Consider the following 55,824-nt stretch of genomic DNA (forward strand, 5'->3'; position numbering starts at 1 on the left):
GCGCCTGATCAGCGCTGGTAAGCCCAAAATGGTCGCCCTGATCGCCGTCGCCCGAAAGCTCCTCACCACCCTCAACGCAATCCTGCGGGACAATCAGCCATGGCAAAACGCTTGACAACCAAGACAGTCGCTGAGGCGCCCAAGCGTCTTCGCGAGGGCCTCGAAGGATGCGGCCACCAACGGCGGCGGTCGCCAAGCGCGTGTCGGCGCCAAGCGCGTGTCGGCGCCCAAGCGCCCGCGGCCATCCTTCGAGACACCCGGCTTCGCCCTGCGGGCTATGCCGGGTTCCTCAGGATGACGCCTGTGGGTAGCGCGAGACGCCAAGCGGCAGAACAGCCGCGGGACCCGCAACCGCCTCGCTGCCGTCATCCTGACTCGCAACGCTTTCTGACTCGCAACGCTTTGCCGCCGTCATCCTGACTTCACAGCCGCTTTGCCGTCATCATCCTGACTCGCAGCCGCTTCGCCGTCATCCTGAGGCGCCCGAGCGCAGCGAGGGCCTCGAAGGATGCGGCCGCCAACCCTGCGGTCGCCAAGTGCTGCGGACGCCAAGCGCGTGTCGTCGTCAGGCGCCCGTAGCCATCCTTCGAGACACCCGGCTTCGCCCTGCGGGCTACGCCGGGTTCCTCAGGATGACGCCTGTGGGTGCCGCGAGACACCAAGCGGAAGAACAGCCACGGGACCCGCGACGGCCTCGCTGCCGTCATCCTGACTCGCAACCGCTCTGCCGCCGTCATCCTGACTCGCAGCCGCTTTGCCGTCATCATCCTGACTCGCAGCCGCTTCGCCGTCATCCTGAGGCGCCCGAGCGCAGCGAGGGCCTCGAAGGATGCGGCCGCGAAAGGCTGCGGCCGCCACCCCCCGCGGTCGCCAAGCGCGTGTCGTTACTAAGTGCGTGTCGTCGCCAGGCGCGTGCCGTCAAGCGCCCGTGGCCATCCTTCGAGACACCCGGCTTCGCCCTGCGGGCTACGCCGGGTTCCTCAGGATGACGGCGCGTTTGAAGCAGGCGGCGCGGCGTCGCCTCGCGGCGCCTGTCCCACTCCCGCGGCACGTTGGCGGCGCGCCCGCTCCGCCGAAGCGTCGCCTCGCAGCGCCTATCTCACTCCAGCGGCACGTTGGCGGTGCGCACCACGTCGTGCCATTTGGCGATCTCGCTGTCGACGAAGGCGCCGAACGCGGCGCCGGTCAGGGTGCCGGGCTCGACCGACAGCGTGGCGAATTTCTCCTTGGTCTCCGGCTTCGCCAGGATCCGGGCCATCGCCGCGACCAGCTGCTGATAGGCCGGATTGTCGTGCGCCTGCGGCATATACAGCCCGAACCAGCCGATCGACTCGAAGCCCTTCAGCCCGGATTCATCCAGCGTCGGCACGTCGGGCAAGGCCGGGGCGCGCGTCAGCGTGGTCACCGCCAGCACCCGGATCACGCCGCCCTGCGCCGCCGGGATCACCGTCGTCAACGCGTCGAACATGATCGGGATGTGACCGCCGATCAGATCGTTCATCGCCGGCGCCGCGCCCTTATAGGGAATGTGCACGATGTCGATGCCGGCCATCTGCTTGAACAATTCGCCGGACAGATGATTGGCGCCGCCGATCCCGGTCGAGCCGAACGAGTACTTGCCGGGCGACTGCTTGGCCATCGCGATCAACTCCTGCACGCTGTGCGCCGGAAAATCCTTGGTGACGATCAGCGCATTGGCGGCCGAGGCGACCTCCGCGACCGGCGAAAAGTCCTTCCGGGTGTCGTAGGGCAGCTTGCGGTACAGGCTGGGATTGATGACGTGGTGGGTGGCGGTCAACAGCAGCACGCTGCCGTCCGGCTCCGACTTCGCCACCGCGTCGGAGCCGATGGTGCCGGAGGCCCCGGCGCGGTTCTCCACCACCGTGGTGACGCCGAGTTCGTCGCCGAGATATTTGGCCACGAAGCGGGCCAGGATGTCGGTGGTGCCTCCGGCCGGAAACGGCACCACGATCCTGATCGATTTGACCGGGTAGGATTCAGCGGCGGCGGCTCCGCCGAGCCCCGCGAGACAAAGCAGCAGCAACAGGCACGCCAGCTTCTTCATTCCCACCCTCCACGCTCACCCCGCCTGGTGAGGCTGCGCCTCGCGGGGGAATTCCACCATCGCCTCGCCAGTGGCGACGTCGTCGCCATGCTGATTGCGTACCAGCACCTCGATAATAACCCAACGCGAGCGTTCCGTCGTCTGTTTTGACTTGATGATCCCCTGCGGACGGATGGTATCACCGGGCTTGACCGGCCTGACCCAGCGGGTTTCCAGGCGGCGATGAACCGCGCCGGCGGGATCGGCCCAATCCGTGATCATGCGCGTGATCAGCCCGAAATTGTTCATGCCGTGCATGATGATGCCGCCGAAATTGGTCTTGCCGAAATCGCCCTTCATGTAATTGTCATCGAGATGCAGCGGATTGTAGTCCAGCGAGCCGTCGCAAAACAGCCGGATCGAGTCGCGGCTGACGGCGAATTCCGGGCCGACGATGGCGTCGCCGGTGGCGAGAGCTTCGAATGTCGTGGTCATCGCGTCCTCCTATTTCGGCCGGATGGTGTGGCCGCGGCCGGAACAGATTACCTCGCCGTGCTGATTGAAGAACACGTTGTCATGGACCACGAACAGCCGGTCGCGGCGGATGAATTTGTCGAGCGCGCGGGCCTGCAGCGTGATGGTGTCGCCGGGCCGCGCCGGGACGTTGTAGCTCCAGGACTGCCCGGCATTGACGGTACCGGGCGTGCGCATCCAGTCGTCCGCCGGGGTGCAGGCGAACAACAACAGGGTGTGAATCGAGGGCGGCGCGATCAGCCCGCCGTAGCGCGAGGCCCGGGCGATCTCCTCGTCGAAATACAACGGGTTGGTCTCGCCGACCGAGCGGCAATACAGCTCGATGGCGTTTCGGGTCAGCAGGTAGGGCAGCGTCTTGCGCGGCACTCCGGGGATAATGTCGTCCCAAACTTTTCTTAAATTGGCGTCTTTCCAAAAATCCGTTTCGAAAGCCTGCTGCAACTCTGCGGTCCTCCTCATGGTCGCCCAGCGAACTTTGTAGTCGATTTACGCGAATAGTGCGACTATAACTCCCCGCTGACAAGGGTTCTTACCAAGGGGACTTGGGCTATGCCGAAGGAAAGCGATGGATTCGTCCGCGCGATCGCACGAGGGTTCTCGGTGGTCGAGGCGCTGGGACGTCCGCCCGGGCGCCACACATTGTCCGAAGCGGCGGTGGCCGCCGGGCTGAACCGCGCCACCGCGCGGCGCATGCTGGCGACGCTGGTGGCGTTGAACTATTGCGAGGTCGAGGGCCGTTACTTCAGCCTGCGGCCGCGCGCGCTGGGGCTCGGGCTGTCCTATCTCAACGCGCTGCCGTATTGGGGCTACGCGCAGAGCGCGCTGGAAGACCTGCGCAACGAGATCGGGGAATCCTGCGCGCTGGCGGTGCTCGACGACGACGAGATCGTCTATGCGCTGCGGCTGCCGGCGCGACGCATCCTGTCGGCCAATCTCGGCATCGGCAGCCGGCTGCCGGCGCATGTGGTGTCGCTCGGCCGGGTGCTGCTGGCGGCGCTGCCGCCCGACAAGCTGCAGGCCTATCTGGCGAAGTCGCCGCTGCGCAAACTGACGCCGCGCACCATCGTCGATCCGGCCGCCTTGATTGCGCAGCTGCAAAGGACCCGCGAGCAGGGCTACGCCTGGATCGACGGCGAACTCGACCCGGCGATCTGCGGCATCGCGGTGCCGGTACGCGATCACCGCGGCGCCGTGGTGGCGGCGGTCAGCATCAACACCATCGCCGGCTCGATCGACGAGGATGGTGCCAAGCAGCGCTTCCTCACCGCGCTGCGCCGCACCGCGCAGGACATCCAGAGCCAGACCGCCGCGGCGGCGTGAGCCGCGGGCCTTGTTACCGGGGCGAGGCCGACGACCGCTGCGGCCGCAACGCAACGCGCCGCAACGACCGCGGCTCGACCCCGACCGCGGCGCGACCGGGATGGCGTTTCCTCGACCCGCGATCCGCGCCGGCGGTGATCGGGCATGATCGTTTTGCGCAAAACCCAGCGAGCGCGTTTCGCGCTGCCGCGATGCCGCGCTCGCGTATTGGCGCCCAGCGACCCCGGCCCGAGAGCTCCGGTTCTGATCAAATCAGAACCGGAGCTCTCGATTGTTATTTTGACGCATTTTCCTCACGCGAACCGGGATCCACTTCGCTCGAAAACGCTATAGAGCTATTCCGGTTCTCATCAAATCAGAACCGGAGCTCTGGATTGTTATTTTGCCGCGTTTTCTTCACGCGAACCGGGATCCACTTCGCTCGAAAACGCTATAAGTAACCCCGCCGCATAAGTGATCCCGCCGCATGAGCCTTGCATCGGTCCGCGCCTACTTCGCCGCACAGGCCCCCGACATCGCCGTGCTGGAATCGCCGAGGAGTTCGGCGACGGTGGCGCTGGCGGCCGAGGCGCATGGCGTGGCGCCGGCCGAGATCGCCAAGACGCTGTCGCTGCGGGTCGGCGAGCGGGCCTTGCTGCTGGTGACCAGCGGCACCGCGCGGCTCGACAACAAGAAGGCCAAGGCGGCGTTCGGCGGCAAGGTGAAGATGCTGAATGCCGACGAGGTGGTGGCGATCACCGGCCACGACGTCGGCGGGGTCTGTCCGTTCGGACTGAAAACACCGCTGCCGGTGTATTGCGACGTCTCGCTCAAGGCCTTCGCCGTGGTGTTGCCGGCGGCCGGCTCGACCCACAGCGCGGTGCGGATCGCGCCGGAGCGGATGGCGCAACTGACCGCCGCCGAATGGGGCGACGTCTGCCAGCCGGCGGCCGAGATCGCCGCGGCGGTCTCTCCCGCTACAGCCCGCTGAGGTCGCTCGGCACCTCGCCGAACGCGCGCAGCAGCACCGCGTCGGAAAATTCTCCCAGCATCGGATCGCCGCTGCGGCTGAACGCCACCGCGCCGATATGGCCCTCGACGTGCGAAAGTGCCTCGGCGCGCATGATCGCGGCGTGCGCGCTGGTGCATTCGGTGCCCTCGCGCGCCGCCGGGCCGTCGTCATCCAGCCCGAACGGCAGCGCCACGTAATACGTCACATCCGCCATCATCGCCTCCTTTATTGACCGACTTTACTGACCGACGCCCGGCGCCGCGCGCGAAGCCGCGCGACACCGCCGCATGGCATTGCCCAAGCTCGTATTCCAGATATTCATTGGCCAGGATCAGCGCGCGAATCGTCGAGCGCAGATCGCCGCCGCAGGCGGCGATCGCCGCATCGGCGGCGCCGTCGAGGGGATCCGGCAACAATTCGGGCGCGGGGCGGTCGGGCATCGGTCGATTCCATCGTCGCCGCAATAATGTTCTTGTTTTGTTCGATTGTCAAGATCGGCCGGCCAGCGATGCGGGGCGCGCCCGTCCAACGCTCTCTTAACGCCTGCCTGCTACATTCTATTTGATGCGCCGCCCGGCCCGCGGCGCCTGGAGGCTGCCGCGCAGTGGCTCTGATGCACGCTCCCCCTGGCTCTGCCACGCTGCATGCCGGCTGGCGCGCGCGGCTGAAGGCGATGTTCGGCGGCGGCAGCGAGGCCGCGCTGACCAACCGGCTGGCCGGCACCATCTTCATCATCCGCGTGGTCAGCGCCGCGCTGGCCTATCTGTCGCAAGTGTTGCTCGCGCGCTGGATGGGCGGCGCCGATTACGGCACCTACGTCTACGTCTGGACCTGGGTGCTGCTGCTCGGCTCGATGCTGGATTTCGGCTTCGCGGTGTCGTGCCAGAAGATCATTCCGGAATATCGCTCAGCCGGCGCGCATGCGCTGCTGCGCGGCTTTCTGTCCGGCAGCCGCCTGGCCTGTTTCGCCGCCTCCGCCGCGGTGGCGCTCGGCCTCGCCGGGCTGGTGCGCGCGCTGTCGCCGTGGCTCGACGCCGCGGCGATCGTGCCGTTGTATCTCGGCTGCCTGACGCTGCCGGCCTTCGTGGTCGCCAACACCCAGGACGGCATCGCCCGCTCGCACGACTGGATGCGGCTCGGCTTGATGCCGCAATTCATCGTCCGGCAATCGCTGATCATGGGGTTCACCGCGGGCGCGGTGCTGCTCGGCTGTCAGCTCGGCGCCGTGACCGCGATGATCGCAAGCTGCGCCGCGGTGTGGATCGCGATGGCCGGCCAGATGATCCTGCTCAACCGCCGGCTGAAGGCGACGGTCGATCCCGGCCCGAAGGCCTATGATTTTCGCTCGTGGCTTGCGACCTCGCTGCCGATAATGATGGTTGAAGGCTTCTACCTGCTGCTGTCCTATATCGACGTCTTGGTGCTGCAACATTATCGCTCGGCGCAAGAGGTCGGGGTGTATTTCGCGGTGATCAAGACGCTGGCGCTGGTGTCGTTCATCCACTACGCGATGTCGGCGGTCACCGCGCATCGCTTCAGCGAGTATCACGCCGCCGGCGACAAGGCCCGGCTCGCCGCCTATCTCAGCCACGCCATCAAATGGACGTTCTGGCCGTCCCTGGCCGCGACGCTGGTGCTGTTGGCGCTCGGCAAACCGCTGTTGTGGCTGTTCGGGCCGCAATTCGTCGGCGGCACCGACATCATGGCGATCGCCGCGATCGGCCTCGTGGTGCGCGCCGCGATCGGCCCGGTGGAGCGGCTCCTGAACATGCTGGGGCAGCAGAATCTCTGCGCGCTGGCCTATGCGCTGGCGTTCGCGGTGAATTTCCTGCTGTGCGTCGCGCTGGTGCCGCGGTTCGGCGGCCTCGGCGCCGCCGCCGCCACCTCGCTGGCGCTGACGTTCGAAACCGCGCTCTTGTTCTGGATCACCCGCCGGCGGCTCGGCCTGCACGTGCTGGCGTTCGGCAACAGCGGCTGAGGACGCGGGGCGAAGACTGGTCCGAAATCCTTCCCGGTGATATAATGCGGGAATGAGCAAAGCCGACCTCGAACTTCTGATGCAGCGCGTCCAGACCTGGCCGGAGGCGGCTCAGCAGGAATTGGTCGCGGTCGTCGAGCAGATCGAAAGCGAACTGCAGCGTGATCACTATGTCGCGACGGCCGACGAGTTGCGGGTGATTGACGCCGCGGCGGCTTCGATCGACGCTGGCGAAGTCGCGACGACCGAGGAAATCGAGGCGCTGTTCGCAAAATTCAGACCATGAAGCTGGTCTATTCGCGGCGCGCCCTGGCTGATCTGGAAAAGATCGCCGCCTACTACCTCGAACACGCCAGCCCAACGATTGCCGAATCTATCGGTCTGCAATTGGCACGCGTCATTGAGAGGATCGTGCAAACGCCGGACGCAGCCCCTCGCCTCTCGCAACGCTCGCGGGTCCGGGTCGCCACGGTGGTTCGTTATCCGTACCGGATCTTCTATCGCACCCGTGATGATACGATCGACATTTTGCATATTCGACATACATCGAGGCGCCCCTTCGAGGCTAAGTAGTCCGCAAAGGAGATCGCGCATTATGAAAAAGAAGCTGCCAAAGCTGAGAAGTGACGCCGCCGCCGAGGCCTTTGTCGCCGAGGCCGACCTCACGCAATACGATCTCTCCGACATGGTGCCGATGCAATTCGAGATGAAGCCGAAGAATAAATCGGTCAATCTTCGCTTGCCGGCACAATTACTCGCCGCCGTGCAGCAACGCGCCAAGCAGGCCGGGATTCCCTATCAGCGCTACATCCGCATGGCGCTGGAGCGGGCGTTGCAGGCACCGAAGTCATAGGCGTTGCAGCATGGCGCCCCCGCCGCCCCTTCGCCGCACACCGCGCCGTCATCCTGAGAGCCTGACCGAAAAAGCAGCGAGCAAAATCAGGGTTTTTGTCATTGCGAGCCGGGGACGGCGCGTACGCCGGCCGAGAGGCGAAGCAATTCAGGGGCCGCAAGCGTGGCCCTGGATTGCTTCGTCGCAAGAGCTCCTCGCAATGACGCGTTTAATGCCTAATTTCATTGATCGCTTCTTGAGTCGGACTCTGAGGAGCCGGGCGAAGCGCAGCGAAGCCGGGCGTCGCGAAGGATGCGCCGCGCAGGCTTGTTGCATGATCCTTGTTGCGAACCTTGTCGCCCATCCTTGTTGCGTCATCCTTCGAGGCGCGCCGACGAGGTGCTTCCGTTGTCACTAAGCAAGCCGCACGGCGCGCACCTCAGGATGACGGCGCCCGGCTCGCGGCAACGCGGCGCGGCGCCCTTGCAGAACGGTCACGCTCAAGCAACAGCGCGGTGCCCCCTCGCCGCTACGCCGCGGTCCAGCCGCCGTCGATCGAGAGGTTGGCGCCGGTGATTTGGCTCGCGTCATCGCCGCACAGATACAATGCCAGCGCCGCGACCTGTTCGGCGGTGACGAACTGCTTGGTCGGCTGCGCCTGCAGCAGCACGTCGTTGATCACCTGGTCCTTGGTGAGATTGCGCGCCTTCATGGTGTCGGGGATCTGCTTCTCGACCAGCGGCGTCCAGACATAGCCCGGCGAGATGCAGTTCACGGTGATCTTGAATTCCGCGAGCTCCAGCGCCGCGGTCTTGGTCAGACCGGCGATGCCGTGCTTGGCGGCGACATAGGCCGACTTGAACGGCGAGGCCACCAACGAATGCGCCGAGGCGGTGTTGATGATGCGGCCCCAGCCGCGCTTCTTCATGCCGGGGATCGCGGCGCGGATGCCGTGAAACGCCGACGAGAGATTAATGGCGATGATGGCGTCCCATTTCTCGATCGGAAACGCCTCGATCGGCGACACGAACTGGATGCCGGCATTGTTGACCAGCACGTCGACCGAGCCGAAGGTCTTTTCGCCGAACGCGATCATCTCGGCGATCTCGGCCGGCTTCAGCATGTCGGCCGGCGAATACACCGCCTTGACCGAAAAATCGCTTTCGATCTTGGCGCGCTCGCGCTCGATGTCGGCGGCTTCCCCCATGCCGTTGATCACCACATTGGCGCCGGCGCCGGCGAAGGCGCGCGCATAAGCGAGGCCAATGCCGCTGGTCGAGCCGGTCACCACCGCGGTCTTGCCTGTCAACGTCCCCATTGGCTGCTCTCCTCGTGCTGTGATGGCGTGCGGCGGCACCGCGACGCGGGCCGCGATGGCTGGGTCGGCAAACCGCTATTTGAACGCCTCTTTGGTGAGATCGAAGGTCACCATGGTCTCGCCGTGCTGCGGCGGCTGCAGCCAGTCCGGATGCCGCATCGACAGATGCACGTCCTGCTCACCGGATTTCCAGTGTTCGACCATGTTGAGGCGGGAGAAATCATAGTCCTTCGAGGAGGCCTCGTAATTGCGCTTGCGATAGATCAGGTGCACCACGCTGACGGTGTTTTCCTCCGCGGCCTCGTGCAGGATAGCGTAGGCCGGATCGTTGCGCAATTCGTCGGGCAGTTTGTCGATCAGATCGCGCAGCGCCTTGCGGGTGTTGTGGATCTGCTTGTTCTTGTCGGTGTTCATCCTTGTGCGGCTGGAAAACCGGATATCTTTCTCGCGTTCGGCGGCTTCCAGCAGGGTTTCCGGCAGCCGGCCGCGGGCGCTGAACAGATCGACCTGGAAGATCAACAGATCGTCGACGGTCTCCTGCTCCAGCACGTAGTCCAGCGGCGTGTTGGAGGCGATGCCGCCGTCCCAGTAGAATTCGCCGTCGATCTCGATCGCCGGAAAGCCCGGCGGCAGCGCCGCCGACGCCATGACGTGCTCGGCGCCGATCTTCTGCCTTGTGTTGTCGAAATAGCAGAAATTGCCGGAGGCGATGTTGACCGCGCCGATGCTGAGCCGCGTAGTGTTGGCCCGGGCATTGATGCGGTCGAAATCCACCAGCCGCTCCAGCGTGCCGCGCAGCGGCGTGGTGTCGTAATAGCTCAGCGAGGTCAGATCCGGCGGCGGAAAGAACTGCGGCGGCGGGAATCTGGGCGTAAAGAAGCCGGGCACGCCAAACGCCGCGGTCAACGCCGCGCTGGTCTCGTTGAACAGCGAATGCACCCGGTCGTCGTGCAGCAAGGGCTGCCACGGCACCGGCGAAGACGCCAGCTCCCAGAATTCCTTCAGCTTCGCCACCCGCTGCTCGCGCGGATTGCCGGCGATGATCGCAGCGTTGATGGCGCCGATCGAGATGCCGGCGATCCATTGCGGTTCGAAATCGTGGTGACACAGCGCCTGATAAGCGCCGGCCTGATAGGAGCCGAGCGCGCCGCCGCCTTGCAGCACCAGCACGCGGCGGCCTTCGGCGGGATGCGAAGCCGGCTTGGCGACAGCTGTATCCATCGGGGCCCCATCGGATCGTGGGAAGCACGGCGCAAAGTGCCGCGCGACGGCGGCGGCGTCAATCGCGTCGCGCCGAATGTTTGCGCGGGCTCAGCTCGGCTCGGTGGAGGCCAGGATCAGCGTCCAGAATACCTTGTATTTGGTATTCGGCGCATAGCTCGCCGCGATGCCGAGTTTTGTGACACCGGATTTCAGCATGTTGGCCTTGTGCGGCGGGGAATCCCGCCAGCCGGAGAACGCTTCGGCGAGCGTGTGGTAACCGGCGGAGACGTTCTCCACCGCTAGCGTCGCCGGATAGCCGCCGGCATTGAGCCGCTGCGGCAGCGGCGCCTTGACGTTGTGGTCGAGCTTGTTGCGCCTGGCCATGGTCATCGACTGGTCTTCCGCCAGCGCCACCAGCGCCGGATCGACCACCACCGGGCCGAGCCCGTTGTTCTGCCGGTACAGCGAGATCATCGAGGCGGCGGCCTGCGGATCGAGCTTGGCGCCGCCATTGGCCATGCTGAGATACATCGCCGGCTCTTCGACGCTCGGCGCGACCTCGCCGGCGCAGCCCGCCAGCAGCAACAGGCCGAAACCGGCCACGACAACCCGCAACATTGAATCAAATCCCCCAGGCAAGGCGGTGGTTGTTGCACGCCAACCATGGCTGAAAGGTGAACGCTGCGGGATTTCGCCGCCCGGCCGTCATGGTCCGGCCGAAACGTCCGCCGCCGCGCCCGGCCGCGACGCCGGCGCCGGCAACCACCACGGCGTTCTCAACGCAGCGCGTTTTGAACCCCGGCGCTTTTTCCACGACAGACGTTCTGAACGACTGGCTTTCTGAACCGAACTGGCTTTCTGGACGAGATGGTGTCCCGGACGACATGGCTTCCCTGACCCAAGGAGCGAGATCGTGCCCAAGCTGTTTTTGCTGTTCGCCGCTTTGCAGATCGTCACATTCGCCGCCGCCGCCCGCGCGCAGCAGCCGCTGAATGCGCCGCGGCTGTTCGAAAATCCGCCGGAACTCAGCCCCGCCCCGACGCTTCGCGCGCCGGGGCTGCGGACGCTGTCGTTGCAGCCCGCCGGCACCCCGCAGACCGAGGTGACCTACAACCTCAACGTCGCCTTCAGCAACGACGCGACGATCGACAACCCGTCGACCGGAACCCCGGACAAGGTGCTGCTGCGGACCTATAACGGCAACCTGACCGCGCCGACCCTGGCGGTGACGCCGGGTCAGACGGTGCGGCTGCGGCTGCACAACAAATTGCCGGCGGAGAGCGAGGCCGATTGTCCGCCGCCGAACGGCCGCAGCCATATCCTGCCGACCTGCTTCAGCATCACCAACATGCATTTCCACGGCCTGCATGTCTCGCCGGCCGGCAACAGCGATAATGTGCTGCTGGAAATCGGTCCCGGCCAGAATTTCGAATACGAAGTCAACGTCCCCGCCGACCACCCGGCCGGCACCTTCTGGTACCACGCCCACCGCCACGGCTCGACCGCGCTGCAGGTCTCCTCGGGGATGGTCGGCGCCTTGATCATCCGCGGCCACCGCAGCGTCGCGCAGCGCGACCTGCGTGGCGGCTTCGCCGATATCGACACGGTGTTGCGCCGCGCCGACAACCAGGCGCCGCTTGCGGAAAACGTCATGCTGTTCCAGCAGATCGCCTATGCCTGCTTTGCGCCGAACAGCGCCACGCCGCTGACCACCACGCTGCCGGGCGGCGGCACGGTGTGGTCGTGCCCGCCCGGCCAGGAAGGCATCGTGCAATATTATCCGACCCAGTTCGGGCCGCCGAGCTGGCCGGCCTCCGGGCACTACACCATGATCACCGGGCAGATGCAGCCGCGATTCGGCAATTGGGGCGGCGCCGGCACGCCGATCCGCGCCGGCGAGATTCAGCGCTGGCGCATGATCCATGGCGGCGTCCGCGACACCATCAACGTGCAACTGGTCAAGGCGGTGGGGCTCGCCGACGACGGCAGCGCGCAAAGTGCGGCGCCCGATCCGCAGCTCGGTGCGCAGGGCCAGCTCGACTGGGTGGCGCAGCATTGCGGCGCGGACGCCGTCACGGTGCCGCAGTGGGAATTCGCCGTCGACGGGCTGACCCGGCGCAGCGCCACGGTGAAGCCGAACAACTTCCTGCAGCCGGGCTATCGCAGCGACGTGCTGGTGGCGTTCCCGCAGGCCGGGATCTACTGCATCCTCGATCAGGCGGCGCCGGCCACCGCGCTGGTCAATCCGCGGCCGGAAGGCAAGAGCCGGCGGCTGCTCGGCCTGGTGCGGGTGCAAGGCGGCACGCCGGTCGCCGGCGACCTCGCCGGCTACATCCAGCAACAGTTGCAGGCCGCCAATCCCGGGCTGCCCGCCGACGTCGCCCAGCAGCTCGGCGGCGGCGACCTGTCGGTGTTCACCCCGAGCAGCGAGCTGCCGACGGATCAGATCGCGCAGACCCGCCACGTCGCCTTCAACATCGTGCTGCCGCCGGGCAATCCGCCCAACATCCCGGCGCGTTTCGAGATCAACGATTCGATCTACAATCCGGCGCGGGTGGATTTCACCGCGCAGCTCGGCACCATCGAGGACTGGGACGTCACCTCGAAACTCGCGGGGCACGTGTTCCATATCCACGTCAACCCGTTCCAGATCGTCGATATCAAGAACGCGGCCAACGCCTCGATCTTCGGCGCCGACGGCAGTTGCAGCGAGCCGCAGAACGATCGGGAATATTGCGACCTGAAGAACGTCACCCGCGACACGCTGTTCATCAAGCAGGGCTATCACGCCATCCTGCGCACCGCCTATGTGCGCTATATCGGCGAATATGTGATGCATTGCCACATCCTCGATCACGAGGACCAGGGCATGATGCTGAACGTCGCGGTGGTGCCGGAAGGCGCCAATGCGCTGGACAGCGGCGCGCTCGCCGCGACCACCGGGCATGGTCAGCACTGAGCGGCGCCGGGCGCTGAACGGCGCCGAAGCGGTTGAGAGAGTCTAGCCGCCCTCGGCGAAAATCCGGTAGCGCCGCGGCTGCAGGCTGACGATGTCGCCGGGTTTCAGGTCGCGGTCGCGCGGCGCGTCGATCTCGATCAGCGTGCCGTCGCCGGCGGCGTTGAGCAGGATGTCGGCGCGCTGCGTCGGGCCGAAGGCGCGCACATGCTTCACCGCGCCTTCCAGCGCGCCGGAGCCGGACGGGCCGACCGCCAGATCGTGGCGGCGGATGAACAGTTTCGACGGTCCCGGCCGGGCGTCGCGGGAATCCAGGTTGAGCTCGTGGTCGCCGAGCCGCACCCGTCCGTCGCGGATGTCGACCGGCAGCACGATGGATTCGCCGATGAAGCCGTGCACGAAGGCGGTCGCCGGGTCCTCATAGACGTCGCCGGGGCTGCCTATCTGCTCGATCCGGCCCTTGTCCATCACCACCACGCGGTTGGCGACTTCCAGTGCCTCTTCCTGGTCGTGGGTAACGAAGATCGAGGTGACGTGGATCTCCTCGTGCAGCGTGCGCAGCCATTTGCGCAGCTCCTTGCGCACCTTGGCGTCGAGCGCGCCGAACGGCTCGTCGAGCAACAGGATGCGCGGCTCGATGGCGAGTGCGCGGGCCAGCGCGATGCGCTGGCGCTGGCCGCCGGAGAGCTGGCTCGGATAGCGGTCGGCGAGCCAGTCGAGCTGCACCAGGTCCAAGAGATCCTTGACCCGCGCCTTGATCTGCGCCTCGGATTTGCGGATCGCGCGCGGCTGCACCCTGAGGCCAAAGGCGACGTTTTCGAACACGCTCATGTGGCGGAACAGCGCGTAGTGCTGGAACACGAAGCCGACATGGCGCTCGCCGGCGCCGCGCGCCAAGGCGTCCTCGCCGTCGAACGATACCGAGCCGGCGTCCGGCCAGTCGAGCCCGGCAATGATCCGCAGCAGCGTGGTCTTGCCGGAGCCGGACGGGCCGAGCAGCGCCAGCAGTTCGCCGGTCTCGACGCGGAGGTCGACATTGTCCAGCGCGGCGAAGGCGCCGAAGCGCTTTACGATATTGCGAACCTCAATCGTCACGGTGCGGCCGTCCTTCCTCGATCTGGCTTTCCAGAATGGTCTTGGCGATCAGCGTCACCAGCGCCAGCAGCGCCAAGAGCGAGGCGATCGCGAACGACGCCACCAGCTGATACTCGTTGTACAGAATTTCCACCAACAGCGGCATGGTGTTGGTCTCGCCGCGGATATGCCCGGAGACCACCGAGACCGCGCCGAATTCGCCCATCGCCCGCGCATTGCACAGCAGCACGCCGTACAGCAGGCCCCATTTGATGTTGGGCAGCGTCACCTTGACGAAGGTCTGCCAGCCGCGGGCGCCGAGCGAGATCGCCGCCTCTTCTTCCTGCGAACCCTGCTCCTGCATCAGCGGGATCAGTTCGCGCGCCACGAAGGGGAAGGTGACGAAGGTGGTGGCGAGCACGATCGCCGGCACCGCGAACAGGATGTGGACGCCGTGCGCCATCAGCCACGGCCCGAAGAAGCCCTGCGCGCCGAACAGCAGCACGAACACCAGGCCGGAGATCACCGGCGACACCGAAAACGGCAGGTCGATCAGCGTCACCAGGAAGGTCTTGCCGCGGAATTCGAATTTGGCGATCGCCCAGGCCGCGGCGATGCCGAAGATCAGGTTGAGGCCGACCGAAATCACAGCGGTGACCAGCGTCAGCCAGATCGCCGCCAGCGCTTCGGGATCGGTCAGCGACGACAGATAGAAGCCGATGCCCTTGGCGAAGGCTTGCGAAAACACCAACAGCAGCGGCAGCACCACGAAGATGGTGAGGAAGGTCAGCGCAAAGCCGATGATCAGCCCGCGCACCAGCCGCGGCTCGCTGCGGGAATCCCGCTTGGCCAACGGCACCGCCTTGGCCGCAGCCGGGATCGAGGTGGTGGTTGCGATGGTCATGGCCTCACCCCACCGACAGCGCACGGATCTGCGCCCAGCGTTGCAGCCGGTTCAGCAGGAAGATGATCAGGAACGAGGTCACCAGCATCACCACCGCGATCGCGGTGGCGTCGGCGTAGCGGAATTCCGACAATCGGATCACGATCAGCAAAGGCGCGATCTCCGAGACGTTGGGCAGATTGCCGGCGATGAAGATCACCGAACCGTATTCGCCGACCGCGCGCGCGAACGCCAGCGCAAAGCCGGTGAGGATCGCCGGCGTCAGCGACGGGATGATCACCCTGGTGATGATCTGCCAGCGCGAGGCGCCGAGGCAGGCCGCGGCCTCCTCCAATTCGACGTCGAGATCGATCAGCACCGGCTGCACGGTGCGCACCACGAAGGGAATGCCGATGAAGATCATCGCCAGAAAGATGCCGAGCGGGGTGAACGCCACCTTGATGCCGAGCGCCGCCAGCGGCGCGCCGAGCCAGCCCTGCTGCGCGAACAGCGTGGTCAGCGCGATGCCTGCCACCGCGGTCGGCAGCGCGAAGGGAATGTCGACGATGGCGTCGAAGATCCGCCGTCCCGGAAAGCGGTAGCGCACCAGCGCCCAGACGATCAACAGCCCGGCGCCCAGATTGACCAAGGCGGCGGCGAACGCCAGCCCGAACGAGATCTGCAAGGCATGCAGCGTGCGATTGCTGGTCACCGTGTCGATGAATTGCGACAGGCTAAGTTCGGTGGTCTTGACGAACAGCCCGCCCAGCGGAATCAGGATCAGCAGCGACAACCAGGTCAGCGTCAGCCCCATGGTGAGGCCGAATCCCGGCAGCGCGGAATGTCTCGAGGCCGCGCTCATGTTGAACTCCGGGGCACGCGGCTGTTTCCCCTCCCCCTTGCGGGGAGGGTGGCCCGGCGAAGCCGGGTCGGGTGGGGGAACAACGAATGCCGTGCGTGCGGCACCCCCACCCCGGCCTCCGCTTGCCGACGCTGCGCGTCGGCGTCGCTCGGCCGACCCTCCCCGCAAGGGGGAGGGATTAGTCGAGCGCCGCGATCAAACAAATCACCTCGCGACAACGTCACCTCTCCCCGCTTGCGGGGAGAGGTCGACCGGCGGAGCGCAGCGATGCCGGTCGGGTGAGGGGGCGTCTCACCCAGGCCGGACTCGGTGAGGCGCCCCCTCACCCCAACCCTCTCCCCGCAAGCGGGGAGAGGGAGCGCGCTGCCGCGGTCGATCAGCATCGGATCACTTTCAAGTCGGACATTCAGTTCTTGTAGATCTTATCGAACACGCCGCCGTCGCTGAAGTGTTCCTTTTGCGCCTTGGTCCAGCCGCCGAACACGTCGTCGATGGTGAACAGCTCGACCTTGGCAAAGGAGTCGGCATATTTCTTGGCCACCGCGGCGTCGCGCGGCCGGTAGAAATTGCGCGCGGCGATTTCCTGGCCTTCCGGGGTGTACCAGTATTTCAGGTAAGCCTCGGCGGCGGCGCGGGTGCCCTTCTTGTCGGCGACGCTATCGACCACCGCGACCGGCGGCTCGGCCAGGATCGACACCGACGGCGCCACGATCTCGAACTTGTCCTTGCCGAATTCCTTCACCGCCAGATAGGCCTCGTTTTCCCAGGCCAGCAGCACGTCGCCGACGCCGCGCTCGACGAAGGTTACGGTGGAGCCGCGCGCCCCGGTGTCCAGCACCGGCACGTTCTTGTAGACGTTGCCGACAAATTCCCGCGCGCCTTCCTCGTTGCCGGATTTCTTCAGCGCATAGCCCCACGCCGCCAGATAGTTCCAGCGGGCGCCGCCCGAGGTCTTCGGGTTCGGCGTGATCACGCTGACGCCGGGTTTGGTCAGATCGTCCCAGTCCTTGATCGCCTTCGGGTTGCCCTTGCGCACCAGGAACACGATGGTCGAGGTGTAGGGCGAGGAGTTCTGCGGCAGCTTGGTCTGCCAATCCTTGGCGAGCAGCCCCTTGTTGGCGATGGCGTCGATGTCATAGGCCAGCGCCAAAGTGACCACGTCGGCCTGCAGCCCGTCGATCACCGAACGCGCCTGCGCGCCGGAGCCGCCATGCGACTGCTTGATCTCGACGCTCTTGCCGGTATCCTTCTGGTAGACCGCGGCGAACGCCTTGTTGAAATCGGTGTAGAGCTCGCGGGTCGGATCATACGACACGTTGAGCAGCGAGACGTCCGCGGCCATCGCGGAGCCTGCCCAGAGAAGTCCCGCAATCACGGGAAGAAAACGACGGACCATATTACTCTCCATTGGCCGGAGGACATCATTGTCTTTGACGGCGAAGGTCGGAAACTCCTGGAGAACCGCAGTCGAGTCAACGAAACCAGATTTCATTGTTAGCAGCGATGCAGCGCCAATATCCTACGAAGTCTTCATCGTATGAATGCCGCATTCCGTCTTGGCGCGTCCGGCCCAGCGGCCGGCGCGGGCGTCCTCGTGCGACGCGGTCCGGCTGGTGCAGGGCATGCATCCGACCGACAGAAAACCCGATGCGACGAGCGGATGCGGCGGCAGCTTGGCGGTCGCGTAGATCGCCTCGATGTCCTCGCGCGACACATTGGCGAACGGATTGAATTTCAACCGCTCGCCGTCCTCTTCGACCACCGGAATGTCGGCGCGCAGCCCGCCCTGGAAGCGCTTGCGGCCATTCAGCCAGCCGCGGAACGGCTTAAGCGCACGACGCAGCGGCTCGACCTTGCGGATGAAGCAGCATTTGTCCGGATCGGAGAACCACAGGTCGCGCTCCGGATCGTCGCGGTCGAGCGCGTCTTGCTGCGGCTTGATCGAGCGCACGTCGGTCAGGCCAAGCTGCGCGATCAGCGTATCGCGATAGGCCAGCGTCTCCTCGAACAGCCAGCCGGTGTCGAGAAAGATCACCGGGATCGACGGATCGACGTCCGCCATTACTTTCAACAGCGCCGCGGATTCGGTGCCGAACGACGACACCAAGGCGAGTTGTTCGCGACCGAGCGCCTGCAGCGCCGCGGCGATCACTTCGGCGGGCGAAGCGTCGCGCAGCGCCTGATCGAGCGCCTGCGCCGACGGCAGCAACGCCGCCGGTTGCGGCAGGGATTGCGAGGCAAGATCGCTCATCAGTTGGCGCTTTCCGAATGCCGCAACTGCAGCCGGCGCTGCAAGGCGCTGATCCGGCCGTCGCTGCTCGGCTGATAGAACACCGTGTAGCGCTTGGCGGTGGCGGCGAAGGCCGCGGCGTCGGCGTCCTTCTTTACCTCGAAGGCATCGAAGCCGTTGCGCAAGAGAAACACGAACTGGTCGCGCAGGATCTGCCCGGTGGCGCGTAATTCGCCGCGAAAGCCGTAGCGTTCGCGCAGCAGCCGCGCCTGAGTGTGCGCGCGGCCGTCGCGGAAAGTCGGAAACACCAAAGCCACCGCCGACAGCCGATCGAGATACGGCACCAGATCGTCGACGCTGCGATTGTTCGGCCAGATCACGCCGAGCGGGCTGTTGCGGCCGATCAGCGCCTCGGGATCCTTGAGAAACCGCGCCGCCGACACCAGCACCGCGCCGTCGAGCGGCAGCTCGGCGTCGTCGGCGACATGCACGAACGGATCGGCGACCGTCGTTGCGTTCTTAACGAGTGGCATAGACGCGCTCCTTGAAAGGCTCGACCCCGAGACGCTGCACGGCGTCGATGAACAATTCGTCGGGCCGCTGCCGCAACGCCAGATAGGCTTCGACCAGATCTTCGACGACGTCGGCGACGTCGGCGTAAGGCACCGCCGGGCCGATCAGGGTGCCGACCACCGCGCCCTCGTCGGCGCGGCCGCCGATTGTGATCTGGTAGAATTCCGCGTCGTTCTTCTCGACGCCGAGAATGCCGATATGGCCGACGTGATGATGGCCGCAGGCGTTGATGCAGCCGGAAATGTTGATGTGCAGCCGGCCGATCAGATTGGCGGTCTCGTTGGAAAACCGCCGCGTCAGTTCCTGCGCGATCGGGATCGAGCGCGCATTGGCCAGCGAGCAGTAATCCAGCCCCGGGCAGGCGATGATGTCGGTGACCAGATTGACGTTCGGCGTGGCCACGCCAATCCGATCCAGCGCCTGCCACAGCGCCGGCAGGTCGCGCCGGGCGACGTGCGGCAGCACCAGATTCTGCTCATGGCCGACGCGGATTTCGCCGAACGAGTATTTTTCGGCGAGGTCGGCGATGGCGTCCATCTGCTCGGCGGTGGCGTCGCCGGGAGGTGCACCGACCGGCTTCAGCGACAGCGTGACGATGGCGTAGCCCTGCTGCTTGTGCGGCGCGACCGAATTGCCGAGCCAGGCGGCGAAGCCGGGATCGGCCGACGCCTTGGTCAGCTCATCGGGATGATCCGGCAGTTTTTCATAGTCCGGATAGGTGAAGCGCGAGCGGATCTCCTCGATCATGGCGTCGTCGAGCGTCAGCGGCCCGTCGCCGATCTGCTTGAACTCCTCCTCGACTTCGGCTGCGAATTTCTCGAGGCCCAGTTCGTGCACCAGGATCTTGATCCGCGCCTTGTAGATATTGTCGCGGCGGCCGTACTGATTGTAGACCCGCAGGACCGCCTCGACATAACTGAGAATGTCGCGGCCCGGCACGAACGGCTTGATCACCTTGCCGATGAACGGGGTGCGGCCGAGCCCGCCGCCGACCAGCACTTCGAAGCCGGTTTCGCCGTCCTCGTTCTTGCGCAGCCGCAGGCCGATATCGTGGATCTTGATCGCGGCGCGGTCGTGATCCGACGCGGTGATGGCGAATTTAAACTTGCGCGGCAGGAACGAGAATTCCGGATGCAGCGTGGTGTATTGCCGCATGATCTCGGCCCAGATCCGCGGGTCCTCGACCTCGCCGGGCGCGACGCCGGCCCATTGGTCGGCGGTAATGTTGCGGGTGCAATTGCCCGAGGTCTGCATGGCGTGGATGCCGACTTCGGCGAGATCGGCCAGGGCGTCGGGCAGATCGGCGAGCTTGATCCAGTTGAACTGGATGTTCTGCCTTGTGGTGAAATGGCCGTAGCCACGGTCGTATTTGCGCGCCACGTGGGCGAGCTTGCGCATCTGCTCGGCCGACAGCGTGCCGTAGGGGATCGCCACCCGGAACATATAGGCGTGCAATTGCAGATAGACGCCGTTCATCAGCCGCAGCATCTTGAACTCGTCTTCGGTGATCTCGCCGGCGAGCCGGCGCTGCACCTGATCGCGGAATTCGGCGACGCGCTCGTTGATCAGCGTGCGGTCGATGGCATCATAAGCGTACATAGCAAGCCTTACACGGTCGCAGGAATATCGATGGTGACGCCGGTGCGGCGGATCTGTTCGCGCAGATTGCCGGGGACGATCGCGCCATGATCGTCGAGGCCCACCGGGGCGATGTAGGCGCCGACCGCGCCGACGTCGTCGGCCACCGCTTCGGCGAGCAGCGCGCGCGCGGCGTCGGCGTCGCGCACCACCGCGGCACGGGCCAGATCGGTCGACCAGTCATGCGCCGCGGTGCGCCAGATCACCGCGCCATCGAAGGTGCGGTTCGCGGTCACCACCGAGGGTCCGGTGATCTTGATTTTCTGTTGCAGAGGAGAGGTCATTCAGCAGCCGCCAACATTTCCGAGAGTTTTTGCGTGAGTGGGGTGAAGGGGTGTGAGTTCGAATCGGTATCGTGCCATGGCGCCGCATGCGCCACGACGTCGCCGATGATCAGGATCGCCGGCCCGCCCTCGACCTGCGCGACGAGATCGAGCAACTGATCGAGCGTGCCGAGCGCGGCTTTGGAATTCGGTCGGGTGACGCGGGCGAACACTCCCGCCGGGGTCAGCGGCGAACGGCCGGCGGCGAGGAGTCCGGCGCGGATCTGCGCCGCGGCGCTCATGCCCATATAGACGACAAGCGTCGTCTTCTCGTCGGTCAATGCCGAGAAGTCGATCGCCGCGACATCCTTGGCCGCGTGCGCGGTGAGCAGGCTGACGCGCAGCGCTTCGTTGCGAAACGTCAGCGGCACGTCGAATTCGGCGGCGGCACCCAGCGCCGCGGTGATGCCCGGCACCACCGAATAGGAGATTCCGGCGTCGCGCAGCGCGGCGATCTCCTCGCCGCCGCGGCCGAACAGCAGCGCATCGCCGCCCTTCAGCCGCACGCAGCGCTGCCCCAGGTTTGCCGCAACAATCAGCCGGCGGTTGATTTCGTCCTGGCCGATGCCGGGCTGCCCGGCTCGGCGGCCGACCGACACCAGCGTGGCGTCGCGGCGCGCGCGGTCGAGCACTTCTTGTGAGACCAGATCATCATAGAAGATGGTATCGGCGTCCTGCAGCGCCCTCAGCGCCTTCAGCGTCAACAGATCCGGATCGCCCGGCCCGGCGCCGACCAAAGTGACATGGCCGGGCTGCGCGGCACCCGCGAAGTCGGAGGGATTGTCGATATTTTCCAGGAGGTTATCGGCCTGGTTGGGGTGTCCGGCGAGGACCTGCGCGCCGATCGGGCCATCGACCACCCGCTCCCAGAATTTGCGACGCAGCGCAAATTGCGGAATCCGCTGATGAATAGTCTTGCGCCAGCGGCCGATGAAGCCGGCGAGCTCGCCGATCCGCGACGGCAATAGCGCCTCGATCTGCTGGCGCAGCCGCCGCGCCACCACCGGCGAGGCGCCGCCGGTGCCGATCGCCACCACGACGTCGCCGCGATCCACGATCGCGGGCATGATGAAGCTGGAATTGTCGATATCGTCCATGACGTTAACGGGAATGCCGTGAGCCCGCGCGCGCGCCGCCACAGCCGCTCCGAGATCGCCGGCGCCGGCGCAGAACACCGCGATCACGCCGGTCCATTCGGCGGCCAGCGGATCGCCGTCGACGAACGCGATCTGCCCCTGCCCGGGCTCGATGCCGCCGAGTTCACGATATCCGTCAATCGCGTAGCAGCGAATGCTCGCCCCGGCCGCCAGCAGCAGCCGCAGCTTGGCGCGCAGCAGCTCTCCGCCGCCGATCACAAGGACCGGACCGCGGCGCAGGTCGAGGAACACGGGCAGAAATCGCATACAGACTCCGCTCCCCGGAACAGCGGGGTTGACTGGAATTATTTTCTATATATGTGTCTTTCATCGGCCGCAAAGAGAAATTTATTTCTTCTCTTCTGCGGCCCAACCGTGGAATTTTTTACCCCTAATCGCAAGGCGCAGGAGATGGTTCTTCTCGACAACGGTGCGCGACGGCAGGAGTTGCTTGCCCTGGCGTGGTCCGCGGTCGGGCCGGATCGCTCGCTCGCAGCCCGGAGACGCCGATGACCCCCGGTATGGACCACCTCGACGCGCTGGAAGCGCAGAGTATCTACATTTTGCGCGAAGCCTTCGCGAGGCTGAAGAAGCTGGCGCTGTTGTGGTCGCTCGGCAAAGACTCCAATGTGATGATCTGGCTCGCCCGCAAGGCGTTCTTCGGCCGGGTGCCGTTTCCCGCCATGCACGTCGATACCGGCAAGAAATTCCCTGAAATGTATGCGTTTCGTGATCAGTATTCAAAGGAATGGGATCTCGACCTGATCCTCGAATATTGCCCCGGCATCGAAAGCGTCGATCCGACGCTGCCGCCGGCGGCGCGCTCCGCGGCGCGCAAGACCGAAGGTTTGAAGCTGGCGCTGGCCAAGCACGGCTTCGACGGCCTGATCGCCGGGATCCGCCGCGACGAGGAAGCCACCCGCGCCAAGGAGCGGGTGTTTTCGCCGCGCGGCACCGAGGGCGGTTGGGACGTCCGCGATCAGCCGCCGGAATTCTGGGACCAATTCAACGCCTCGCCGCCGCCCGGCTCGCATCTGCGCATCCACCCGATCCTGCATTGGACCGAGGCCGATATCTGGGCCTACACCAAGCGCGAGAACATCCCGATCATCCCTCTTTATCTTTCGCAGAACGGCAAGCGCTATCGCTCGCTGGGCGACGCCGATATCACCAATCCGGTGGAGTCCACCGCCTCGAATATCGATGAAATCCTCATCGAGCTCGATGCCACCAAGGTGCCCGAGCGCGCCGGTCGCGCGCTTGACCATGAAACCGAAGACGCCTTCGAGCGGCTTCGCGTCGCCGGCTATCTGTGAGCAGCATCGCCATGAACCTCGTCGTCACCACCCCGCAGCCCTCGCTCGCCACCCCGAACGGCACCACCCGCCCGCAGGTCCGCATCGTCATCGTCGGCCATGTCGACCACGGCAAATCCACTTTGGTCGGCCGGCTGTTGCACGAAACCGGCTCGCTGCCCGACGGCAAGCTGGAAATGCTGAAGGAAGTCAGCGCCCGGCGCGGCATGCCGTTCGAATGGTCGTTCCTGCTCGACGCGCTGCAGACCGAGCGCGACCAGGGCATCACCATCGATACCACGCAGATCTCGTTCCGCACCCACTCCCGCGACGTGGTGCTGATCGACGCCCCCGGCCACGCCGAATTCCTGCGCAACATGATCACCGGCGCCTCGCAGGCCGACGCCGCGGTGCTGATTATCGACGCCTTGGAAGGCGTGCGCGACCAGACCCGGCGGCACGGCTACCTGCTGCATCTGCTCGGCATCAAACAGGTCGCGGTGGTGGTCAACAAGATGGACCGCGTCGAGTTCAGCGAAGCCCGCTTCACCGCGATCAGCGATGAAATCTCCGCGCATCTGATCGAACTCGGCGTCACGCCGACCGCAGTGATCCCGATTTCGGCCCGCGACGGCGACGGCGTCAACGAGCGCACGGCGAATATCGCCTGGTACAACGGCCCGACCGTGGTGGAAGCGCTCGACGCGCTGACGCCGGCGCGGCCGCTCGACGAACTGGCGCTGCGGCTGCCGGTGCAGGCGATCTACAAATTCGACGACCGCCGCATCGTCGCCGGCCGGATCGAGTCCGGTCATCTCAAGGCCGGCGACGAGATCGTCATCATGCCGGCTGGCAAGATCGCCAAGATCAAGACCGTCGAAGGCTGGCCGGTGACGCCGCTCTCCGGCCCGCAAGGCGCCGGACGCTCGGTCGGCATCACGCTCGACCGCGAATTGTTCATCGAACGCGGCGACGTCATCGCCCACGCCGACGCCGCGCCGCGCGACACCAGGCGAATCCAGGCGCGGATTTTCTGGCTGCATCATCAGCCGCTCAGCGTCGGCGCCAATGTGCTGGTCCGGCTCGGCACCCGGGAAACCCGCGCCAATGTCGTCGCCATCGAGAAGGCGGTCGATCCCGGCGAACTCGCCAGCGTCGCGGCCAAATCGATCGCCCGCAACCACGTCGGCGAAATCACCCTCGCGCTGCTGCATCCGGTGGCGGCCGATCCCTATCTCGACAATCCGCGCACCGGCCGGCTGGTGATCGAGGTCGACGGCCGCATCGCCGGCGGCGGGCTGGTGCTGAAGGTCGAGGGCGGTAGCCGCGGCACGGTCGACATCGTCCCGGTGGAATCCGCGCTGCGGCCGGAAGATCGCGTGGCGCGCTATCGCCACAACGGCGCGGTGCTGTGGTTCACCGGGCTGCCCGGCGCCGGCAAATCCACGCTGGCGGTGGCGCTGGAACGCCGGCTGTTCAACCGCGGCGGCTCGCCGATCCTGCTCGACGGCGACACCCTGCGCGCCGGCCTCAACGGCGATCTCGGCTTTTCGCCCAAGGACCGCGCGGAGAACATCCGCCGGCTCGCCGAAGTCGCCACCCACCTCGCCCGCAACGGCCATATCGCCATCGTCGCCGCGGTGTCGCCCTCGCTCGAGGATCGCGCCGCGGCGCGGCGGATCGCCGACAGCCTGTTCCGCGAAATCTATGTCGCCACCCCGGCGGAAATCTGCGAGAGCCGCGACCCCAAGGGTCACTATGCCAAGGCCCGCGCCGGCGCATTGAAAGGCTTCACCGGGATCGGCAATGATTATCAGCCGCCGACCGACAGCGAACTGACCATCGACACCGCGAGCCGGCCGGTCGCCGAGGCGATCGACGAGATCGAACTGATGCTGGCGAAAACCGGCGTGCTGATCGAAGAACTCGTCGACCTCGCCGCCAACATCTAACCCGCACGCCCATCCCGCAGCGACAGGAGTTCTCGTGAATCGCCTCGCCATCGCCTTCCTCGCCGGCCTCGGCGCCCTCACCGCGGTATCCGCGGTGCAGGCGCAGACTCCGACCACGCTGCTCAACGTCTCCTACGACATTTCGCGCGAGCTCTATGTCGAGATCAACGCCGCCTTCACCAAGCAATGGAAGGCCAAGACCGGCCAGGACGTCACCATCAACCAGTCGCACAACGGCTCGTCGCGGCAGGCGCGATCGATCCTCGAAGGGCTGGAGGCCGACGTCGTGACCTTCAACCAGGTCACCGACGTGCAGGTGCTGTATGATAAAGGCAAGCTGATCCCGGCGGACTGGGCGAAGCGACTGCCTAACAATTCCTCGCCGTATTACTCGCTGCCGGCGTTCCTGGTGCGCGCCGGCAATCCCAAGGCCATCAAGGATTGGGACGATCTGGTGAAGCCGGGCGTGCAGGTGATCTTCCCGAACCCGAAGACCTCTGGCAACGCCCGCTACACCTATCTCGCTGCCTATGCCTATGCGAAGCACAAATACGGCAGCGAGGCCGAGGCCGACGCCTTCATCAAAAAGCTGTTCGGCAATGTGCCGGTGTTCGACACCGGCGGCCGCGCCGCCACCACCACCTTCGTCGAGCGGCAGACCGGCGACGTGCTGATTTCCTTCGAGGCCGAGACCAGCGCGATCCGCGACGTCGCCGGCAAAGACAAATACGAAGTGGTGGTGCCGCCGACCAGCCTGCTCGCGGAATTTCCGGTCAGCGTGGTCGACAAATACGCCGACAAGCACGGCACAAGGCCGCTCGCCACCGCCTATCTGGAATATCTTTACTCGCCGGAGGGCCAGACGATTCTGGCGAAGGCCTATAACCGGGTCAACGACGCCACGGTGGCGGCGCAGTTCAAGGACAAATTCCCCGAGGTCAAGCTGTACCGGGTCGAGGACGAGTTCGGCGGCTGGGACAAGCTCACCGCCGACCACCTGGCGTCGGGCGCCAAGCTCGATCAATTATTCGGCGGCCGCTGAAGCCAAGCCACTTCACCTCTCCCCGCTTGCGGGGAGAGGTCGACCGGCTGAGCTTTAGCGAAGCCGGGTCGGGTGAGGGGGCGTCTCGGCAGAACGCGGCGCCCCCTCACCCGGCGCGACACGCTGCGCTCGTCACGCCACCCTCTCCCCGCAAGCTGGGCGAGGGTGCGCTGCCGCCGTGGTAAGATTTGATTTCTCAATTGAGCGACGATTCGAAGAGATTGGTCCCGCTCGCAAGCCCACCTCCCAACCCGATCGGCCTTTCCTTGCCACGCAGCGTCATTCCAGGGTTCGGCTTAGCGTTCGGCATCACCGTGCTCTATCTCGGCGCGATCGTGCTGCTGCCGCTCTGTGCGCTGATCCTGAAAGCCTCCGACATCGGCAGCGCGCAATTGTGGACCATCCTGTCGTCGCCGCGCACGCTGTCGTCGATCCGCGTGACCCTGACGATGGCGCTGGCCGCGACCGCCTTCAACGCGGTGTACGGTCTGCTGCTGGCCTGGGTGCTGGCGCGCTATCAGTTCCCCGGCAAGCGGCTGCTCGACGCGCTGGTCGACGTGCCCTTCGCGCTGCCGACCGCGGTGGCGGGGCTGGCGCTGACCGCGCTGTTTTCCAAGAACGGCTGGTTCGGCGGACCGCTCGACGCGCTCGGCCTCAAGGTCGCCTATACCCCGCTCGGCATCGCGATCGCGATGGCCTTCGTCAGCGTGCCATTCGTGGTGCGCACGGTGCAGCCGGTGATCGAGGATCTTGGCAGCGACGTCGAGGAGGCCAGCCGCTCGCTCGGCGCCAGCGACCTGCAGATCCTCACCAAGATCATCTTTCCGTCGATCTTTCCGGCGCTGCTCGCGGGCTGCTCGCTGGCGTTTGCGCGCAGCCTCGGCGAATTCGGCGCGGTGATCTTCATCGCCGGCAACCAGCCGATGAAGACCGAGATCGTCGCGCTGCTGACCTTTATCCGCCTGGAGGAATATGACTACCAAGCGGCGGCGGCGATCGCCACGGTGATGCTGCTGATGGCCTTTGTGATGCTGATCGTCACCAATGCGGTGCAGGCCTGGAACCTGCGCTATCTCGGCCGCGGAGGCACCTGATGAGCAAGCCGCCGATCGAGAGCGACTGGATGGTGACGCCGGTCGGCGCCGGCCCGGTGGCGCGCCGCGTCGTGCTCGGCATCGTCGGCGTCGTCACGCTGTTGTTCCTGCTGGCGCCGCTGGCGCTGATCGTCGCCTCGGCGTTTTCGCAAGGCGCCGTCGTGTTCTTCCGCAGCCTCGGCGATCCGGGAACGCTGCACGCCATCAAGCTGACGCTGATCACGGCTGCGATCGCAGTGCCGCTCAATATCCTGTTCGGCCTCGCCGCGGCCTGGACCGTGACCAAATTCACCTTCCCCGGCCGCACCTTCCTGATCGCGCTGATCGAACTGCCCTATTCCATCTCGCCGATCGTCGCCGGCGTGGCGTTTCTGTTCGTCTACGGCTCGCAGGGGCTGTTCGGGCCGCTGCTCGACCAGCTCGGCCTCAAGGTGATGTTCGCGCTGCCGGCGATCGTGCTGGCCAGCATGTTCGTCACCGCGCCGTTCGTGGCGCGCGAGCTGATCCCATTGATGCAGGTGCAGGGCACCGACGAGGAAGAAGCCGCGGTGACGCTCGGCGCCTCCGGGCTTGCGACTTTCGTCCGGGTCACGCTGCCGAATATCCGCTGGGCGGTGCTGTATGGCGCGATCCTCTGCAACGCGCGGGTGATGGGCGAATTCGGCGCGGTGTCGGTGGTGTCCGGCAACATCCGCGGCCAGACCACCACGCTGCCGCTGCAGATCGAACTTCTGTACCAGGACTACAATGTTGCCGGCGCGTTCGCCGCCGCCACCGTGCTGACCGCGGTGGCGGGGTTGACCATCGTCATCAAGCTGGCGCTGGAGCGCTTCGCCCGGGTCGAGCAGCCGCAGCGCTAGATCGATCGTTGCGGCGGGGGGACTTCTCAACCGGCCGGCTTTGGCGCTAAAAGGCGGCCTAAGCGCCGCTAGGGAGGCGGCGCGCTTGCCCGTTGACCCTGTAAACGGCGGTTTGTGCCGTTTCTTGCTGGAAAATCAAATGAATCGCATCAACGCCCACGGCCTTCAGATCGCGTCCGTTCTGTTCGACTTCATTGCCAAAGAAGCAGCCCCCAAGACAGCAATTGCTCCGGACACATTCTGGTCCGGATTTGCCGCGATCGTGCGCGATCTGGCGCCGAAGACCCGCGACCTGCTGGCGGTCCGCGACGCGTTGCAGCTCAAGATCGACGAATGGCACAAGGCCAACAAGGGCAAGCCCTGGGACATCGCGGCCTATACCGCGTTCCTCAAGGAGATCGGCTACCTGTTGCCGGAGCCCGCGACGGTGGCGGTCGAGACCAGCAATATCGACGAGGAAATCGGCAAGATCTGCGGTCCGCAGCTGGTGGTGCCGCTGTCGAACGCGCGCTACGCGCTGAACGCCGCCAACGCCCGCTGGGGCTCGCTGTACGACGCGCTGTACGGCACCGACGCGATCCCGCACGACGCCTCGGAGACCGGCAAGGGTTACAACAAGGCGCGCGGCGACAAGGTGATCGCCAAGGCCAAGGCGTTTCTCGACCAGGCGGTGCCGCTGGCGACCGCGAGCCACAGCGACGTCACCTCCTACAGCGTGATCGCCGGCCATCTGTCGGTGAAGCTGAAGAGCGGCAACGCCACCGCGTTGAAGAACGCCGCGCAGTTCGCCGGCTTCCTCGGCGAGGCCGCGGCGCCGAGCGCAATCCTCTTGGTCAACCACGGCATGCATATCGAGATCAGAATCGACCGCTCGAGTGTGATCGGCAAGGACGACGCCGCCGGCGTCGCCGACATCATCCTGGAATCCGCGGTCTCCACCATCCTCGACATGGAAGACTCGGTCGCCGCGGTCGACGCCGAGGACAAGGTGCTGATCTATCGCAACACGCTCGGCCTGATGAACGGCACGCTGACCGCCGACTTCGACAAGGGCGGCAAGACGCTGACCCGCGCGCTGAACGGCGACCGGGTGTACCAGACCGCCGACGGCAAGGGCCTGACGCTGCACGGGCGCAGTCTGTTGCTGATGCGCAATGTCGGCCATCACATGTACACCGACGCGGTGCTCGACGAGACCGGCGCGGAAATCCCCGAAGGCTTTCTCGACGCCGCGGTCGCCGGGCTGCTGGCGATCCACGACCTCAAGGGCAGTTCGAAGACCCGCAACAGCCGCACCGGCTCGGTCTATATCGTCAAGCCGAAGATGCACGGCCCCGACGAAGTGGCGCTCACCGTCGAGCTGTTCGGCCGCGTCGAGCAGCTGCTGAATCTGCCGGAGAACACCCTGAAAGTCGGCATCATGGACGAGGAGCGCCGCACCACGGTGAACCTCAAGGCCTGCATCCAGCAGGCGTCGAAACGCATCGTCTTCATCAACACCGGATTCTTGGATCGCACCGGCGACGAGATCCATACCTCGATGGAAGCCGGTCCGATGATCCGCAAGAACGAGATGAAGGCGCAGCCCTGGATCAAGGCCTACGAAGACTGGAACGTCGACATCGGACTGATCGACGGGCTGCCCGGCCACGCCCAGATCGGCAAGGGGATGTGGGCGGCGCCGGACAAGATGGCCGACATGCTGGTGCAGAAGATCGGCCATCCGCAGGCCGGCGCCACCACCGCCTGGGTGCCGTCGCCGACCGCGGCGACGCTGCACGCGTTGCACTATCATCAGGTCGACGTGCTGAAGCGTCAGCAGGAATTGAAGGCCGGCGGGCCGCGCGCCAAGCTCAGCGACATCCTCACCATTCCGGTGTCGCAATCGAACTGGGCGCCGGACGACGTCCGCCAGGAGATCGACAACAATTGCCAGGGCATCCTCGGCTATGTGGTGCGCTGGATCGACCAGGGCGTCGGCTGCTCCAAGGTGCCGGACATCCACGACGTCGGGCTGATGGAAGACCGCGCCACGCTGCGGATTTCCAGCCAGCATCTGGCGAACTGGCTGCATCAGGGCGTGATCACCAGGGAGCAGGTGCAGGAATCCTTGCAGCGGATGGCGCTGGTGGTCGACCAGCAGAACCAAGGCGATCCGTTGTACAAGCCGATGGCGCCCGCCTTCGACGGCGTGGCGTTCAAGGCGGCCTGCGATCTGATTTTCAAGGGCCGCGAGCAACCCAACGGCTACACCGAGTTCATCCTTACCGCGCGGCGCCGCGAAGCCAAAGCCGCGGTGTGAGATCGGCGCGGCGACGCCAGACGCCGCCACGATTGCCCTCGCGAAAAGCCCCTTCGCGAAAAAGCCCCGGCCAATCGGCCGGGGCTTTTTGTTAGGACCGCGTCGTCGGCGATCGGCCTAAAACACCGCGAGATATTTCAGCAGCGAAATGACGCCGATAATGATGACGATGATCCGCGCGATCTGCTTGGCGCGACCGTCGAGCGGCAACATGTTGATCAGGTAGAGAACCAGGATCACGACCAGGAACGTGATCAAAATACCGATGAGCAGCGACATCACAAAACCCTTCAACGGCTGAGGACGAGTGTCGCGGTCGCCGTTATCCGCCCGCGCCAGAACTTAACTGGCGACGGGCCTCCGGGTTCCAGCTTTGGAACAGGAGCTCAGTCTAATCGGATGCCACCACCGGAAACTGCTGGTATCGCGCGCGGACCTGCGCCGAAACCGGCGAGAAGTTCAGCTCGCCGCGTCGGCGGTCGGCGCGGCCGGCCACCATCAGGCCGTCGGCGGCCGCGACGATGTCGCCCTTGCGCACGGTGGGATCATCCTTGATGTCGACCTTGGCCAGCCCGAACTGATCTTTGCCGTTGCAGGTGCAGCCGGCGACGATCTCATTGCGATATTTGAACGCGTTCGGCAGTTCGGAATAGGACTTGCCGCCGGCCGAGGCGGTATCGATGCTGCTGCCGTAGAATACCTTGGTATCCGAGGCCGGACAGAAGCTGTTGCAGGCTTCGGCGCGGCTCTGATTGTCCGGAGCATTGATCGGGAAATAACGGCCGTCGCAGGTGCGCACGCAATAGGCCTGGCCGCCGCCGGAAAAACTCCGCGCCGGGGCGCTCGAGCGCGGCGCCGGCGCATAATCGCCCTCCGCGCTGAACGGCAGCGGCGGCTGTTCGCGGAACGCGCGCTGCGGCGCGGCCAGGCCGCCGAACAGCGCCGAGAAGAAATCCTCGGCCTCTGCCCCGCCCGCTCCCGCCAACAGCAGCGAAGCCACCATCGCAACAAGCATTCCGGTTCGTTGACGTGACGACACAGACATCGGACCGCTCCCAATCGCCGACATCAGCGCAGCGCAGACGCCGGCAGATTCATCGCCTGCCGGCCCGGCTGCTCACGGCCCGGCGCGACGCGGTCGGTGCCGCGGGCTTCGAAGCGGCGCTCGCTCTTCGGCAACACCACCACCTTGGTGCCGACGCCGACCCGGTTGAACAGGTCCGCGACGTCGTCATTGGTGAGCCGGATGCAGCCGGACGACACGAACTTGCCGATCGTCGAGGGATCGTTGGTGCCGTGAATACGATAGTCGCTGGAGCCGAGATACATCGCGCGGGCGCCGAGCGGGTTGCCCGGGCCACCGGCCATGAAGCGCGGCAGATAGGGCTGGCGGGCAATCATTTCCGCCGGCGGATGCCAATCCGGCCATTCGGCCTTGCGGCTGATGGTCTGCACGCCCGCCCAGGTAAAACCTTCGCGGCCGACGCCGACGCCGTAGCGGATCGCGCGGTTCTGACCGAGCACATAATACAAATAGGTGTTCGGGGTATCGACGATCAAGGTGCCGGCGGGCTCGCGGGTCGGATAGTTGACGACGGTTCGCTTGAACCGCTCGGGCACCGCGGCGTCGTCCGGCGCAACCGCGGTCTCGTCGGTCGAGAACGGACCGGCCGACTCTTGCGGCACCGCGGCATAGCTCAGCGCCTGCGCCGACGCCTGATGAGCAAACATCGAGCACGCCGCAATCACCACGGTCGCCATCGCCAGCCGATGGAGCGAGTGCCTGCCATTGGACGAAGAGAGCTTGATCATGATGCCACCCCGCTGTGCTGCATCGCATCGATGCACGGACACACAACGCGGCGTATCACCGCAGGTTCCTCTGTACCGACCGCGCCGCTCGCTTTCCTTGCGGATTGCGCGAGGAACAGAAGGTGACGTCACCTGTTGATCGCGAAGATAGCACAGCACTGTCGCCATCGGGCCGCCTGGAAAGCTCGGTTGTCAAACGGGGGTCGAGGATTTGCGGGTGATTCAAGCCGAGCCGGCGGGCACGCCGGTTCCTGACAGTACAGCGGAGCGACGGCCATTGGTGCGGCGCACCGAGGTCGTGGCCTTCGCCCTGGTGGCTTTGCTGGTGATCGTGATCGTGGCCGCGCTTTACGTCGCCAAGCCGTTCTTTCTTCCGATCGTCATGGCTTTCGTGGTCGGCACCATGCTGTCGCCCGCCGCCGGACTGATGGAGCGGTTCAAAATCCCCCGGCCGCTCGCCGCGGCGCTGATCGTCGCCGTGGTCTTCGGGATCGTCGCCTTCATCGTGGCGCTGATTTCCGCGCCGGTGGTGGAATGGAGCAACCGGCTTCCGGAGCTCGGATCGATGCTGAAAGACAAGCTGCACAGCTTCGACCGGCCGATCGCGATGTGGCATCAGTTGCAGAGTTCGCTGGGCGGCATCGACGGCAAAGCGGGCACCGAGATCCAGTTTCCGAAGATCGACTGGGTGCAGCCCACCTACGAGTTTCTGTCGCCGACGCTGACCGAGATCCTGCTGTTTCTGGCGACCCTGGTGCTGTTCATCGCCAGCTGGAAGGATCTGCGCCGCGGCCTGGTGATGACCTTCGCCAGCCGCGAGACAAGGCTGCGGGCGTTGCGGATCCTCAACGAAATCGAGGGCAGCCTCGGCAGCTATCTGTTGACCGTCACCCTGATCAACCTCGGCTACGGTACCGCGACAGGGATCATCTGCGCGCTCGCCGGCATGCCGAACCCGGCGGCGCTCGGCGCGCTCGCGGCCACGCTGAATTTTTTCCCGATCATCGGCCCGTTCGTGATGTTCGTGATCCTGACCGTGGTCGGCATCGTCAGTTTTCCGACTCTGGGCGGCGGGCTGGTGGCGCCGCTGGCCTTCGTCGGGCTGACATTCGTCGAGGGCCACTTCGTCACGCCGACGATCATCGGGCGGCGGCTATCGCTCAACGCCTTGGCGGTGTTCATCGCGCTGGCGTTCTGGACCTGGCTGTGGGGGCCGATGGGGGGATTTCTCGCCTCGCCGCTATTGATCATGGCGCTGGTGGTCAAGGAGCACGTGATGCCCGACGACGCGCCGCATCTGCCGGGTTCGGAGCCGGAGGCGAATTAGGGACGTTTCGAGCGGGATTGATGCGCTTCAAGCTTGCTTGGCGTCATTCCGGGGCGCGACAGCGCAAGCTCGAGCGAGCCCGGAATCCATAGCCCCTGCAGGGGATATGGATTCCGGACTTGCTCGTTCTAACGAACTCGCAATCCGGAATGACGAAGGCATTTGGGTAGATGTTCAAGCCAAACCGAAATGTCCGGGCCGGCTGATGATCGCGTGTCGGCTGGTTGCTTAGCTGATTATTTATTCATTTAAGCGGGTAGATCGCGCGAGCGGATCCAGTGGATGACCGATCCGGGCGGGTTCAGATGCCGCAGTGCGACACTGCGGTCATCTCATCAGGTCTGGCAGACCAGGTTAGGCGGTTCAGGTCAGGCAGCGACCGGGCTGCAATTGTTTGGCGATCTCGGTCAGTACGCTCACGACCGGCTCGCACGCCACCATCCGCTTGCTCTGGGCGGCCGGCGACGGCTGGCTCGGCCGGTTGAAGCGGGCATCGCCGCGCTGATCCGCGGGAATGCGCACCGCGACCGACAGATCCGGCTGTCCGACCACCCGGAACGAGATGGTCCGGCTGTTGGCGCCGATCTGCGCGGCGCCGCCGCGATCGGATTTTGCGCTGCGGTTCACCGCGACGACCGCCGTCGTCTCGTCGAGCGCGGCCTGTTCACCGCGCGGGCTCAGCGCGCCAAGATCACTCCCCGACGCCAGCTGGGCGACGCCCAGACTGACGGTCACTGCACAAACTCCCAGCACGGCGTGGAAAATCTTGGCCATATCGTTGCGCCTTCCAGCTCGCCTCGTGGTGATTTGATGAGGCAACGTGACCGAGCCGTCGCGGTTCTCGGCAAAAGCCATCACTTAACCGTGTGAAGATTTTCGTGGCCGACGCGGAACGTTTTTCACCGCCGGGAGTCGTTACGACAGCCGGTTGTCCCCTGCCCCCATTGACCGGCGCTGTAGGGCGCAGCTGTGGTGATGCCAGCTGCGCCCTACTTCTTATTATTTGGGCCTTGGCTCTTATTTGGGCCTCATCGGCCCCTCGTCCCTGATGACGCAAAAACAAAAAGCCAGCGCGAGGCCGGCTTTTTGCGTCGTCAATTGGAGGATCAGGAGACCGCGGCGCGCGGCGCCCGGTTGCGCGAGTTGCGCTGAAAGAACAGCGCCTGGCTGGCCACCGCCGACACCATCGCCGGCTGGAACGGTTTCGAGATCAGGAACGCCGGCTCCGGGCGCTCGCCGGTCAGGAACCGCTCGGGATAGGCGGTAATAAACACCACCGGGACCTCGAAGGTCTTCAGCAGCTCATTGACCGCGTCGAGCCCGGAGCTGCCGTCGGCGAGCTGAATATCCGCCAGGATCAATCCCGGCTTGCGGCTCTTGGCCAGCGCGATGGCGTCGGCATGGGTGCGCGCGACCCCGATCACATTGTGCCCGAGGTTCTTCACCAGGCTCTCGAGGTCCATGGCGATGAAGGTCTCGTCCTCGATGATCAGCACATCGGTGGCGATCTCGGCCGCCATTTCGCGACCGGCGACCTCGGTCAGCTTGCGCACCTCGACGACGTCGAGAGCCAGGATGAAGGCGACTTCCTCCTCCGAAAATCCTTCAAGCGACAGCAGCAGGAAGGCCTGACGAGGTAACGGAGTAATGTTGGAGAGCCGCCGCTCCGACGGCAACGGCAGCGTCATCACCTCGGTATCGTCGTTCAACGCCACCGAATTCCAGATCCGCGTGAACAGGCGAAACAACCCGGCACGGGCGCCGTGCTGCTCGTCGAGCAGGGTCTGATCCTGCAACAGCGCCTCCAGCATCGCACCCACATAGGCATCGCCGGATGCCTGGTTGCCGGTCAGGGCCCGGGCGTAGCGGCGCAACAAAGGCAAATGTTCAGCAACAAGCTGTGATCGGGACATCCCCACTCCATTAATTTAGGCCTGTCGGGTGGCCTCAGCCCCCGATGCGCATATCTACGTTCGCCGGTCATAAAAGTTCCCATCTTCCGGAACAATGTGGCTGGCTTCGAATTGAACCCGAGTGGACGCTCCAACGGCCTCAAAAATCAAGAAAATTCCTCGGCATCGGGGACTTCACCTCGGGGAAAACATGGAACTGTCATGAAAGATTTCAAGGCTCAAAAGACTGCCGCGCCGGCAAAGCAGGGCGGCCTGAACCCGGAGATCCAGTCCCGCATCGGGCACCAGTTGCGCGCGATGTATGATGACGTGGTTCGGCAGGGCGTGCCTGATCGCTTCGCAGAGCTGATCCGGAAGCTTGATGCCCCTGGTGGATCATCCCCGGACCTGATTGGCGACGCGGGCAAAACCGAAGGGAGAGACTAATGCCTCTCACTGACTCACTCCGCGACGATATCCTGGCGGCGGTCCCCAGTCTGCGAGCTTTTGCGATTTCGCTCAGCGGCAATGGCGACCGGGCTGACGATCTGGTTCAGGAAACGCTGCTGCGCGCCCTGGCCAATATCGACTCCTTCCAACCCGGCTCCAACCTGCCGGCCTGGCTGTTCACGATCCTGCGCAATCTGTTCCGCTCGGATTACCGCAAGCGGCGGCGGGAGGTCGAGGACGCCGAAGGCAGCTATGCCAAGACGCTGAAGTCACAGCCGGGACAGAACGCCCATCTCGAATTCGAGGAATTCCGAGCCGCCCTCGAAAAGTTGCCGCAAGACCAGCGCGAGGCGCTGATCCTGGTCGGAGCCTCGGGATTCTCTTATGAAGACGCCGCCGCGATCTGCGGCTGTGCGGTCGGCACCATCAAGAGCCGCGTCAACCGCGCGCGCTCCAAGCTGAGCGCGATGCTGTATGTTGACGGCGCCGAGGATTTCGGCCCGGACGACACGGTCCGTGCGGTGATCGGCGGCAGCGGCGGCTGATCGCAAGCCATCGACAGCGAGGAAAGCGGCCGGCAGCGGCCGCTTTTTGCCGTTGCCGCGGCGCGCGGGGCGGCCGCGTTGCCACGGATGGCCGCGCGGCTACCGCGGCTTGCGGGCGCTGTGCAGCGGCGCCGAGATCTGTTCGGTGCGGTCGCGCTCGGTCATGTCGACCACGGTGTCCATCGGCGCGGTGACTTCATAGACATAGCTGACATCGGTGAAATAGCGCTTGGCGGTGCCGCCCAGCGCCTCGGGCGCCACCCGATCCAGCAGGATGGTGCCGAAGTCGCTGTCTTCCCGCCGGGTCGCCGCACTGGTGTTGAATTCCTCCCAGCGGAAATGGAAGGTGGCGTCGGCGCCGGTGCCCTCGACCTCCCATTGCGCCACCACATTGGGATGCTTGCCGACCAGCGACAGTCCCTCGTCGGTATGCGAGGCCAGCTCGAAAAACAGCAGCGACAGGCTCTGTGCGGCGCGGGCACTGACCATGATGTCCGGACCATTGACCGCGATGCGTTCGGAATGCGGGATGGCGCGGGCCTCCAGCAGTCCGCGCAGCTTGACGCCCTGCCATTGGCTCTCGGTCAGCAGCGAGACCACGTTCGACATCGCGTGGATCCGGCCGATCAGCAATTCGCGGGCGACCTCGACGTCGGAGCCGTGACGCAGCGTCCGCGTCACGATCGACTGGATCACCGCCAGAATGTTCTTCACCCGGTGATTGAGTTCGTCGATCACCGCGGTCAGCCGCCGCTCGAAGCCGATCCTGACCTGGATTTCCCGCCGCAGCCGCAAATTGCTGTAGGCGACATAGCCGAACAGACCGCAGACGATGCCGGTCAGCGCAATGCCGATCGCCGCCACCATCGCCGCCATCTGCTGCGCCCGGGCGAACGAACTCTTCTTGGCATAATACGCCAGCGACCAGTCGCGCCCGCCGAACCGTTCGGTGCGCTGCGCCGACGGCGCCGGGGTGACGCCGTCCCGTACCACGGTCCGGACCGAGACATCGCCGCGATCATCCGCGACCAGCTCGGCATCGGCGTTGCGCGGATCGATCAGCACCACGGAAAACAGCGAATTGTCGTCATTGGCCAGCATCAGCGGCCCGAGCTCATAGGAAAAGGTGACGAAGCCGGCCGGCACGTCGTTGCCCTGCTGCAGCACCGGCGCCACCAGCACCAGGCCGGTCGGCCCGCCGGCATGCAGCAGCGGCGTGGGATCGGAGGCGACCGGCGTGCCCTCGGTCGCCGCGCGGGCGAAGATCGGCCCCAGCAACGGATGATCGGTCAGGCTGCGGCCGACCAGGCCGGCGGTCTCGGAGTTTCTCGGCTCGAGGTCCATCAGCACTTCGAGCGGCTTGTCGAGCTGCGCGGCCTGCAACGGCTGACCGTCAAAGTTGCGCAGCTGAGAATTGGGAAATCCGGCTTGCCTGAGAACCCTTTGCGCGGCATCGAATTCCGCTGGCTGCAACCGGGCGACCCAGCTTGCCACCACGAAATCGGTCTTGAAGGCGTAGATCGAATTGCGCAGCGGCTCGAGCATGTCGGCCTTGACGATCGACGGGGTGCGAAACAGGCCGGATGCGACCCGCCCCAGCAATTCGCGCTCGGTCAGCCGATCCTGAACCAGGCTGGCATGAACATCGATCGCCCGCGCCAACGCGATCCGGTCGATCGCCAATTCCTGCTGGTGAACGCGATAGGCCGCGAGCCCTGAAAGCAGAACCCCAACGATCGCCGCCAAACCGATGATGAATCCCAGCCGAACCACTCGCTCACTCAGCAATCAGATAATAAGGCGACATCGCGGATGATCCGCATGACCGGCATGTAGCGTGACTGGCGCAATGACCCGAACAATGAAGGCGCGGTCATTGAAACGCAACTGGCGATTGGCACCTGGTTGATCGCACCGATCATTCGGACCCGGGGTAATGCAATCAAGCAGCGCCGAAATCGTTCCGCGCAGCAGCAACGGACAACCGCCCGACGTGCGGCTAGGCCGGCGAGGCCGCGGCGCGCAGACCACCCTTGGCCTCGATAAAACCGATGACGTGCTCGAGCCCGTGAAAGGTCTTCAGGTTGGTCATGACAAACGGCCGCTCGCCGCGCATCCGCTTGGCATCGGCGCGCATCTTGTCCAGCGAGGCCCCGACATGCGGCGCCAGATCGATCTTGTTGATCACCAGAAGATCCGAGCGAGTGATGCCGGGGCCGCCTTTCGAGGGGATCTTGTCGCCCGCCGCGACGTCGATCACATAGATCGTCAGATCGGCCAGCTCCGGCGAAAACGTAGCAGCCAGATTGTCGCCGCCGGATTCGATCAGCACCAGGTCGAGATCCGGGAATCTGGCCCGCATATCGGCGACCGCAGCGAGATTCATCGAGGCATCCTCGCGGATCGCGGTGTGCGGGCAGCCGCCGGTTTCGACCCCGACAATGCGATCCGGCGTCAGCGACCCGGAACGAACCAGGAATTCTGCGTCCCATTTGGTATAGATGTCGTTGGTGATGGCGGCGATCTGATAGCGATCGCGCATCTCCTTGCACAGCAAATCCATCAGCGCGGTCTTGCCCGACCCGACCGGACCACCGATGCCGACGCGGAGCGGGCCATGATAATCCGACATGTCAGTTCCTGATCAACTCAGCTAATCGCAGCCGCCCGGCGCCTCCCCGAAGCGTCAAACCGGGACGCTCAGCGGCGCTCGCTTATATAAAGAGCAACATTGCGCGCCGGACAGGCTGCAAATCGCGTACCTGTCGCACACTGTTCGCATCAAGACTCACCCGAACTCACAATGCAAGCCCGGCAGCACCGGGCGTCGTGCACGCGCGGCGCCGTCATCGCTTCTGTCGCCACATTCGCGGTCAGGCGGCGTTCGTCGCCTGTTCTTTGGAGACCGCGCTCTTCTGCTTGACGGCTGCGCTGCCTTGCACTCTCTTGATCGGCTTGCCATAGCGCGATAATGCCTCGAGCTCTGCCTCGAGTTCGGCCTGTCGAGCCGCGACTTTCTCCGCCAACTTGTCAGCGACGGTATCGCGCAGCGCGGCCAGTTCGTCGATGCTCAGGCTATCAAGTTCAATCTTGACCATCGGGTCCTCCAACTGCTGTTGGGCTACCGACTACCTTCCTGCCTCGCAAGGCGGTGGCCGAATTATCCACCGCCGAGCCCGATCTGGCTCACTTGCCTTCATTTTGATTGACGCATCAGCGAGCGTTGGACCAAATTGATTCGCAAGGCTGGGACATACATGAATTCGTGGAAACAGGAACGCGATCGGTTCGGGGGGCGAACGCAGCCAGCGGCGGACGCCGCGGCAGCGCATAGCCCGACGGGACAGCATGAGTTGATCCGAGCGAAACACCTTGCGGCGAAAGACTTCCCGCCGAAGGTTCTGCCGGCGAAAGACTTGCCAGCAAAAGACTTGCCCGCGAAAGACTTGCCAGCAAAAGGCTTCCCCGCAAGAGACTTGCCAGCAAGAGACCTGCCAGCAAGAGACCTGCCGCTGATCGAGGCGCCGCTGATCGATCCGCCGCCGGCCCGGCGCAGCGAGCTCGATGCGGCGTCGGAGCGCGCCGACATTGTTCGACGCGTCGCCGCCTTCCGAGATCATCAGATCAGGATCCGGCAACAGCGCGAGGCTTACTACGACGCCGTGCTGGCCAAGACCCGCGCCGCACTGCGTAGTGATACGGGGCGAATCTGAGCTTCGCCGGCGGCGCCCCTCGTCCCTCGCGACGAAATTCCGGCTCATCGGGCCAACTGATCAGTGCGTCACGGCCGCCGCTCGGCTGCAATTGTGTCGAAATCCTTTCCGAACAGATAACGGCATTGTGCGTTCGAACTCGCCGCGGCGCCGGTGGAACCGGAAAACTCGGGTTTGGTATCGATTTGCACGCAAATCCGGTTGAAAATTAGTAGCACTACTCGAATTTGGTCCTAATTAGTACGATGGTGCTGGATCTGATTATCCAAAATGCATTTGTCGATCCGCAAAGGCTGTAGTAGAAGAACGCTTTGATAAAGGAGCGACTAGTGGCTAAGAAAACTAAAGCGAAGACCGTAAAGAAGACTGTGAAGGCCAAAGCGGCCAAGACCGTCTCTAAGACCGTCTCCAAGGCGAAGACCAAACCGAAGATCACCCGCCGCGAATATACCAAGGAAGACGTGAAAGAACTTCGCGCCCACTCCAAGGCGAAGACGCCGGTGGCAAAGATCGCAAAGCTCACCAAACGTACGGTGGGATCGCTGCGTCAGAAGGCTCTCAAGCTCGGCATCGGGCTCGGCCATCAGCGCTAATGTCTATCGGAGGCCTTGTGCCTCCGAAGACTTTATCTGTGTCCGTCCAGTTTTTGTCTGTCCAGGTTGACGTCTGCCATGCCAATGGCCCGCGGCACATCCTGAACAACACGTCCGGCCGTCAGTCGTGATCGGCCGGCGCCGGGCCTGCGAATGGCGTCAATGCTTTCCGGGCCCAGACTTTGTTGTCATGAAATGCCGCGCCGCCGTGAGGGGCGACCGGATCAGCGCCAGTCAGGACGTTGATTCCGTTGCCTCCGGCATGGGCGTGGTTCGGATGAATTGACTCCGCCACCAACACCCCCTGTCGCACGCCATCGAACAACTTCACGTTGAGCGTGGTTTCGCCGCGTCGATTTCCGAGTGTCACGGCCTCGCCGTCGCCGACATCGAGCCGCGCCGCATCGGCGGGATGCATCAGCACGGTCGGGCGGCCCTCCCGGCTGCGCGACGACGGCGTCTCGGTGAAGCTGGTGTTGAGGAAACTACGCGCCGGACTGGTTGCCAGCCGGAACGGGTGCTCAGCGTCGGCCTGTTCGATTACCGCCCAATGGTCCGGCAGCGCCGGCATCTGCTGCCACGGCCCGACCAGCCCGGCATGGTTGAGGCCGAGCTGCGACCAATCCGCCTTGAAGTGAAACTTGCGATCCGGATGCGCAAAACCGTCGAGGTAGTGCGCGGCGCGGAAATCCGGCTGCACGTCGCGCCACAGTTCGGCCTGCAACGCGTCGATGCCGCCGCGGCCGCTGCGTTGCAGCGTGGCGTCGATGATGTCGCGCGCGCTCAGTTCGAATGCCTGGTGTTGGGCATTGAGCCGCACCGCCAGCGCCTGAATGACCTGATGATTGGAGCGGCACTCGCCCGGCGGCTCGATCAGCTTGGCGCCCACCGAAATGTGCTGATGACCGCCGCCATAATACAAGTCGTCGTGCTCCATGAACATGGTGGCCGGCAGCACGATGTCGGCGATCTGCGCGGTCTCGGTCATGAACTGCTCGTGCACGGCCACGAACAGATCGTCGCGCGCAAAGCCCTGCCGGACCAGCGCCTGCTCCGGCGCCACCGCCATCGGGTTGGTATTCTGGATCAGCATCGCCTTGACCGGCGGCCCGTCGCGCAGCGCCTCGGGATCGCCGGTGAGAATCCGTCCAATCTTCGACTGATCGAGCCGCCGCGCCGCGGGGTCGATGCTGTCGAGTCCCTCGATCAGCGTTTTGTCGAAGCCCCAGATCGCGCCGTTGTTGAAGAACGCGCCGCCGCCCTCATACTGCCAGGCGCCGGTGACCGCGGGGATGCACAGCGCCGCGTGCATTTGCGCCGCGCCATTGCGGCTGCGGGTGAAGCCATAGCCGAGGCGGAAAAAGCTGCGCCGGGTTTCGCCGATCGCCCGCGCCAGGCTCTCGATCTCCTCGACCGGCACCCCGCAAATCGCCGAGGCCCATTGCGGCGTGCGGCCGGCCAGATGGGCTTCGAGTTCGTCCGGGCAGTCGGTGTAACGCGCCAGATAGTCGCGATCGGCGTAGCCGTCGCGAAACAGCACGTGCATCACGCCGCAGGCCAGGGCGCCGTCGGTGCCCGGCCGCAGCAGGATCTTGATATCCGCCTGCTTCATGGTCTCGTTATCGTAGATGTCGATCGCGACGATGCGGGCGCCGCGTTCCTTGCGGGCGCGGGTGGCGTGGGTCATCACGTTGATCTGGGTCGACACCGCGTTGGTACCCCAGATCACCACCAGATCGGATTGGGCGATTTCGCGCGGGTCGACGCCCGCGACCTTGCCGGTGCCGGCGGCGAAGCCGGCCCAGGCGATGGTCGAACAGATCGTGCCGTAGAAGCGCGAGTATTTCTTGACGTTGGCCAGCCGGTTGATGCCGTCGCGCATCACCAGCCCCATGGTCCCCGCGTAATAATAGGGCCACACCGATTGGGCGCCGTGGTCGCGTTCGGCCTGCTCGAACCGCATCGCGATCTCGTCCAGCGCCTCGTCCCAGGAGATCCGCGCAAATTGCCCGGAGCCGCGAGGCCCGCAGCGTTTCAAGGGATGCGGCAGCCGGTCCGGATGGTGGATCCGTTCGGCGTAGCGCGCGACCTTGGCGCAGATCACGCCGGCGGTGTAGCTCTGCCGCTTGGAGCCGCGGACGCGTCCGATCTTCGCGTGGTCGACCACCTCGACATCCAGCGCGCAGGCCGACGGGCAATCATGAGGACAGGTGGAGTGCCGAACCTCGAGGGCCGGTGATACGGTGGAAGACAAGGCCATGGCCAAAAAGATAACACGCCTCGCCGCGGCACGAAATGCTAACCCGCCCCGGGGCGGCATCGACCCGGGACCGGCTTGGCGGTCGCGGAACCGGGCGACGTTGACGATCGCCGGCAACTCCTGGCCGGTTGCGGAGTTAGCTCGCCACCCACTGGATCGGAACGCCTGATGCACTCCGCTGCAAAATTTCAGTTCGAGCGCATCGTGCGCGAGTACGCGCGCTGGCGCGCGGTCGCGGAGGACGAACGCTCGCCCGCCGCGGCGTGGTGGTGGGGGCCGGCGTTGCAGCTGCGAGACCAACCCGAAGCAATGCCGTCGGAGTTCTGCGGTGCCTTGGGTTTGCCGCAAGGTTCGAGCTTTGCCGACGCGGCGCGCGTGTTGCTCGCCGCGATTGCGGAACAGACGTCATTGCCCTGGCCTGATGAGTTCCCGCGGATCCGCCGGCGCGCCAACCGCGACCACGCCGCCGGCGAGTTGACGCTGGCCTGAAGTTCACCGTCCGAAGTTGCCGGCGGCAGCGAGCACCGCCGCTACAGCGTTCCGCCGGAGATCGCCTCTGCCTTGGCGGCCGGATCCATCTCGATCGGGGTGCCGCTGCGCCCATGCATGATCTTGTTGATCTTCTTGGCGATTCCGGGCTCACGCGCGATCAGCGCACGCAGATCATTGGCGTCCAGCACCAATAGCCTGAGCCGCGACACCGCGCGCACCGTGGCGGAGCGCTCCATCCGCTTCAGCACCGCGCTCTCGCCGAAGAAATGCCCGGGGCCGAGCCGGATGCGACGGCCCTTCTGATCCGGGCCAAGCTCGATCTCGGCCTCGCCCTCGGCGATGAAATACATCGAATGCGCCACCTCGCCGCGACGAAATACGATGTCGCCGCGGTCCATCTGGCGCGCCTGCAGCAATTGCATGATATGCGCGATGTCGCCGGCGGTGAGGTGCGAAAACAGCGGCACCCGCGCCACCATGCTCCAATTGACGATGAAGTCGCGGCGATGGATCACTTCCGAGAACGCGTTGGCGACGATGCCGACCGGCAGCGCGATCATCACCAGGCCGCCGATGATGGTGAACGAGGCGACCATCTTACCGAGCCCGGTGGCCGGCACCACGTCGCCGTAGCCGATCGTGCTCAGGGTGACGATCGCCCACCACATCGCCTCGGGAATGGTGCCAAACTTGTCCGGCTGCACCTGGCCCTCGATCAGGTGCATCGCGGTGGCGGAGACCAGCGTCGCGCACAACAGGATCACCAGGCAGGCGCCGAGCGCGCGCCGCTCACTTTCCAGCACCTCAAGCAGCGAGCGCATGCCCGACGAATAGCGCGCGAACTTCAGCACCCGCAGGATGCGCAGGATGATCAGCACGCGCAGATCGTCGAAGCCCAAGAGCGCGATCCACAGCGGCGCCACGGTTAGAAAATCGACGACGCCCTGCGGGCTCAGCACGAAAGCCCGGCAGGCCGCGAACGGCCGCATCTGGCGATACGGCAAATGCTCCGGCGCGATCCAGACCCGGATGTAGTACTCGATGCTGAACGCGGCGAGGCTGACATATTCGATCCATTTGAACAGCAGGCCGTAGTCGGCGCGCAGCTGCGGCACGGATTCAACCACCGTGGTGGCGATACTGAGAATGATCAGAAAGATGATCGCACTGTTGACGATGCGTCCGGTGCGCGAACCCTGCGGCGAGGATTCCAGGATCTCGTAGAAATAATGGCGGGCTCTGGCGTGAAACGCCCGGCTGTCGCGCATGGCCTTAGCCTCGATTGAGCCCGGAAGGCCGCTGCGCCGATACGATGGCCGTCAGGCCGCCGCCAGGGCGTCGAAGCGTTTCGGATCCAGCACGCGGACTCCGTCCGGAACGATGACGATCAATTTTTCCCGCTCGAGCTTGGTGAATGTCCGGCTGACCGTCTCGATGGTCAGACCGAGAAAATCCGCGATGTCCTGTCGTCCCATCGGCAGCATGACCGTCTTTGTCACGCCTTCGACGCGCGCCAGCCGATCCCGCCAGCCGACCAGAAACGCTGCCACCTTCTCCTCGGCCGAGCGGCGTCCGAGCAGAAGCATCTGATCCTGGGCCTGACCGAGTTCGCGGGTAGCGAACTCATTCATCCTCAACAGCATATGTGGCTTGTTTTCGATGAAACGAGTGAAGGGTCCCTTAAAAAACCGGCAGGTGACCACGGTGCCGATGGCGTCGGCGGAGAAACTGTAGCGGCTGGTCGGCGCCATGCCGAGAAAATCGCCGGGCAGCGCGAAGCCGATGATCTGGCGGCGGCCGTCGGGCAGCAGCTTGTAGAGCCGCGCAATACCTTCGGTCAGGCTGTAGACCGAATCGGCGATTTCGTCCTCGGAGAACAACGCTTCTTTCGGCGCGTAGCGGACATGCTGGGCCATCCGCTCGAATTCCTGATGCTCGACCGGGTTCAGTTCGGCGCAGATCGCCAGCGGCCGCACCGCGCAATGCGTGGCGCAGCGGAACTCTTCGCAGGAATTGTTGGGGAAGGCGAGATGCGGCATGCGTTACTCCGGAGTCGGTCTCGTTTGGGCTACAGGTCTGTCTTGCCGCGGCGCCGTTTCGATGGAGTTCGAAAGCTGCCTCAGAATCGCTAATATGTTCGCAAATTGTCAAGACGACTTGACACAGATCAATGCTGAAGGGCAACGCTACTTCATGGTCAGATCGGCGCCGTTGACGTCTTTTAACAAACCGACCGGGCCCCATGCGGATCGCTTCAACCTGCCTCGCACTCACCCTGCTGATGACCAGTTGCGCGGTCGCCGCCTCGCCAGCTGAACGCCGCGGCAAGTCGTTTGCAAAAGCACATTGCTCCCGCTGTCATTCGATCGACCGGGTGCACCCGAGCCGGCTTGACCGCGCGCCGCCGTTCCGCACGCTACACCTGCGCTATCCGATCGAAACGCTGGCCGAAGCCTTCGCCGAGGGCATCTATACCGGCCATGCCGCAATGCCGGCCTTCGAGCTCACACCGAGCCAGATCAACGATTTGCTCTCATTCCTGAAAACTCTGGAATAGTTACAGAGTGGCCGCGGTCCACAGGATCAGCTCCTTGGCGGCGCTGCCGAACGCCTGATCGAAGGCCGCCAATGCTGCGAGCGGCTCCGGCTTGTCGAGCGGCGCGCTGGCGCGAAACAGCTTCGCCGCAACCTGTTTGCCGTCCTTGCCGACGATCTTGGCGGAGAACGCCACCTCGGCGGCCAATTCCGGCGCGCCGGTGATCTCGAAGCTGCGGATGTCGATCAGCAGTTGGTGATCGGCCTGCGGCGCATCCGAGGCACGCTGCGGCGCGTGGGCGATATCGTAGTTTTCAAAGCTCTGGATCAGTTTCGCCTGCACCAGCTTGGGAATGCTGTCGCTCCACTGGAAGCCGGCGAAGGCCGGATAGTCCAGGCCGGGCGCGAACAGGATCCGCTGGGTGTCGAACATCACCACGAAGGTCGGCTCGGCGATCGCCAGCTGTGCTTTGGCGGGCTTGCCGGGCGGCGGAAAATCGGTCGGGGCGCGAAGGTCGTACACCACCTTGGTCACCACCGGCTTGTCGGCGCCGGTCATGCGCTCGACCCCCGCCATGATGCCGTCGATCTTGCTGGCGTTGCGCGCCAGTGTTTCGGCGAAGGTGCGGATATCGGCGATCGTCGCCTTCAGCGGCTCAGCATTCTCGGTCAAGACGGTATCGACCTTGCGCAGCGCATCGCGCGCGGCCTGCGTCATGCTCTGGCCGGCGCCGGGATCGGCGATCAGCGTCGGCACCGTGCCAGACGAGGCCAGTTGCGTGCCGCCTTCCAGCGCGATCACCGGCACGCCGGTCAGGCCCTGGAAATCCAGCCCGACCTTGGTATCGGCGCGGACCGGCGTTGCGGCATCGACGCCGATCGTGGCATTGACCTGACGCGGATTGTCCGGCGCCAGCGCCAGTTCAGTGACCTCGCCGACGCGGATGCCGTTGAACAGCACCGCGGCGCCGACCAACAGGCCCGGCACCGAGCCGTTGAACTGCACATGATAGCTGGTCCGCGCGCCGAGGCCGCTGGTGTTGTGCAGCCAGAACACGAAGCCGAACACCGCGGCGATCGCCGCCAGCACGAAGGCGCCGACGATAATGAAAGGCGCACGGGTTTCCATGATGCCTAGTCCTCTGTTGGTCGCAGCATGCGCGAGCGTTTGCCGTGGAAATAGGCCCTCACCCACGGATGGTCGGAATTCAGCAATTCACGCATCTGGCCGATGGCGACGATCTTGCCGTCGGCCAGCGCGGCGACGCGGTCGCACACCGTGTTGAGGCTGGCGAGGTCATGCGTCACCATGAACACGGTGAGCTTGAGGGTTTTCTGCAGGGTCTGGATCAGCACGTCGAAGTCGCCGGCGGCGATCGGGTCGAGACCCGAGGTCGGCTCGTCGAGAAACACGATGCCGGGATCGAGCGCCAGCGCCCGCGCCAAGGCCACCCGCTTGGTCATGCCGCCGGACAGTTGCGCCGGAAACTTGTCCCAGTCGTCGGGCGCGAGCCCCACCATCTCCAGCTTGGCGGTGGCGATCTCATCCATCAGCGTTTCAGAAATCGTGAGATTTTCGCGCAGCGGAAACTGCACGTTCTGCCGCGCCGTCAGCGAGGAGAACAGCGCGCCCTGCTGAAACAGAATGCCCCAGGCCGAGGCGCTGCGGCGCCGGCCGCCGAGCATGGCTTCGGCCTCGCGGCCCATCACGTCGATTTCGCCGCTGCGTTTCGGGATCAGCCCGATGATGGTGCGCATCAGTACCGATTTGCCGCCGCCGGAGGCGCCGACCAGGCCGAGGATCTCGCCGCGACGGACATCCAGCGACAGATGATCGATCACCACCTGATCGCCGAAGCCGACGACAAGCTCGTGCACACGGATCGCAAATTGCTCGGCCATGGCGTCCATCGCTACATTCCGATCGAGGCGAAGAACACGGCGAACAGCCCGTCGAGCACGATCACGCAGAAGATCGACTTCACTACCGATGTGGTGGTCTGCCGGCCGAGCGATTCCGCGCTGCCCTTGACCCGCAGGCCTTCGCTGCAGGCGACGATGCCGATCACCAGCGCCATGAACGGCGCCTTGATGATGCCGACCTCGAAATGGGTGATCGAGACCGCTTCATGCAGTCGCGCGATGAAGATGGTCGGGCTCATCCCGCCATAGAACCACGCCACCAACCCGCCGCCATACAGCGCCGCCATCGCGCCCAGAAAGGCCAGGATCGGCAGCGCGATGATCAGCGCGATCACCCGCGGCAGGATCAGCACCTCGACCGGGTCGAGGTCCATGGTCGACAGCGCGTCGATTTCCTCACGCATTTTCATCGAGCCGAGCTCGGCGGTATAGGCGCTGCCAGAGCGCCCGGCGACCATGATGGCGACGATCAGCACGCCGAGTTCGCGCAATACCAGAATGCCGACCATGTCGACGACGTAGGACTCCGCGCCGAACTTGCGGAAGTGAAAGATGCCTTGCTGGGCGATGATGGCGCCGATCAAAAAGGTGATCAGCCCGATGATCGGGATCGCCTGCCAGCCGACGCGGTAGATCTGATAGACCAGCGAGGTCAGCCGCAGCGAGCGCGGCCGGCGCAGCACGCCGAGCAGCGCGTTGGCCAGCGCGCCCAGCATCTGCAGGAAGGCGAACAGGTCTTGCCGCGCGCCCCATGTGGCGCGGCCAATATCTTCCAGCCGCGCCAGGATCGGGTTCTGCCGCGCGCCGCCCGATGGCTTGCGGCGATTGACCTGGCGGACCTGATCGATCAGTCCGGCGTAGCGGTCGGCGACACCGACCAGACTGGCCGGCGGTCCGGCCTGCGCCGCCCGCCGGGCGATCTTTTCCAGCAGCCAGGCGCCGAGCGTGTCGATTTCATGCAGCTCGGCAAGGTCGATGGTCAGCGCCTTGGCCTCGCGCAATCGCGGCGCAATGCCATCGAACAACTGCTCCAACGCCGCGGCATTGACCGCGGTCCATGAGCCGCCCGGACGCAGCAACAAACCATCGTCCTTGCTGATCGTGTCGAGCAGCGGTTGTGAACTCAAGCGCGTTGTCCCCTCAAAGGCAAGGTCGTCGCCGGACCGGGTTGATGCAAATCAATCAGCGCGGTGCTCACTTCTCATAAGCTTACGTTGAATCGCAGTCCAATGCGAACCCGGTCGATTGGCCGCACAGGGACGAGACAGACGATAGAGATTGGATTCTGATATGACCAAGGCCCCGCCCACGGCTATCCTGAATTCCTCACTGCCCTCGACTTTCCGTCAAATCAGGCTGGAGCTGGCCCGCGAGCCCGGGCATCCGGAAGGCGAAGCCGACATCGCCTATATTGTGATCGCGCCGCTCGACGACAATGGCCGGATCGATCCGGAGCAATGGAAGAAGCATCGCGACGCCTGCCGGGTGGCGCGCTTCCGCCCCGACGAAGACGATCGTCGCGGTCATCTGGTGCATCGCCCCGGCGGATCCTGGGCGTTTCAATACGACGTCACCGGCGATACCCGGCCCGACGAAACCGGCTACCACTTCCAGGACGAGTGCTTCGTGCAGGACGAATACGTCTCGATCAACGACGGTGGCAAGATGCACACCTTCCGCGTGGTCTCGGTGACGCATCTGTAGGCCGCACAACGGTCACGGTTTCTTCAGCGCCAGCTTGACGTCGCACAGGTCGCTGTCGTCGGGATCGGTATGGACCGCGAAGCCGAGCGCGCGACACATCGCCAGCATCACGACGTTTTCGCGTAGCACCTTGCCGGAGACCTGTTTGAGGCCTTCGGCGTGCGCGTAGTCGATGATCAATTGCATCAAGGCCCAGCCCAGCCCTTTGCCCTTGAGATCGGAGCGCAGCAGGATGGCGAATTCGCCGTTCTCATAGATCGAGTCCGAATGCAGCCGGACCACGCCGATCAATTCCTCGCTGGCCTCGTCGATGGCCACGAACGCCATGGCGCGGGCGTAGTCGAGCTGGGTCAGCCGGGCGATGAACGGATGGCTGAACTCCTTCATCGCGGCGAAGAACCGCAGCCGCAGGTCCTGCCGGCTGATCTGTTTCAGGAAGCCCTGCAGCGCCGCTTCGTCGTCGGGTCGGATCGGCCGCACATAGACCCGCCAGCCGTCCTTGACCAGCAGATGCCGCTGCCATTGCGCCGGATACGGCCGCACCGCGAAATGCGCGTTGCCGGGGCCGGCGAACTGCCTGACTTCGGGACCGATCGCCACCCGGGCGTCGAGCGCCACCACGCCATGCTCATCGGCCAGCAACGGGTTGATATCCAATTCGTGGATCTGCGGCAGATCCGCGGCCATCTGCGACAGCTTGACCAGCGTCAGCGCGATCTCGTCGGTCCTGGCGGCTGCGACATCGCGGTAGCTGCGCAGCAGCCGCGCGATCCGCGTCCGCCCGATCAGATCATGCGCCAGCTTGAGGTCGAGCGGCGGCAGCGACAGCGCCTTGTCGTCGATCACCTCGACGCCGACGCCGCCATGGCCGAACACGATCACCGGCCCGAAGGTCGGATCGGCGGCAATGCCGAGGATCAGCTCGCGCGCCTTCGGCCGCACCATCATCGGCTGCACGATCACCCCGGCGATCCGCGCCTGCGGCCGCAGCATCCGGGCGCGCGCCATGATCTCCGTGGCGGCGGCGCGGACCGCGTCCGCCGAGGTGAGATTGAGCACCACGCCGCCGACGTCGGATTTGTGGGTGATGTCGCGGGACAGGATCTTGACCACCACGGTCAAGCCCTGCGCCAGCAACGCCGACGCCTGGCTTGCCGCCTGCTCGGCGTCGGCCGCCGCCAGCACCGGCAGCATCGGGATCTGGTAGGCGTCGAACAGCGCCTTGACCTCGACCGGATCGAGCCACAGCCGGCCCTCGGCAACCGCCGTTTCGACGATGCGGCGCGCGGCCGCGACGTCGGGCGCGAAATCCTTCGGCAGGCTCGGCGGGACTTCCGACAGCGCGGCGACCGCCTCGCGATGCTGCACCAGATGCATGAAGCCGCGCACCGCGTCGTCTTCGGTCGGATAGTTCGGAATCCCGGCGGCGTCGAACATCCGCGTCACGCCGTCCTCGGCGCCGACCCAGACCGCCAGCACCGGCTTCGGCGGCGCCTGCGCGGCGCGATGCTCGCTGACGATCCGCGCCACCGTGCTGGAAATATCGCTGGTGCCGGTGATCGAGGTCTGCACGTTCATCACCAGGATGGCGTCATTGTCGGGATCGGCCAGCAGCGCCTCGAGCGCCACGGTGTAGCGCGCGGCATCGGCGTCGCCGACGAGGTCGATCGGGCTCGCTCCCGACCAGGTGTCGGGCAGCGCGGCATCGAGCGTCTTCTTGGTCGCGGGCGAGAGCGCGGCCGAAATGCCGCCGAGTTCGACCAGCCGGTCGACCGCCAGCACGCCGATGCCGCCGCCATTGGTGACGATGGCGAGCCGCTTGCCGCGCGGCGCGGCGATCCGTCCCAGCGTCTCGGCGCAGTCGAACAGTTCGCGCAGATCGAACACCCGCAGCGCGCCGGCGCGGCGGAACGCGGCATCGTAGACCGCGTCGGCGCCCGCCAACGCGCCGGTATGGGTCGCCGCGGCCTTGGCGCCCTGCGCCATGCGCCCGGATTTCACCACCACCACCGGCTTGATCCGCGCCGCGGCGCGCGCCGCCGACATGAACTTGCGGGCGTCGCGCACCGCCTCGATGTAGAGCAGAATCGCCCGGGTCTGGGTGTCGAGCGCGAAATGATCGAGCAGGTCGGCGATGTCGACGTCGAGCTGATCGCCGATCGAGACGATGCCGGAAAAGCCGATGGATTTCTCCGCCGCCCAGTCCACCATGCCGGCGGCGATCGCGCCGGACTGCGAGATCAGCGCCAGATGCCCGGCGCGCGGCATGTGCGCGGCGAAGCTGGCGTTGAGATGCACGGCGGGCAGCATCACGCCGAGGCAGTTCGGGCCGATCAGCCGCAGCCCGTGGGCGCGCGCGGCGCGCTCGGCCGCCTCGGCGAACGAACCCGCGCCGCGGCCGAGCCCGGTGCTGATGATCACCGCGCCGGCGGCGCCAAGCTGCCCCGCCTCGGCGACGATCGCCGGCACGGTTCTCGCCGGCGCGGTGATGATGACCAGATCGGGAACAAACCCCAGCTCGGCCAGCTTGCGCTTGGTCGCGGCGCCGCCGATCTCCGAATAGCGAGGATTGACGATGCCGAGCGGGCCGTGGAATTGCGCCGCACTAATATTGTTCAGGATCGCGCGGCCGAGCGAATTCGGCCGCGGACTGGCCCCAACCAGCGCCACCGAACGGGGCGACAGCAGGCTGCTCAACCGATAGTTCGACATCTGACCTCGGCACCGACGCTGCAGGCGGAAACACCACGTCAAGCCGGCGTTGCCGAGCAACCGAGTCCTGCTTGCGATCGATATACCAACATCTCGCGGGCGTGAAGTCGAGCCTTGCCGCACCAAAATCGATCCGGCGCGACGGATCGGCGCAGCGCTCACAACCTGCGGTGATGCCTCGCGAGCGGGCGCAATGCCGGCGTCAATGCCGCGTGCAGTCCGACAGCGCGTGCATGATGTCTTCGCGCGAGATGATGCCCATCAGCTTGCGGTCGTTGTCCACCACCGGGATGCTTCTGGTCTGATGGTCGATCATCAATTGCAGCACCCGCGTCAGCTTGATCTCCGGGTGCACATAGATGAAATCCGGCGTCATCACGTCGCCGACGGTGCGATTCATCAATTCGTCATAGTGCGGCACCATGTGAATGGGCGCGAAGGCGAAACACTTCAGAAAATCGTACTTGGTCACCAGCCCGATCACCTCGCCGTCCTCTTCGACCGGATAGGCGTTGTAATCGTCGCGATTGAACAGTTCCTGCAATTCGCGCATGGTCATATCGCGCTTCACGGCCTTCACCGCGCGCGTCATATAACCGGCCACATTCGCTTCGAGAAATCTGTACAAGTCCTGTCCAATCGATCTGTGCGTCACGTCGGATTCTCGCCGATCACATGGAACAGCAGAATCAAGCGTGCCACGCTGTCGCGGCGCGCCCGCCCTGTCCACTACACCGCAGCCTTGCGGATTTGAATTGATCAAAGTCAAACTACCGCGTCGATTGAGCTATAGTCGCTCGTCGCTGCTGATCTACACAGCTTGCGGTAGTTGTTCCCGTTGTGAAGTTCGCTTTACACTGCCCGTAAATGTACCGATCCATGGTAATTTCTTGTGCATCCGACGATCTGCAACAGCAAATCTTCACCTTCCTGGCGAATCCGGCAAGCCATGGCGATGAAGCGGTGCAGGTCATCAATACGCACGGCGCCGCGGTGTTTCTGGCGGGTGACCGGGCGCTGAAAATCAAGCGCGCGGTGCGGTTTCCCTATCTCGACTATTCGACCCTGGCGAAGCGCAAAGCCGCTTGCGACGAGGAAGTGACGGTCAACCGGATGTTCGCGCCGCAGATCTATCGCGGCGTCGTTCCGATTACGCAGCGCGACGACGGCCGGTTCGAGATCGATGGCGGCGGCCGGGTGGTGGAATGGGCGGTCGAGATGACGCGGTTCGACGAGCAACAGACCGTCGATCATCTGGCGCGCCATGGCGCGCCGCGGCCGGCGCTATTGCGCGACATCGCCGACGTGATCGCCGCTTCGCACGCGGCGGCGCCGCTCGCCGCAACCGCGCCCTGGATCGATTCCATATCGCGGATCATCGCCGGCAACGGCAAGGCGTTCCGCGCCGGCGGCTTCGACGCCGCGCAGATCGACGCGCTCGATGCCTTAAGCCGCGCCGCGTTTGCGCGGCTGCAACCCCTGCTCGTTCGCCGCGGCGAGCAGGGCCACGTGCGGCGCTGCCATGGCGACCTGCATCTGGCCAACATCGTAGTAATCGAGGGCAAGCCGGTACTGTTCGACGCCATCGAATTCGACCCCTCGATCGCCTCGACCGATGTGCTCTACGACCTCGCTTTCGTGATGATGGATTTCATCGACTATGACCGCGCGGGCGCCGCCTGCGTCGTGCTCAACCGCTATCTCGCCAGCACGTCGGACGACCATCTCGACGCGCTGTCGGCACTGCCCTTGCTGATGTCGATGCGCGCCGCGATCCGCGCCAATGTAATGCTGTCGCGGCCGGCGCGGGATCAGGCGCAAGGCGCGGAGATCCGACGCAGCGCGGAGCGCTATTTCGCGCTGGCTCGCCGGCTGATCGCGCCGCCGCCGCCGCGGCTGATCGCGATCGGCGGCCTGTCCGGCACCGGCAAATCGCTGCTGGCGCGCGACCTCGCTGGCGCCATCGCCCCCTTGCCCGGCGCGATCGTGCTGCGCTCCGACGTGACGCGCAAACAGCTTTTCAAGGTCAAGGACACCGACCGACTGCCGCCCGAGGCCTATCGTCCCGAGGTCACCGCCGAGGTCTATGCAACGCTGGCAACACGCGCCGCGCGCATTGTCGCGCAAGGCCATTCGGCGATGGTCGATGCGGTATTTGCGCGCGAGGACGAACGCCATGCCATCGCCGCAGTCGCCGCACGCGCGCAAGTGCGGTTCGACGGCCTGTTTCTGACCGCCGATCTGGCGACCCGGATCGACCGCGTCAGCCGCAGGGTCGGCGACGCCTCGGATGCCACCGCCGAGATCGCCGCGGCGCAGCAGGCCTTTGATGCCGGCGTCATCGACTGGACGCTGGTCGACGCCGCGGGCACGCCGGAACAGACGCGGCAACGCGCAACCGTGGCGCTGGGCGGCGATGGCGCCGTGCGCTCGATCACCGAGCGATAGCTGCAAACTCAGCGCTGCAGCACGTAGCTGCCGGGCGCGTCAGGCAACGCCAAATTATCGGCGCCGCGGCCGCCGAGCGGCGGCGGCGCGACCATGTCGCCGGATCGCGCGCCGAGCCAGCGCACCCACTCCGTCCACCACGAACCGTCGACATGCGGCGCCAGTCTCAGCCAATCGTCGGGGCCGATATAGCGCGCGTCGGCCGGCTTGGTCAGCACCTGGTAGGAACGACCATGGTCGGCGGGCGGCGCGACGATGCCGGCATTGTGGCCGCCGCTGGTCAGGAGATAGGTGATCTCGGCGTCGGCAAGAAAATGAATCTTATGCGTGGATCTCCAGGGCGCGACGTGATCGCGCAGCGTACCGACCACGAACATCGGAGTGTGGATGTCCGACAGCGACACCGGCCGGCCGTCGACCGCATAGCGGCCGCCGGCGAGATCGTTGTTGAGGAACAGCTTGCGCAGATATTCCGAATGCATCCGATACGGCAGCCGCGTCGCGTCCGCGTTCCACGCCATCAGATCGCTCGGCGGGGCGCGCTCGCCGATCAGATAGTCGTGCACCACCCGCGACCAGATCAGATCGTTGGAGCGCAGGATCTGGAACGCGCCCGCCATCTGCGTGGTGTCGAGCACGCCGCGGTCCCACATCATGTCCTCGAGAAACGCCACCTGGCTTTCGTTGATGAACAGCGTCAGCTCGCCGGCCTCGGTGAAATCGGTTTGCGCCGCCAGCAAGGTGATCGAGGTCAATCGGTTGACGCCGTCGCGGGCCATCGCGGCGGCGGCGATCGCCAGCAAGGTGCCGCCGAGGCAATACCCCACCGCATGGATTCCCACTGCCGGCACGATCCGGGCGACTTCTGCAACCGCGGCGTCGACGCCGAGCCGGCGATAATCGTCGAAACTGATGTCGCGGTCGCGCGGTTCGGGATTGCGCCACGAGATCATGAACACGGTGAAGCCGGCGTCGACC

Annotated in this window: 57 protein-coding genes and 1 pseudogene (1 of these 58 only partly in view); 23 read left to right on the forward strand and 35 right to left on the reverse strand. The window is 65.2% G+C overall.

Features of this window, described 5'->3' with window-relative positions:
• Positions 1–115, forward strand: a pseudogene (locus VGC77_RS19345) (IS110 family transposase); the annotation flags it as partial.
• Between the two features lie 984 nt (positions 116–1,099).
• Here VGC77_RS19345 and VGC77_RS19350 read toward each other — a convergent pair.
• The 3 genes from VGC77_RS19350 to VGC77_RS19360 are packed head-to-tail and all read right to left on the reverse strand — an operon-like array spanning position 1,100 to position 3,037.
• Positions 1,100–2,065 (reverse strand): tripartite tricarboxylate transporter substrate binding protein, encoded by a 966-nt coding sequence (locus tag VGC77_RS19350; protein WP_331173191.1) that lies wholly within the window; start codon positions 2,063–2,065, stop codon positions 1,100–1,102.
• Between the two features lie 15 nt (positions 2,066–2,080).
• On the reverse strand, positions 2,081–2,539 hold the full coding sequence (locus tag VGC77_RS19355; protein ID WP_331173192.1) for a MaoC family dehydratase: 459 nt from the start codon (positions 2,537–2,539) through the stop codon (positions 2,081–2,083).
• Positions 2,540–2,548: 9 nt separating this feature from the next.
• Positions 2,549–3,037, reverse strand: coding sequence for an FAS1-like dehydratase domain-containing protein (locus tag VGC77_RS19360; RefSeq protein WP_331173193.1), 489 nt, complete (start codon positions 3,035–3,037; stop codon positions 2,549–2,551).
• Between the two features lie 90 nt (positions 3,038–3,127).
• Here VGC77_RS19360 and VGC77_RS19365 point away from each other — a divergent pair, with 90 nt between their 5' ends.
• Together VGC77_RS19365 and VGC77_RS19370 are read left to right on the forward strand one after the other, a co-directional pair.
• On the forward strand, positions 3,128–3,898 hold the full coding sequence (locus tag VGC77_RS19365) for an IclR family transcriptional regulator domain-containing protein (protein WP_331173194.1): 771 nt from the start codon (positions 3,128–3,130) through the stop codon (positions 3,896–3,898).
• Positions 3,899–4,364: 466 nt separating this feature from the next.
• Positions 4,365–4,868: a YbaK/EbsC family protein gene (locus VGC77_RS19370; RefSeq protein ID WP_331173195.1), complete on the forward strand. Its 504-nt coding sequence runs from the start codon at positions 4,365–4,367 to the stop codon at positions 4,866–4,868.
• Here VGC77_RS19370 and VGC77_RS19375 read toward each other — a convergent pair.
• Entirely contained in the window at positions 4,855–5,103 is a 249-nt protein-coding gene (locus tag VGC77_RS19375) for a hypothetical protein (RefSeq protein ID WP_331173196.1), read from the reverse strand. The genes VGC77_RS19370 and VGC77_RS19375 overlap by 14 nt on opposite strands.
• A complete protein-coding gene (locus VGC77_RS19380) occupies positions 5,057–5,329 on the reverse strand; it encodes a hypothetical protein (RefSeq protein ID WP_331173197.1) in 273 nt (90 codons plus the stop codon). The genes VGC77_RS19375 and VGC77_RS19380 overlap by 47 nt, the downstream gene beginning before the upstream one ends.
• Before the next feature lie 173 nt (positions 5,330–5,502).
• Between VGC77_RS19380 and VGC77_RS19385 the strand changes: the two genes are divergently transcribed.
• From VGC77_RS19385 to VGC77_RS19400, 4 genes are read left to right on the forward strand one after another with little or no spacing between them, the layout of a single operon-like run.
• Entirely contained in the window at positions 5,503–6,867 is a 1,365-nt protein-coding gene (locus VGC77_RS19385) for an oligosaccharide flippase family protein (RefSeq protein ID WP_331173198.1), read from the forward strand.
• A 52-nt stretch (positions 6,868–6,919) separates the two neighbouring features.
• Positions 6,920–7,153, forward strand: a complete 234-nt coding sequence (locus tag VGC77_RS19390; protein WP_331173199.1) for a hypothetical protein — start codon at positions 6,920–6,922, stop codon at positions 7,151–7,153.
• Entirely contained in the window at positions 7,150–7,440 is a 291-nt protein-coding gene (locus VGC77_RS19395) for a type II toxin-antitoxin system RelE/ParE family toxin (RefSeq protein WP_331173200.1), read from the forward strand. Before VGC77_RS19390 ends, VGC77_RS19395 begins: the two co-directional genes overlap by 4 nt.
• Positions 7,441–7,462: 22 nt before the next feature.
• On the forward strand, positions 7,463–7,720 hold the full coding sequence (locus tag VGC77_RS19400) for a CopG family antitoxin (protein WP_331173201.1): 258 nt from the start codon (positions 7,463–7,465) through the stop codon (positions 7,718–7,720).
• 508 nt (positions 7,721–8,228) lie between these two features.
• Here VGC77_RS19400 and VGC77_RS19405 read toward each other — a convergent pair.
• The 4 genes from VGC77_RS19405 to VGC77_RS19420 form a co-directional block, all read right to left on the reverse strand.
• On the reverse strand, positions 8,229–9,017 hold the full coding sequence (locus VGC77_RS19405; RefSeq protein ID WP_331173202.1) for a 3-hydroxybutyrate dehydrogenase: 789 nt from the start codon (positions 9,015–9,017) through the stop codon (positions 8,229–8,231).
• Between the two features lie 75 nt (positions 9,018–9,092).
• Positions 9,093–10,238, reverse strand: coding sequence for a patatin-like phospholipase family protein (locus tag VGC77_RS19410; RefSeq protein WP_331173203.1), 1,146 nt, complete (start codon positions 10,236–10,238; stop codon positions 9,093–9,095).
• Between the two features lie 90 nt (positions 10,239–10,328).
• A complete protein-coding gene (locus VGC77_RS19415; RefSeq protein WP_331173204.1) occupies positions 10,329–10,838 on the reverse strand; it encodes a CAP domain-containing protein in 510 nt (169 codons plus the stop codon).
• 4 nt (positions 10,839–10,842) lie between these two features.
• On the reverse strand, positions 10,843–11,106 hold the full coding sequence (locus VGC77_RS19420) for a hypothetical protein (protein ID WP_331173205.1): 264 nt from the start codon (positions 11,104–11,106) through the stop codon (positions 10,843–10,845).
• Between the two features lie 27 nt (positions 11,107–11,133).
• Between VGC77_RS19420 and VGC77_RS19425 the strand changes: the two genes are divergently transcribed.
• On the forward strand, positions 11,134–13,179 hold the full coding sequence (locus VGC77_RS19425; protein WP_331173206.1) for a multicopper oxidase family protein: 2,046 nt from the start codon (positions 11,134–11,136) through the stop codon (positions 13,177–13,179).
• A gap of 42 nt (positions 13,180–13,221) precedes the next feature.
• Here the strand turns inward: VGC77_RS19425 and VGC77_RS19430 are convergent, their stop codons facing one another.
• The 9 genes from VGC77_RS19430 to cysG form a co-directional block, all read right to left on the reverse strand.
• A complete protein-coding gene (locus VGC77_RS19430) occupies positions 13,222–14,271 on the reverse strand; it encodes a sulfate ABC transporter ATP-binding protein (RefSeq protein ID WP_331173207.1) in 1,050 nt (349 codons plus the stop codon).
• Positions 14,261–15,154, reverse strand: coding sequence for a sulfate ABC transporter permease subunit CysW (cysW, locus tag VGC77_RS19435; protein ID WP_331173208.1), 894 nt, complete (start codon positions 15,152–15,154; stop codon positions 14,261–14,263). The genes VGC77_RS19430 and cysW (VGC77_RS19435) overlap by 11 nt, the downstream gene beginning before the upstream one ends.
• A gap of 4 nt (positions 15,155–15,158) precedes the next feature.
• Positions 15,159–15,995, reverse strand: a complete 837-nt coding sequence (cysT, locus tag VGC77_RS19440; RefSeq protein WP_331173209.1) for a sulfate ABC transporter permease subunit CysT — start codon at positions 15,993–15,995, stop codon at positions 15,159–15,161.
• 406 nt (positions 15,996–16,401) lie between these two features.
• Complete coding sequence (locus VGC77_RS19445; protein ID WP_331173210.1) at positions 16,402–17,391, reverse strand: sulfate ABC transporter substrate-binding protein; 990 nt, start codon at positions 17,389–17,391, stop codon at positions 16,402–16,404.
• A gap of 123 nt (positions 17,392–17,514) precedes the next feature.
• Positions 17,515–18,246: a phosphoadenylyl-sulfate reductase gene (locus VGC77_RS19450; protein ID WP_331173211.1), complete on the reverse strand. Its 732-nt coding sequence runs from the start codon at positions 18,244–18,246 to the stop codon at positions 17,515–17,517.
• A complete protein-coding gene (locus tag VGC77_RS19455; protein WP_331173212.1) occupies positions 18,246–18,758 on the reverse strand; it encodes a DUF934 domain-containing protein in 513 nt (170 codons plus the stop codon). The genes VGC77_RS19450 and VGC77_RS19455 overlap by 1 nt, the downstream gene beginning before the upstream one ends.
• On the reverse strand, positions 18,745–20,397 hold the full coding sequence (locus tag VGC77_RS19460; protein ID WP_331173213.1) for a nitrite/sulfite reductase: 1,653 nt from the start codon (positions 20,395–20,397) through the stop codon (positions 18,745–18,747). The genes VGC77_RS19455 and VGC77_RS19460 overlap by 14 nt, the downstream gene beginning before the upstream one ends.
• An 8-nt stretch (positions 20,398–20,405) precedes the next feature.
• Entirely contained in the window at positions 20,406–20,720 is a 315-nt protein-coding gene (locus VGC77_RS19465; RefSeq protein WP_331173214.1) for a DUF2849 domain-containing protein, read from the reverse strand.
• Positions 20,717–22,162, reverse strand: a complete 1,446-nt coding sequence (gene cysG / locus VGC77_RS19470) for a siroheme synthase CysG (protein WP_331173215.1) — start codon at positions 22,160–22,162, stop codon at positions 20,717–20,719. The genes VGC77_RS19465 and cysG overlap by 4 nt, the downstream gene beginning before the upstream one ends.
• Before the next feature lie 242 nt (positions 22,163–22,404).
• Here cysG and cysD point away from each other — a divergent pair, with 242 nt between their 5' ends.
• From cysD to VGC77_RS19500, 6 genes are all read left to right on the forward strand, one after another.
• Positions 22,405–23,211: a sulfate adenylyltransferase subunit CysD gene (cysD, locus tag VGC77_RS19475; RefSeq protein ID WP_331173216.1), complete on the forward strand. Its 807-nt coding sequence runs from the start codon at positions 22,405–22,407 to the stop codon at positions 23,209–23,211.
• Positions 23,212–23,222: 11 nt separating this feature from the next.
• Positions 23,223–25,142, forward strand: a complete 1,920-nt coding sequence (gene cysC / locus VGC77_RS19480) for an adenylyl-sulfate kinase (protein ID WP_331173217.1) — start codon at positions 23,223–23,225, stop codon at positions 25,140–25,142.
• Between the two features lie 34 nt (positions 25,143–25,176).
• Positions 25,177–26,184: a thiosulfate ABC transporter substrate-binding protein CysP gene (gene cysP / locus VGC77_RS19485; RefSeq protein ID WP_331173218.1), complete on the forward strand. Its 1,008-nt coding sequence runs from the start codon at positions 25,177–25,179 to the stop codon at positions 26,182–26,184.
• Between the two features lie 266 nt (positions 26,185–26,450).
• Positions 26,451–27,278, forward strand: a complete 828-nt coding sequence (cysT, locus tag VGC77_RS19490; protein ID WP_331173219.1) for a sulfate ABC transporter permease subunit CysT — start codon at positions 26,451–26,453, stop codon at positions 27,276–27,278.
• Complete coding sequence (gene cysW / locus VGC77_RS19495; RefSeq protein ID WP_331173220.1) at positions 27,278–28,138, forward strand: sulfate ABC transporter permease subunit CysW; 861 nt, start codon at positions 27,278–27,280, stop codon at positions 28,136–28,138. Before cysT (VGC77_RS19490) ends, cysW (VGC77_RS19495) begins: the two co-directional genes overlap by 1 nt.
• 139 nt (positions 28,139–28,277) lie before the next feature.
• Entirely contained in the window at positions 28,278–30,440 is a 2,163-nt protein-coding gene (locus VGC77_RS19500; RefSeq protein WP_331173221.1) for a malate synthase G, read from the forward strand.
• A gap of 117 nt (positions 30,441–30,557) precedes the next feature.
• On the opposite strand, the gene VGC77_RS19505 is transcribed toward VGC77_RS19500, so the two are convergent.
• The 3 genes from VGC77_RS19505 to VGC77_RS19515 all read right to left on the reverse strand — a co-directional run bounded on the left by VGC77_RS19505 (position 30,558) and on the right by VGC77_RS19515 (position 32,252).
• A complete protein-coding gene (locus VGC77_RS19505; RefSeq protein ID WP_011474430.1) occupies positions 30,558–30,719 on the reverse strand; it encodes a Thivi_2564 family membrane protein in 162 nt (53 codons plus the stop codon).
• 112 nt (positions 30,720–30,831) lie between these two features.
• Complete coding sequence (locus tag VGC77_RS19510; RefSeq protein WP_331173222.1) at positions 30,832–31,455, reverse strand: DUF2865 domain-containing protein; 624 nt, start codon at positions 31,453–31,455, stop codon at positions 30,832–30,834.
• A 53-nt stretch (positions 31,456–31,508) separates the two neighbouring features.
• Positions 31,509–32,252 (reverse strand): L,D-transpeptidase, encoded by a 744-nt coding sequence (locus VGC77_RS19515; RefSeq protein WP_414709699.1) that lies wholly within the window; start codon positions 32,250–32,252, stop codon positions 31,509–31,511.
• A 211-nt stretch (positions 32,253–32,463) separates the two neighbouring features.
• Here VGC77_RS19515 and VGC77_RS19520 point away from each other — a divergent pair, with 211 nt between their 5' ends.
• Positions 32,464–33,579, forward strand: coding sequence for an AI-2E family transporter (locus VGC77_RS19520; protein WP_331173223.1), 1,116 nt, complete (start codon positions 32,464–32,466; stop codon positions 33,577–33,579).
• A 363-nt stretch (positions 33,580–33,942) separates the two neighbouring features.
• On the opposite strand, the gene VGC77_RS19525 is transcribed toward VGC77_RS19520, so the two are convergent.
• Positions 33,943–34,434, reverse strand: a complete 492-nt coding sequence (locus VGC77_RS19525) for a hypothetical protein (RefSeq protein ID WP_331173224.1) — start codon at positions 34,432–34,434, stop codon at positions 33,943–33,945.
• Between the two features lie 251 nt (positions 34,435–34,685).
• Positions 34,686–35,492, reverse strand: a complete 807-nt coding sequence (locus tag VGC77_RS19530; protein ID WP_331173225.1) for a response regulator — start codon at positions 35,490–35,492, stop codon at positions 34,686–34,688.
• 201 nt (positions 35,493–35,693) lie between these two features.
• Here VGC77_RS19530 and VGC77_RS19535 point away from each other — a divergent pair, with 201 nt between their 5' ends.
• Positions 35,694–35,918, forward strand: coding sequence for a NepR family anti-sigma factor (locus VGC77_RS19535; RefSeq protein ID WP_331173226.1), 225 nt, complete (start codon positions 35,694–35,696; stop codon positions 35,916–35,918).
• Positions 35,918–36,466, forward strand: coding sequence for a sigma-70 family RNA polymerase sigma factor (locus VGC77_RS19540; RefSeq protein ID WP_011474437.1), 549 nt, complete (start codon positions 35,918–35,920; stop codon positions 36,464–36,466). Before VGC77_RS19535 ends, VGC77_RS19540 begins: the two co-directional genes overlap by 1 nt.
• A 99-nt stretch (positions 36,467–36,565) precedes the next feature.
• Here the strand turns inward: VGC77_RS19540 and VGC77_RS19545 are convergent, their stop codons facing one another.
• From VGC77_RS19545 to VGC77_RS19555, 3 genes are all read right to left on the reverse strand, one after another.
• Positions 36,566–38,239, reverse strand: a complete 1,674-nt coding sequence (locus VGC77_RS19545) for a CHASE domain-containing protein (RefSeq protein WP_331173227.1) — start codon at positions 38,237–38,239, stop codon at positions 36,566–36,568.
• Between the two features lie 226 nt (positions 38,240–38,465).
• Entirely contained in the window at positions 38,466–39,098 is a 633-nt protein-coding gene (gene ureG, locus VGC77_RS19550) for an urease accessory protein UreG (protein WP_331173228.1), read from the reverse strand.
• Between the two features lie 241 nt (positions 39,099–39,339).
• A complete protein-coding gene (locus VGC77_RS19555; RefSeq protein WP_331173229.1) occupies positions 39,340–39,564 on the reverse strand; it encodes a hypothetical protein in 225 nt (74 codons plus the stop codon).
• Positions 39,565–39,723: 159 nt separating this feature from the next.
• Between VGC77_RS19555 and VGC77_RS19560 the strand changes: the two genes are divergently transcribed.
• Positions 39,724–40,179, forward strand: a complete 456-nt coding sequence (locus VGC77_RS19560) for a hypothetical protein (protein WP_331173230.1) — start codon at positions 39,724–39,726, stop codon at positions 40,177–40,179.
• 329 nt (positions 40,180–40,508) lie between these two features.
• Positions 40,509–40,772, forward strand: coding sequence for a hypothetical protein (locus VGC77_RS19565; RefSeq protein ID WP_331173231.1), 264 nt, complete (start codon positions 40,509–40,511; stop codon positions 40,770–40,772).
• 121 nt (positions 40,773–40,893) lie between these two features.
• Here the strand turns inward: VGC77_RS19565 and VGC77_RS19570 are convergent, their stop codons facing one another.
• Positions 40,894–43,032, reverse strand: coding sequence for a molybdopterin oxidoreductase family protein (locus tag VGC77_RS19570; RefSeq protein WP_331173232.1), 2,139 nt, complete (start codon positions 43,030–43,032; stop codon positions 40,894–40,896).
• A gap of 168 nt (positions 43,033–43,200) precedes the next feature.
• On the opposite strand from VGC77_RS19570, the gene VGC77_RS19575 reads away from it, so the two are divergent.
• On the forward strand, positions 43,201–43,521 hold the full coding sequence (locus VGC77_RS19575; protein WP_331173233.1) for a hypothetical protein: 321 nt from the start codon (positions 43,201–43,203) through the stop codon (positions 43,519–43,521).
• A gap of 41 nt (positions 43,522–43,562) precedes the next feature.
• Here the strand turns inward: VGC77_RS19575 and VGC77_RS19580 are convergent, their stop codons facing one another.
• Positions 43,563–44,792 carry a cyclic nucleotide-gated ion channel gene (locus VGC77_RS19580; RefSeq protein WP_331173234.1) on the reverse strand — a complete coding sequence of 410 codons (1,230 nt, stop codon included), beginning with the start codon at positions 44,790–44,792 and terminating at the stop codon, positions 43,563–43,565.
• A gap of 51 nt (positions 44,793–44,843) precedes the next feature.
• A complete protein-coding gene (aadR, locus tag VGC77_RS19585) occupies positions 44,844–45,563 on the reverse strand; it encodes a transcriptional activatory protein AadR (RefSeq protein WP_184262650.1) in 720 nt (239 codons plus the stop codon).
• Between the two features lie 203 nt (positions 45,564–45,766).
• Here aadR and VGC77_RS19590 point away from each other — a divergent pair, with 203 nt between their 5' ends.
• Entirely contained in the window at positions 45,767–46,081 is a 315-nt protein-coding gene (locus tag VGC77_RS19590; protein ID WP_331173235.1) for a cytochrome c, read from the forward strand.
• On the opposite strand, the gene VGC77_RS19595 is transcribed toward VGC77_RS19590, so the two are convergent.
• Genes VGC77_RS19595 through VGC77_RS19605 form a run of 3 tightly spaced genes read right to left on the reverse strand, consistent with a single transcriptional unit; the run spans position 46,082 to position 49,109 of the window.
• Entirely contained in the window at positions 46,082–47,188 is a 1,107-nt protein-coding gene (locus tag VGC77_RS19595) for an ABC-type transport auxiliary lipoprotein family protein (RefSeq protein ID WP_331173236.1), read from the reverse strand.
• Positions 47,189–47,193: 5 nt separating this feature from the next.
• Positions 47,194–47,970, reverse strand: coding sequence for an ABC transporter ATP-binding protein (locus tag VGC77_RS19600; protein ID WP_331173237.1), 777 nt, complete (start codon positions 47,968–47,970; stop codon positions 47,194–47,196).
• Positions 47,971–47,972: 2 nt separating this feature from the next.
• Positions 47,973–49,109, reverse strand: a complete 1,137-nt coding sequence (locus VGC77_RS19605; protein WP_331173238.1) for an ABC transporter permease — start codon at positions 49,107–49,109, stop codon at positions 47,973–47,975.
• Between the two features lie 163 nt (positions 49,110–49,272).
• Here VGC77_RS19605 and VGC77_RS19610 point away from each other — a divergent pair, with 163 nt between their 5' ends.
• A complete protein-coding gene (locus tag VGC77_RS19610) occupies positions 49,273–49,686 on the forward strand; it encodes a hypothetical protein (protein ID WP_331173239.1) in 414 nt (137 codons plus the stop codon).
• Positions 49,687–49,698: 12 nt separating this feature from the next.
• Here VGC77_RS19610 and VGC77_RS19615 read toward each other — a convergent pair whose 3' ends face one another.
• Both VGC77_RS19615 and VGC77_RS19620 read right to left on the reverse strand, forming a co-directional pair.
• Complete coding sequence (locus VGC77_RS19615; protein WP_331173240.1) at positions 49,699–52,398, reverse strand: bifunctional acetate--CoA ligase family protein/GNAT family N-acetyltransferase; 2,700 nt, start codon at positions 52,396–52,398, stop codon at positions 49,699–49,701.
• A gap of 202 nt (positions 52,399–52,600) precedes the next feature.
• Positions 52,601–53,026: an HPP family protein gene (locus VGC77_RS19620; RefSeq protein WP_331173241.1), complete on the reverse strand. Its 426-nt coding sequence runs from the start codon at positions 53,024–53,026 to the stop codon at positions 52,601–52,603.
• Between the two features lie 251 nt (positions 53,027–53,277).
• Between VGC77_RS19620 and VGC77_RS19625 the strand changes: the two genes are divergently transcribed.
• A complete protein-coding gene (locus VGC77_RS19625; protein ID WP_331173242.1) occupies positions 53,278–54,846 on the forward strand; it encodes an AAA family ATPase in 1,569 nt (522 codons plus the stop codon).
• A gap of 8 nt (positions 54,847–54,854) precedes the next feature.
• Here the strand turns inward: VGC77_RS19625 and VGC77_RS19630 are convergent, their stop codons facing one another.
• Positions 54,855–55,824 carry the 3' portion of a PHA/PHB synthase family protein gene (locus tag VGC77_RS19630; protein WP_331173243.1) on the reverse strand. The gene runs 806 nt beyond the window's last position, so the window shows 970 of its 1,776 coding nt (coding positions 807–1,776); its start codon lies off the right edge, out of view — the gene reads right to left on this strand; the stop codon is at positions 54,855–54,857.

The organism is Rhodopseudomonas sp. (genome assembly GCF_036404135.1).
Classification (GTDB): Bacteria; Pseudomonadota; Alphaproteobacteria; order Rhizobiales; family Xanthobacteraceae; genus Rhodopseudomonas_A.

Coding starts and splice junctions, on each gene's coding strand:
- VGC77_RS19350 (WP_331173191.1), bottom strand. CDS start 2,065: ATGAAGAAGCTGGCGTGCCTGTTGCTGCTGCTTTGTCTCGCGGGGCTC.
- VGC77_RS19355 (WP_331173192.1), bottom strand. CDS start 2,539: ATGACCACGACATTCGAAGCTCTCGCCACCGGCGACGCCATCGTCGGC.
- VGC77_RS19360 (WP_331173193.1), bottom strand. CDS start 3,037: ATGAGGAGGACCGCAGAGTTGCAGCAGGCTTTCGAAACGGATTTTTGG.
- VGC77_RS19365 (WP_331173194.1), top strand. CDS start 3,128: ATGCCGAAGGAAAGCGATGGATTCGTCCGCGCGATCGCACGAGGGTTC.
- VGC77_RS19370 (WP_331173195.1), top strand. CDS start 4,365: ATGAGCCTTGCATCGGTCCGCGCCTACTTCGCCGCACAGGCCCCCGAC.
- VGC77_RS19375 (WP_331173196.1), bottom strand. CDS start 5,103: ATGGCGGATGTGACGTATTACGTGGCGCTGCCGTTCGGGCTGGATGAC.
- VGC77_RS19380 (WP_331173197.1), bottom strand. CDS start 5,329: ATGCCCGACCGCCCCGCGCCCGAATTGTTGCCGGATCCCCTCGACGGC.
- VGC77_RS19385 (WP_331173198.1), top strand. CDS start 5,503: ATGCACGCTCCCCCTGGCTCTGCCACGCTGCATGCCGGCTGGCGCGCG.
- VGC77_RS19390 (WP_331173199.1), top strand. CDS start 6,920: ATGAGCAAAGCCGACCTCGAACTTCTGATGCAGCGCGTCCAGACCTGG.
- VGC77_RS19395 (WP_331173200.1), top strand. CDS start 7,150: ATGAAGCTGGTCTATTCGCGGCGCGCCCTGGCTGATCTGGAAAAGATC.
- VGC77_RS19400 (WP_331173201.1), top strand. CDS start 7,463: ATGAAAAAGAAGCTGCCAAAGCTGAGAAGTGACGCCGCCGCCGAGGCC.
- VGC77_RS19405 (WP_331173202.1), bottom strand. CDS start 9,017: ATGGGGACGTTGACAGGCAAGACCGCGGTGGTGACCGGCTCGACCAGC.
- VGC77_RS19410 (WP_331173203.1), bottom strand. CDS start 10,238: ATGGATACAGCTGTCGCCAAGCCGGCTTCGCATCCCGCCGAAGGCCGC.
- VGC77_RS19415 (WP_331173204.1), bottom strand. CDS start 10,838: ATGTTGCGGGTTGTCGTGGCCGGTTTCGGCCTGTTGCTGCTGGCGGGC.
- VGC77_RS19420 (WP_331173205.1), bottom strand. CDS start 11,106: ATGTCGTCCGGGACACCATCTCGTCCAGAAAGCCAGTTCGGTTCAGAA.
- cysW (WP_331173208.1), bottom strand. CDS start 15,154: ATGACCATCGCAACCACCACCTCGATCCCGGCTGCGGCCAAGGCGGTG.
- cysT (WP_331173209.1), bottom strand. CDS start 15,995: ATGAGCGCGGCCTCGAGACATTCCGCGCTGCCGGGATTCGGCCTCACC.
- VGC77_RS19445 (WP_331173210.1), bottom strand. CDS start 17,391: ATGGTCCGTCGTTTTCTTCCCGTGATTGCGGGACTTCTCTGGGCAGGC.
- VGC77_RS19450 (WP_331173211.1), bottom strand. CDS start 18,246: ATGAGCGATCTTGCCTCGCAATCCCTGCCGCAACCGGCGGCGTTGCTG.
- VGC77_RS19455 (WP_331173212.1), bottom strand. CDS start 18,758: ATGCCACTCGTTAAGAACGCAACGACGGTCGCCGATCCGTTCGTGCAT.
- VGC77_RS19460 (WP_331173213.1), bottom strand. CDS start 20,397: ATGTACGCTTATGATGCCATCGACCGCACGCTGATCAACGAGCGCGTC.
- VGC77_RS19465 (WP_331173214.1), bottom strand. CDS start 20,720: ATGACCTCTCCTCTGCAACAGAAAATCAAGATCACCGGACCCTCGGTG.
- cysG (WP_331173215.1), bottom strand. CDS start 22,162: ATGCGATTTCTGCCCGTGTTCCTCGACCTGCGCCGCGGTCCGGTCCTT.
- cysD (WP_331173216.1), top strand. CDS start 22,405: ATGACCCCCGGTATGGACCACCTCGACGCGCTGGAAGCGCAGAGTATC.
- cysC (WP_331173217.1), top strand. CDS start 23,223: ATGAACCTCGTCGTCACCACCCCGCAGCCCTCGCTCGCCACCCCGAAC.
- cysW (WP_331173220.1), top strand. CDS start 27,278: ATGAGCAAGCCGCCGATCGAGAGCGACTGGATGGTGACGCCGGTCGGC.
- VGC77_RS19500 (WP_331173221.1), top strand. CDS start 28,278: ATGAATCGCATCAACGCCCACGGCCTTCAGATCGCGTCCGTTCTGTTC.
- VGC77_RS19505 (WP_011474430.1), bottom strand. CDS start 30,719: ATGTCGCTGCTCATCGGTATTTTGATCACGTTCCTGGTCGTGATCCTG.
- VGC77_RS19510 (WP_331173222.1), bottom strand. CDS start 31,455: ATGCTTGTTGCGATGGTGGCTTCGCTGCTGTTGGCGGGAGCGGGCGGG.
- VGC77_RS19515 (WP_414709699.1), bottom strand. CDS start 32,252: ATGATCAAGCTCTCTTCGTCCAATGGCAGGCACTCGCTCCATCGGCTG.
- VGC77_RS19525 (WP_331173224.1), bottom strand. CDS start 34,434: ATGGCTTTTGCCGAGAACCGCGACGGCTCGGTCACGTTGCCTCATCAA.
- VGC77_RS19530 (WP_331173225.1), bottom strand. CDS start 35,492: ATGTCCCGATCACAGCTTGTTGCTGAACATTTGCCTTTGTTGCGCCGC.
- VGC77_RS19535 (WP_331173226.1), top strand. CDS start 35,694: ATGAAAGATTTCAAGGCTCAAAAGACTGCCGCGCCGGCAAAGCAGGGC.
- VGC77_RS19540 (WP_011474437.1), top strand. CDS start 35,918: ATGCCTCTCACTGACTCACTCCGCGACGATATCCTGGCGGCGGTCCCC.
- ureG (WP_331173228.1), bottom strand. CDS start 39,098: ATGTCGGATTATCATGGCCCGCTCCGCGTCGGCATCGGTGGTCCGGTC.
- VGC77_RS19555 (WP_331173229.1), bottom strand. CDS start 39,564: ATGGTCAAGATTGAACTTGATAGCCTGAGCATCGACGAACTGGCCGCG.
- VGC77_RS19560 (WP_331173230.1), top strand. CDS start 39,724: ATGAATTCGTGGAAACAGGAACGCGATCGGTTCGGGGGGCGAACGCAG.
- VGC77_RS19570 (WP_331173232.1), bottom strand. CDS start 43,032: ATGGCCTTGTCTTCCACCGTATCACCGGCCCTCGAGGTTCGGCACTCC.
- VGC77_RS19575 (WP_331173233.1), top strand. CDS start 43,201: ATGCACTCCGCTGCAAAATTTCAGTTCGAGCGCATCGTGCGCGAGTAC.
- VGC77_RS19580 (WP_331173234.1), bottom strand. CDS start 44,792: ATGCGCGACAGCCGGGCGTTTCACGCCAGAGCCCGCCATTATTTCTAC.
- aadR (WP_184262650.1), bottom strand. CDS start 45,563: ATGCCGCATCTCGCCTTCCCCAACAATTCCTGCGAAGAGTTCCGCTGC.
- VGC77_RS19590 (WP_331173235.1), top strand. CDS start 45,767: ATGCGGATCGCTTCAACCTGCCTCGCACTCACCCTGCTGATGACCAGT.
- VGC77_RS19595 (WP_331173236.1), bottom strand. CDS start 47,188: ATGGAAACCCGTGCGCCTTTCATTATCGTCGGCGCCTTCGTGCTGGCG.
- VGC77_RS19600 (WP_331173237.1), bottom strand. CDS start 47,970: ATGGACGCCATGGCCGAGCAATTTGCGATCCGTGTGCACGAGCTTGTC.
- VGC77_RS19610 (WP_331173239.1), top strand. CDS start 49,273: ATGACCAAGGCCCCGCCCACGGCTATCCTGAATTCCTCACTGCCCTCG.
- VGC77_RS19615 (WP_331173240.1), bottom strand. CDS start 52,398: ATGTCGAACTATCGGTTGAGCAGCCTGCTGTCGCCCCGTTCGGTGGCG.
- VGC77_RS19625 (WP_331173242.1), top strand. CDS start 53,278: ATGGTAATTTCTTGTGCATCCGACGATCTGCAACAGCAAATCTTCACC.